The following is a 50,942-nucleotide window of genomic DNA, read 5'->3' as shown; positions in this document are numbered from 1 at the left end:
GCGTCGCAGGCATCGGGCCTGGCGGGAGCCGGCGCTAGCCGGCGGGGGACTGCGACGCGAGGCGATCCCCTTCGCGCAGCGCCCCCATCGCGCAGCACCCCGCAGTCCTCACCGAGGCCCAGCCCAGCCCTCCTCGACGCACCCCGCGCACGCACGAGGACAGGGGCCCCGGGCGAACCCGGGACCCCTGTCCTGTGCTGTGATCTCGTGGAGATCGGGTGGTGCTAGTCCGTCAGCTCACCGAACTCGGTGGTGCTGAGCGTGTAGCGGTTGTCGGCGCCGTACTGGTAGATGCCGATGTAGGCAGCGGTCGGGTCGCCGTTGTCGTCGAACTCGATGGGGCCGGAGGCTCCGGTGTAGTCGATGTCCTCGCCGTCGGCGATGAGCTCCAGGCACTCCGCGACCTCGGTGCACTCGGTGCCACCCTCGGAGACGGTCTGCAGGTTGTCGCGGATGGTGTCGGAGTCGGGCGAGCCACCCTGAGCTGCCGCGAGCGCTGCGAGGATGACGGCGTCGTACGACTCGGGTGCGTAGGAGAAGTCCTCGAGGTCGGGGTCGACCTCGAGCAGGCGCTCCTGGAACGTGTCGTCGGCGGGGTTGCCGGGCAGGGTGCCCTGCGCGCCCTCGAGGGTGCCCTCGGGGAACTCGTACGAGTTCGAGAGGTTGCCGTCGACGAAGTACACCTGGCTGGCTGCGTAGCCCTGCGTCGAGATGAGCTCGGGCACGATGTTGGCGGTCTCCTCGAATGCGAGGATGCCGACGGCGTCGGGACCTGCCGCGAGGATCTCGGACACCACCGACGAGAAGTTCGTGTCGCCCGGGTTGTACGGCACCGAGGCGACGACCGCGCCGCCTGCTGCCTCGATCGCGAGGGTGGCGTTGGCCTCGAGGCCGATGCCGTACGCGTCGTTGATGTAGATGAACGCGACGTTCGCGGCGCCGTCGTTGACCATGAGGTTGCCGAGCACGCGGCCCTGGAGCACGTCCGAGGGGGCGGTGCGCCAGAAGTAGCCGTCGTCGTCGTAGTCGCTGAAGTCGGGCGAGGTGTTCGCGGGCGAGATCTGCACGATGCCTGCGTCGACGAACTGGTCGATGAACGAGAACGAGACGCCCGACGATGCGGCGCCGATCGCGACGTCGACCCCCGCGTCGACGAGCTCGCCGGCCGACTGGATGGCGATGTCGGTCGTGAGGTCGCCGGAGTCGGTGGTGGTCTGCTCGACCTCCCACGGGTAGTCCGCCGCGTCGAGGTCGGCGACTGCGAGGTCGACGGCCGCGAACTCGGGCGGGCCGAGGAAGGCGAGGTTGCCGGTCTGGGGCAGGATCGTGCCGACGTGGAACGTCTCGTCGCTCTCGTCGCCGCCGCCGCCGGCGTCGCCGCCACCGGTCGAGCAGGCTGCGAGCGCCAGGGCGGTGATCGCGCCGGCCGTGAGCACGGCGGTGGTGCGCGAGCGCTGACGAAGGAATGCCTTCATGGTGCTCCTTGGGAGTCCTCAGGGTACGCCCGGCCGCGCCGGGTTGGGCTCAACCCTAGGTGCGGGAGGAACCGAAGAAGCCTCGGTTTCGTGACGAACGTGTAACGGTCTGATCCCGGTACGGTCACGGTCCACTCGAGGGCCCGCGGACCGCTACGGCACGGGCGTCGGCACGACGGGTGAGCGGCGACGACGACGCTCGGCGACGACGAGGTCGACCATGAGCACCAGGAGCGACGCCCACACGAGCGCGAATCCCGCAAACCGCTCTGGCGGCATGGGCTCGCCCATGACGAGCCAGCCGAAGAGGAGGCTGATCGTGGGTGCGAGGTACTGCGTGAACCCGAGGGTCGCGAGCGAGACGCGGCGGGCTGCTGCGGAGAAGAGCATGAGGGGCACGGCGGTGACGATGCCGAAGCCGACGACGGCGAGCTGCACCAGCGGCGACACCTCGACGATCGTGGGGCCGACGACGATCGTGGATGCGACGAGCATCGCGATGGCGAACGGCACCGTGGCTGCGGTCTCGAGCGTGAACCCGGTGATGGCGTCGACCTTGGCGCCCACCTGCTTCTTCAGCAGGCCGTAGACGCCGAACGCGAGCGCGAGGGCGATGCCGATCCAGGGGAAGGATCCGTAGCCGACCACGAGGACGACGACGGCGAGCACGCTCATGCCGACGGCGACCCACTGCGCCGGCCGCAGCCGCTCGTGGAGGACGACGACGGCGAGCACGACGGAGACGACGGGGTTGAGGAAGTAGCCGAGGCTCGTCTCGATGATGTGGCCGGACAGCACTGCGGCGGCGAAGACGGTCCAGTTGACGAGGATCGCGACGCCGGACGCTGCGAGGTAGGCGAGGCTGCGGCGGTCGCGCAGCACGGCGCGCAGCGTCGGCCAGCCGCGGGCGATGGTGACGATGATCGCGGCGACGGCGAGCGACGCGAGCACGCGCCAGCCGATGAGCTCGATGGCACCGATGCCCTGCATGAGGACGACGTACATCGGCACGACGCCCCAGACGGCGTACGCGCCGATCGCGAGCGCGAGACCGCGCCTCGACTCCCGCATCATGCCTCCTCGAACGCGACGACGGCGGCGCCCACGCAGGGCGCCGCCGTCGACGGTGGTGGTGCGGTGTGCGTCAGCGCACGACCACTGCGAGCACGTCGCGCGCGGACAGCACGAGGAAGTCCTCGCCACCGAACTTGACCTCGGTGCCACCGTACTTCGAGTAGATGACCCGATCGCCCTCGGCGACGTCGACGGGCACGCGGTTGCCGTTGTCGTCGATGCGACCCGGTCCCACGGCCACGACCTCGCCCTCCTGGGGCTTCTCCTTGGCGGTGTCCGGGATGACGAGCCCGCTGGCAGTCGTCGTCTCCGCCTCGACCTGGCGGATGACGATGCGGTCCTCGAGCGGCTTGATGGAGACCGACACGGTTGCCTCTTTCCTGAGTCGACAGTCTGCTGGCAATCGACGTCGCCGAGTGCCAGGTCGACTGTACGCGAGCCGCTGGCACTCGGTCAACATGAGTGCCAGCGGATGCCGTCGTCGCTGCTGCTTGGATGGGGGGATGGATGCCATCGCCCTGCGCGCGCTGCTCACCAGCGAGGGGCTCGGCCTCCTCGACGAGGTCTCCTCGTCCCTCGACGATCTCGGCGGGGCGGTGCAGGCCGTCGCGACCCTGCGGCGCCGGGGCCACGATGCCACGCTCGTCGCCGCGGTGCTCACGCAGGCGCGGCTGCGTCGCAGGGCGGTGGCGAAGTTCGGCGAGTTCGCCGGATCGATGCTCTTCACCGAGGCGGGGCTCGAGCAGGCGACGCGGCTGCGCGTCGCCGCGCTGCACGCCGGCAGGATGCGGGATGCGGGGATCGACACGGTCGCCGACCTCGGCTGCGGCATCGGCGGCGACGCCCTCGCGATCGCGGGCGCCGGCTGCACGGTGCGCGCCGTGGACGCCGACGAGGTGACCGCCGCCGTCGCCGGGTTCAACCTGGCACCCCTGCCGGAGGCGTCGGTGACGCATGCGCGGGCCGAGGACGTCGCGCTCGACGGCGTCGATGCGATCTGGGCGGACCCTGCGCGCAGGGACGCGACCGGCACGCGCCTGCCCGTCGAGTCGTGGTCGCCTCCCCTGCCGTGGCTGCTGTCGCTCGCCTCGGATCGACCGATGGGCGTGAAGCTGGGCCCCGCGATCGACCGCGAGCTGCTGCCCGCTGACGCGGAGACGCAGTGGGTGACGGTGGATGGCGAGACGGTCGAGGCGGTCGTGTGGACGGGTGCGCTGGCTCGCGCAGGCGTCGCGACGTCGGCGCTCGTGCTCGACGGGTCGGGCGCCCACGAGCTCGCCGGCTCCCCCGATGCCGACGACGTGCCGGTGCGGGAGCTGGGTGCGTGGCTGCACGAGCCGGCCGGCGCCGTCATCCGCGCTCGCCTGATCGGCGCCGTGGCGTCGTCGCTGGATGCGGGCGCCGTGAGCGAGCGCATCGCGTACCTCACGACCGACGACGACGTCACGAGCCCGTTCACGCAGCGCTTCCGCGTGCTCGCGACGCTGCCGCTCGACGAGCGGACGCTGCAGCGCGAGCTGCGCAGCCGCGGCATCGGCACGTTGGAGATCAAGAAGCGCGGCGCCGACGTCGACCCGGATCGGCTGCGCAGGCGCCTGCGGCTGCAGGGCGACGCATCGGCGACGCTCGTCGCGACGCGCCTGGACGGCAGGCATCGGGCGATCCTCGCCGAGCGCGCCTGACTCGCGCCGCCGTCGCGCTCGCAGCACGCAGAACGCCCCGCCGAGGCGGGGCGTTCGTGCGATGCGGCGGTGGGCTCGCTAGAGCGAGCCGCCTGCTGCGAAGTACGGCAGCCACACGACGGCGTAGATGATCGTGACGACGATGCCGACGAGCAGCATGGCGATGCCGACGAGCATGGCGATGAGGCCCCACGGCTTGTTCTGCGGTGCGCGACGCATGCTGAGGAAGCCGGTCACGATGGCACCGATGCTGAAGAGCCCGCTCGCGGGTGCGAACACGATCGTGACGATGAGCGCGACGGCCGCGAGGGCGATCGCGGCGATCGTGAGACCCGTGAGCTTGCCGCGGGCCGGCTTCTCGGCCTGGCCGTACGACTGCTGCTGGCCGTAGCCGGGCTGCTGCTGCCCGTAGCCGGGCTGCTGGTACGACTGCTGCTGCCCGTATCCGGGCTGCTGACCGTACGAGGCGTCCTGCTGCCCGTACGAGGGTGCGGAGGCGGACTGCTGGCCGTAGCCGGGCTGCTGGCCGTACGACGGCGTCGACTGGCCGTAGGAGGGTGCCGCCTGCTCGGGCTGCTGACCGTACGCCGGCGCCGCCTGCTCGGACTGCTGGCCGTAGGAGGGCGCCGCCTGCTCGGACTGCTGACCGTACGCCGGCGCCGCCTGCTCGGGCTGCTGACCGTAGGAGGGCGTCGACGCGGGCTGGCCCCATGCGGGCGCCGCCTGCTCGGGCTGCTGGCCGTACGCCGGCTGCTCGGACTGCTGGCCGTACGCGGGCGTCGACGACTGCTGACCGTAGGGCGCGGGCTGCTCGGGCTGGCCGTAGGCAGGCGCGGATGCCGCGGGCTGCTCCGGCTGGCCCCACGAGCCTGCCGAGGAGTCGCTCGACGCGCTCCACTGCTGCTGCTCCGGCTGCGCGGGCTGCTGCTCGGCGGGCGGCTGCGCGTCCTGGCCGAAGCTCGGCGCAGGCTGCTGCTCGGGGTTGTCGGACGGTGCGAAGCGTCGCTCGTCGCCCTGCTGGGAGAACTGGTCGCTCATGGTGCCTCCTGGGATGCTCGCCTGTCTCGCAGGCAGATGTCACGGTCGTCACGAAGAACGGTGCGACGCGACGTGCTCACGCTACCGCACGCCCCTGCACCGCGGCCTGGACGACGTCATGGCTGGAACTGGGAGACCGCTGCACCGATGCCGACGGCGAAGAGCACGACGCCCGCGACGACCGCGACGAGTCCGACGGCGCCGAGCACGATCGCCGCGAGCGCGAGCGGCCGCCCGCCAGCGCCCGTGCGACGGATGCGCGGCAGCGCGACGGCGCCGAGCACGATGCCGGCGATGGAGCCCAGCAGCGGCAGCAGCGTGACGCCTGCGGCGCTCGCGCCGATCGCGAGCATCGCGAGCAGGTCGGTCGCCGGCGCCCGGTAGGCGGCGGCATCGGGCGCCTCCTGCGGTGCGGACGCGAAGGCTGCTGCGGGCGGCGGTGCGATGGTCACGCATCCACCTTGGCAGCCGAGCCTGTGCGACGCCTCTGCCGCGCGAGCGACCCCCGCGACCGGTCTCGGCTCCGAGCCCGCTCAGTCCACCTGGATGACGCCGGCGTCGAGCGTCGACTCCACGCCGAATCCGGGTGCGCTCGGCGCGACGCCCCGTGCCACGAGCCTCGCGCCGAGGCCCGCGATCATCGCGCCGTTGTCGGTGCACAGCGCCAGCGGCGGCACGCGCAGCGCCACGCCTGCCGCCGCGCAGCGCTCGGCGGCGACCTCGCGGAGCCTGCGATTGGCGACGACGCCCCCGCCCAGCAGCAGCCTCGGCACGCCCGTGTCGGCGCACGCGTCGAGCGCCTTCGTCACGAGCACGTCGACCACGGCCTCGCGGAACGACGCCGCGACGTCGGGCACGTGCAGCGTGCCCGCATCCTCTGCCCGCTCGACGTGACGAGCGACCGCGGTCTTGAGCCCGGAGAACGAGAAGTCGAAGCGATGCCGCGCGCGATCCTTCGGCTGCGTGAGCCCACGCGGGAAGGCGATCGCGCGCGGGTCGCCGTCGGCAGCGGCCGCGTCGATCGACGGCCCGCCCGGATAGCCGAGCCCCAGGAGCCTCGCGACCTTGTCGAAGGCCTCCCCCGCGGCGTCGTCGATCGTCTCGCCGAGCGTGCGCACGTCGGCGAGACGATCGCGCACGTGCAGCAGCGAGGTGTGGCCGCCGGAGACGAGCAGCGCGATCGTCTCCTCCTCGATGGGGCCGCCTGCCAACGCGTCGGCGGCGACGTGGCCCACGAGGTGGTTGACGCCGTGCACGGGCTTGCCTGCGGCGACGCCGAGCGCCTTGGCAGCGCCGACGCCCACCATGAGCGCGCCAGCGAGGCCCGGCCCTGCCGTGACGGCGATCGCGTCGAGCTCGTCGATCGTGACGCCGGCCTCCTCGAGTGCGCGGACGATCGTGGGCTCCATCGCCTCGAGGTGCGCACGCGCGGCGATCTCGGGCACGACGCCGCCGAAGCGAGCGTGGAGGTCCATCGACGACGCGACGACGTTCGCGAGCAGCTCGTCGCCGCGCACGATCCCGACGCCCGTCTCGTCGCAGCTCGTCTCGATGCCCAGCACGAGCGGTCTCATGCGAGCTCCTTCCGCATGACGATCGCGGCGACGTCCTCCGGCTGGTAGTAGCCGGGACGCACGCCGATCTCCTCGAATCCCTCGGATGCGTAGAGGCTGCGAGCCGGCGCGTTGTCCTCGCGCACCTCGAGGAACAGCTCCCGTACGCCGCGCATCCTCGCGTCCTGCTGCGCCTCGGCGAGCAGACGTCTGCCGAGCCCCGCGCCGCGCGCGGAGGCTGCCACGGCGATCGTCTGGATGTCGCCCTCGACGCCGACGGCGCGCAGGCCCACGTATCCCACGACGTCGCCCGCGTCGTCGACGGCGACGACGTAGCGGCCCCACTCGCTCGCCATCTCCTTCGCCATCGTCTGCCGCGACCACGCCGTGAGGGCGAACGAGGCCTGCTCGAGCGCCATGATGGCGTCGAGGTCGTCTGCCACGGCGGTGCGCAGCGCGATCACGAGGTCACCCGCTTCGGTGCCGTCGGCACCGCGTCGGCCTCGCGCAGGTAGATCGCGTCGCGTCCGGTGGGGGCGCCGGCGGCGAGCGCAGCAACGAGGCCCGCCGCGCCGATCCACGCCGCGTCGACGCGTCGCGCGCCCTCGACGACCGGCACGTCGGCAGCGGGGGCGAGTGCGGGGCCCTGGATGCGACGCCCCCCGTCGTAGACGCTCCACGCGCGCTCGCGCCTGCGCACGTCGGTCGTGACCTGCACGAGCCCGGCCTCGCCGACGCCGACGGCGTCGTGGCTGCACACGCCCACCCACGGCACGCCGAGCCCGAGGGCTGCGGTGCGCGCCGCGACGATGCCGATGCGCAGGCCCGTGAAGGCGCCGGGCCCGAGCCCGGCCACGACGCGCGTCACGGCGCTGCGGTGCGTGCCGAGCACGTCGGCGAGCAGCACGTCGAGCACCTCCGCGTGCCTGCGGGTGTCGTGCTCGTCACGCGCAGCGACGACGCGGTCGCCGTCGACGAGCGCGATCGAGGTGCCCAGTGCGGTGTCGATGGCCAGGATCATGCGGTCCCCCTCACGAGCGAGAGCAGTCGGCCCGACGGCCACGCCTCGCCGTGTGCCGTGAGCCGCACGGTGCGCGGCTCGTCGTCGTCGTCGCCGCCGCGGGTGCGCGCGATCTCCACGTGCAGCCACGCGTCGACGGCGTGCACGAGCGGCAACCCCCACTCGGCGATCGTGATCGACGCGTCGACGTCGAGGTCGAGGTCGTCGAGCTCTGCCTCGTCGCCGAGCCGGTACGCGTCGACGTGCAGCAGCGGCACCGTCGCGGTGCGATGCGTGCGCGCGATGACGAACGTGGGGCTCTGCACGGTGCCGACGGCGCCGAGCCCCTCGCCGATGCCGCGCGTCAGGGTCGTCTTGCCCGCGCCGAGCTCGCCGGTGAGCACGACGACGTCGCCTGCGCCGAGGATGCCCGCGAGCCTGCGCCCCAGCGCCTCCATCGCGTCGGCGTCGACCACGACGTCCTCGACGACCGTCTCGACGCGCGGACCCACGAACGCCTCGAGCAGCGCGGCGGGCACGCGTGCAGCAGCACCCCACGCCACGACGTCCGTGCCGCCGTCGCCCCACAGCACCGCCTCCGCGCCCGGCTGCACGGCGGCGTCGCCGACGTCGAGCACGACCTGGTCCATCGCGACACGACCGGCGATCGCATGCGCGACGCCGTCGACCGTCACGGGAGCGCCGGATGCGGTGCGCGGCACGCCGTCCGCGTAGCCGAGCGCCACGAGCGCGAGCGTCGTCTCGGCGGCCGTCACGTGCTCGCCGCCGTAGGAGACGCCGTGCCCGGCAGGCACGCGCTTCACCGACACGACCTCGCCGACGAGTCGCGTGACGCGACCGTGCAGGTCGACGGTCGCGACACGGCGCGGCGCGAGCCGACCGACGCCCTCGCCGCTCATGCCGCCGCCATCCGCGTCACGACCTCGTACCCGATGGTGCCCGCCGCGATCGCCCACGCGATCGCCGAGGGCTCGCCGCGCGCCGGATCGCCCCACAGCACCGCGTCGCCCGAGACGGGCTCGACCAGGCGCGTCGTCGTCGCGCCGACCTCCGCGACCTCCACGACCCGGTCTCCCACGAGCACGGGCGCGCCTGCCGCGGGCAGCAGCCCGTGGCGTGCGCCGATGCCCAGCAGGCCACCCTCCGCGACCGCGACGACGCGCATCGCCGGCCGCAGCCCCGCGGCCGCAGCAGCAGAGCCCACCGCGTCGTCACCGTCCGGGTGGATGCCGTAGGCCGCGATGCCGACGCGTACCATGTCGTGGCCGGCGCCCGCGAGGCCGATCGTCGCCGACGAGTTGGCCAGGTGCCGCAGCTCGGGCTCGAGCACCGCCGCGAGCGCGCACGCCCCCGCGAACGCCTCGAGCTGCCGCGCGTCCGACTGCGCGCTCGCGCCCGACAGGTGCGAGAAGATGCCGCGCACCCGTACGGTGCGGGCCGCCTGCAGCGCCGCAGCGCGCTCGACGACGGCCGGCCACTCGTGCATCGGCACGCCGTTCCTGCCGAGCCCCGTGTCGACCTTCAGGTGCACCGTCGCCCCCACGAGCGCCGCCTGCTCGAGCTGCGCGAGGCTCGAGATGCCCACGTCGACGCCTGCGGCGACCGCGGGCGCGAGACCCGGCTCGGCCGCGTGCAGCCACGCGAGGATCGGCGCCTCGATGCCCGCACCGCGCAGCGCCAGCGCCTCGGCGACGTCGACGACCCCCAGCCACCGCGCGCCGCCGTCGAGCATGGCCCGCGCAGCCACGACGGCGCCGTGCCCGTAGCCCTGCGCCTTCACGACGCCGCAGACGCGAGCGTCGGTGCGCGCGACGATCGCCGCGACGTTCTGCGCGATGGCCGACGCATCCACCTGCACCGCGCCCGACGAGCGCATCACGACTCCGCGACGACGACCGCGGCCGCGACGCCCGCGTCGTGGGTGAGCGACACGTGCACGCTCGTCACGCCACGCGATGCCGCGAGCGCCGCCCACGCACCACCCAGCAGCAGCTCGGGCGCGCCCGCCGCATCGGAGGCGACGACGAGGTCGCGCCACCGCTGCCCGTCGATCGTGCCGAGCGCCTTCGCCGCAGCCTCCTTCGCCGCCCACCTCGCGGCGAGCGAGCGCACGGGTCGCTCCGTGCCGTCGACGACGAGCTCGGCATCGGAGAACAGGCGCGTGGCAAGGCCGGGCGTCCGCGTGACGGCACGCTCGAAGCGCGCGACATCCACGACGTCGATGCCCAGCCCGACGATCACTCGACCGTCACGGACTTCGCGAGGTTGCGCGGCTGGTCGACGTCGAGGCCCTTCGCCGTCGCGAGCTCGAGCGCGAACACGTGCAACGGCACGACCGCGAGCACCGGCTCGAGCAGCGGCAGCGTCAGCGGGATGCGCAGCACCTGGTTCGCGTACGGCAGCACCGCGGAGTCGCCTGCCTCGGCGACCGCGATGACGCGCGCGCCGCGGGCTCGGATCTCCTGGATGTTCGACACGACCTTCGCGTGCAGCCCCTGCTGGTGCCGCGGGCTCGGCACGACGACGAACACGACCTGCCCCGGCTCGATGAGCGCGATCGGTCCGTGCTTCAGCTCGCCGGCAGCGAAGCCCTCCGCATGGATGTAGCTGAGCTCCTTCAGCTTCAGCGCACCCTCGAGCGCGACGGGGTAGCCGACGTGCCTGCCGAGGAAGAGCACCGAGCGCGTGTCGCTCATCCACTGCGCGAGCTGCCGGATCTCGCCCTGCTCGGACAGGAGGGTGCGCAGCTGGTCGGGCAACGCCTCGAGCGCGTCCGTGACCTCGCGGATCGCATCGTCGGCGATCGTGCCGCGCACGCGTCCCAGGTGCAGGCCGGTCAGCAGCAGCCCCACGACCTGCGCGAGGAACGCCTTCGTCGACGCGACCGCGACCTCCGGGCCCGCATGCGTGTAGAGCACGGCCTCCGACGCGCGCGCGATCGTCGACCCCTGCGTGTTGCAGATCGACAGCGTGCGGGCGCCGTGCTCGATGGCGTGCTGCACCGCCATCTTCGTGTCCATCGTCTCACCGGACTGCGAGATCGAGATGACGAGCGTGCGCTCGTCGACGATCGGATCGCGGTAGCGGTACTCGTGGGCGAGGTCGACCTCGACCGGGATGCGCGCCCACGCCTCGATGGCGTACTTGCCGACCATCGCCGAGTACGCGGCAGTGCCGCACGCGACGATCTGCACGCGCTCGATGCCGCGCAGCACCTCGGCGTCGAGCGAGCCGAGCTCGCCGAGCGACGGCAGCCCGTCGACGATGCGGCCACGCAGCGTGTTGGCGACGGCCTCAGGGTCCTCGGCGACCTCCTTGGCCATGAACGACGACCAGCCGCCCTTCTCGGCCGCCGCGGCATCCCACGTGACCTCGAACGTCTCGCCCTCGAGCGGCTCGCCGTCGAAGTCGACGACCGTCACGCCCTCTGGCGTGATGGTGGCGACCTCGTCGTTGCCGAGCGCGCGTGCGTGCCGCGTGTAGCGCACGAACGCGCTCACGTCGCTCGCGAGGAACTGCTCACCCTCGGCGAGGCCGACGAGCAGCGGGGAGTTGTGGCACGCGCCCACGACGACGTCCGGCTGGTCGAGGTGCACGGCCAGCAGCGTGAACTGGCCCTCGAGCCTCGCGACGAGCGCGAGCATGGCCTGCGTGAGGTCGCCGTGCTCGCGGTAGAGCCTGCCCAGCAGCAGCGCCGCACCCTCGGTGTCGGTCTCCGAGGTGAAGACCTCGCCTGCGGCCTCGAGCTCGCCACGCAGCTCGGCGAAGTTCTCGACGATGCCGTTGTGGATGAGCGCGAGACGCCCGTCGTCGCCGAGGTGCGGATGCGCGTTCTCGTCCGTCGGCCCGCCATGCGTCGCCCAGCGCGTGTGGCCGATGCCGATGCTCGACTCCGGCAGCGGCGCGTCGTCGAGCGACGACCGCAGCACGCCCAGCTTGCCGCCGCGCTTGCGCCACGAGACGCCGTCGACGCCCACGACCGCGACGCCCGCCGAGTCATATCCCCGGTACTCGAGGCGACCGAGCCCCTCGAGCAGCACCTCGACGGTGCTGCGTGGACCTGCATACCCGACGATGCCGCACATGCCCCTCAGCGTACCGGCGGGGTGCGGTGCCCGACGCTAGGCTCGGCGGTCGTGGTCCACCAGCAGACGCCGTTCGTCGAGATCGATCGCGTCGCGTGGTCGCGCCTCGCGCCGACGACCCCCAACCCGCTCACCGAACGCGAGGTCGCTCGCCTGCGCGGACTCGGCGATCGACTCGAGCTGCGCGAGGTCGCCGAGGTCTACCTGCCGATCTCGAGGCTCGTGAGCCTCTACCAGGAGGCCGCGCGTCGACTGCACGACGAGACGGCCACCTTCCTCGGCGAGCGCGTGCAGCCCGTGCCGTTCGTGATCGGCGTCGCCGGATCCGTCGCCGTCGGCAAGTCGACGACGGCGCGCCTCCTCAAGGAGCTGCTCGCCCGCTGGGACTCGAGCCCGCGCGTCGACCTCGTCACGACCGACGGCTTCCTGTTCCCGAACGCCGAGCTCGAGCGTCGCGGCCTCATGCAGCGCAAGGGCTTCCCCGAGGCGTACGACCGGCGCGCGCTGCTGCAGTGCATCTCCCGGGTGAAGTCGGGGGCGGAGGAGGTCGAGGTGCCGGTGTACTCGCACCTCACCTACGACATCGTGCCCGACGAGCGCATCGTCATCCGCCGACCCGACATCCTGATCGTCGAGGGGCTCAACGTGCTCCAGCCGCCCGCGTCGAAGGCCCACATGGCGGTGTCGGACCTGTTCGACTTCACCGTCTACGTCGACGCGCGCACCGCCTCGATCCGCGAATGGTACGTCGAGCGCTTCCTCGCGCTGCAGCAAGGCGCGTTCCAGAGCCCGGAGTCGTACTTCCACCGCTTCGCCGACCTCGACGAGCAGGCCGCGCGCGCGCACGCCGTGGGCATCTGGGATGCGATCAACGGGCCGAACCTCGCCGAGAACATCGCGCCCACGCGGTCGCGCGCCGACCTCGTGCTGCGCAAGGACGCCGACCACACGGTGCGGTCGGTGCTGTTGCGGAAGATCTAGGGTCGCGACTCGTCTCGGGGCGTGGCGCTCCGGTCGCCCGTTGCCGCGCGACCGCTCGGTCTCGCATCCACCTCCGGCCACCCTCCCGGTCGTCGACCGCATCCGGGTCAGTTGGCACGAGTCGTTCCGGGGCGTGGCGCTCCGGTCGCCCGTTGCCGCGCACCGCTCGGCCTCGCATCCACCTCCGGCCACCCTCCCCGCCGCGCACCGCATCCGGGTCGGTAGCCGCGGCTCGCGCGGGGCGTGCGCGTCGCGGTCGCGGCGCCGACGCGCTCACTCGCGCGCCGGCGGCTCCGGTGCGACGAGCGGCAGCTCGACGGGCGCCGTGACGGGGTCCCGCTCGGCGCGAGGCCTGCGCAGCTCACCTGCACGCACGAGCACGACGCCTGCGAGGATCGCCGCCGCGCCCACCCACTGCATCGGCGAGGGCACGAGCGCGAGCAGCACCGCCATCCACAGCACCCCGAACAGCGGCTCGGAGTAGCCGAGGAAGCTCGACAGCGTCGCGCCCAGCATCCGCACGCCCGTGACCCCCAGCACGTACGCCGCGACCGTCGCGACGAGCACGAGCAGCGAGATCGTGACGACCATGGGCACCTCGAGGCCCGCGAGCATCGTCGGCGCGGCAGCGACCGTCATCGGCAGCAGGCCCACGGCACCCGCTGCGAGCAGCAGCAGGCTGCCGACGGCGAGACCGAGGCCCACGAGGGTCACAGGAGGCAGCCCGTGGCTCGTGGAGGCCGCAGACGCCCAGTAGACGGCGTTGCCGACGGCCGAGACGAGCGCGAGGCCGATCCCCACGGGGTCGAGTCCGCCCGCCTGGCCGACGCCCGAGACGAGTGCCAGGCCGAGCACGGCGACGCCCGCACCCACGAGCGTGAGCGCTGCAGGCGAGCGACGCGTGCGCGCCCACGTCCAACCGACCAGCAGCACAGGCCCGAGGAACTCGATGAGCAGCGCGAGCGCAGGCGGGATGCGCTGCACGGCGCTGAAGAACGCGAGCTGGCAGATCGCGACGGCGAAGACGCCGAAGAGCAGCACCTGCCACCTGCCGGCCCAGAGCACGCCCCAGCGACCGTGCAGCGCGACGAGGGAGGGCACGAGCATGACGGCGGCAGCGAGCGAGATGCGCGCGGTCGTGACGGCGCCCGGCGACCAGCCGGAGTCGATGAGCGAGCTCGCGAAGATGCCAGACAGGCCGAAGGTCGCCGCGGCGGCGAGGCACAGCAGCAGGCCGAGCCCGCGTCGGTCGGTCATGGTCCCTCGCCTCCCCCGTCCAGCCTGCGACGAGCCGATGTCATGGGCGTTCGCCGTTACGGTCATGACGGTATCGTATGCGGCATGGGATGCGCAGCATGGTGACGCCGCTGCGGCTGCCGACCGAGACCGTGGCGGCGCTCGACGCGGTCGTCGCCCTCGCGACCGCCGCCGACGGCGGGACGCTCGACGACGCGGCAGGGCTCGACCTCGCCGTCGGGCACATGCTCTACTCCGGCGCGCGCACGAACGACGACGCCGAGGCCCGGGAGGTGCGCGACGTCGTGCCGACGCTCCTGGCGATGTGGGACGCGGAGCGAGACGACGTCCCCGCGCTCGCGAACGCCGTGCTGCGCACCGCCGACGCGGCGCCGCAGCTCGTGCGGCACGACGGCATCGACTGGCACCTCCACGCGATCGACCCCGAGCGTCCGTTCGCCGAGCGCATCGCCGTCGAGACCGCGATCGCCTTCGTCGACCTCGTGCGGCTCGGCGAGACCGACCGCTGCAAGCGCTGCGCCGATCCCCGATGCGGGCTGCCGATGCTCGACCTGTCGCGCAACCGCTCGCGGCGGTTCTGCTCCACGGCGTGCCAGTCGCGCGTCAACGTCGCGGCCTACCGCGCCCGCGCGCGCTGAGGGCACGCAGCGGCCCGGCGCCGCACGGGCGCCGGGCCTGCAGCCGGTCTACGCGCCCGCTGCCGTGCCGAGCCGGTCGCGCACGAGCTCCGCGAGCTCGTGGGCGACGCGATCGGCGGTGTGCTGCTGGCGCGCCTCGACCATGACGCGGATGAGCTTCTCGGTGCCGCTGGGACGCAGCAGCACGCGCCCCGCGTCGCCGAGCTCCGCCTCGTGCCTCGCCACCTCCGCATGGATGACGTCGTCGCCGGCGAGCGCGAGCCGGTCGACGCCCGTGACGTTCACGAGCACCTGCGGGAACACCTGCATGACCGACGCGAGGTCGGCGAGCGATCGCCCGGTGCGCGCCATCTCCTGCGCGATGTGGAGGCCCGTGAGGATGCCGTCGCCCGTCGTCGCGTGGCGGGTGAGGATGATGTGCCCCGACTGCTCGCCGCCCAGCGTGAGCCCGTAGCGCCCGAGCGCCTCGAGCACGTAGCGGTCGCCGACGGCGGTCTGCACGAGCTCGATGCCGTGCTCGGCCATCGCGAGCCGCAGCCCGAGGTTCGACATCACGGTCGCGACGACGGTGTCGTCGACGAGCTCGCCCCGCTGCTTCGCCGCGACCGCGAGGATCGCCAGGATCTGGTCGCCGTCGACGATCGATCCGTCGGCCGTGACGGCGAGGCACCGGTCGGCGTCGCCATCGTGCGCGATGCCGAGGTCGGCGCCGAGCGCCACGACGCGCTCCTGGAGCAGCTCGAGGTGCGTCGAGCCGACGTCGCGGTTGATGTTGAGCCCGTCGGGCTCGGCGCCGATGACCGTGACCGTCGCGCCCGCGTCGTGGAACGCATCCGGACTCACGCCCGAGGCAGCGCCGTTCGCGCAGTCGAGCACGACGTGGATGCCGTCGAGCCGCGCGTCGAGGGTGCCGAGCAGGTGCACGACGTAGCGGTCCTCGGCGTCGGCGAATCGCCGGATGCCACCGACGTCGCCCGCGATGGCGCGGATGGGCTGCTCGGCCATCGCGCGCTCGATGTCGTCCTCGGTCGCGTCCTGCAGCTTGACGCCGCCGCGCGCGAGGAACTTGATGCCGTTGTCCGGCGCAGGGTTGTGCGATGCCGAGATCATCACGCCGAAGTCGGCGTCGACGTCGCCGACGAGGAACGCCGCCGCGGGCGTGGGGATGACGCCGGCGTCGAGCACGTCGACGCCGCTCGATGCGAGCCCGGCCGACACGGCGGCCACGATGAACTCACCCGAGACGCGCGGGTCGCGGGCGACGACGGCGACGGGCCGACGACCGTCCAGACGTGCAGCACGGCCGAGCACGGCTGCACCCGCCTGAGCGAGTGACAGCGCGAGCTCGGCCGTGATGTCCGCACCGGCAAGGCCCCGGACTCCGTCCGTGCCGAACAGGCGCGACAAGATCAGCGCTTCGAGTACTGGGGCGCCTTGCGAGCCTTCTTGAGACCGGCCTTCTTGCGCTCGATGACGCGAGCGTCACGCGAGAGGAAGCCCGCCTTCTTGAGGTCGGCGCGGTTGTTCTCGACGTCGATCTGGTTGAGCGCACGCGCGATGCCGAGGCGCAGCGCGCCGGCCTGACCCGAGGGGCCACCGCCGGAGATGCGCGCGACCACGTCGTAGCTGCCGTTGAGCTCGAGGATCGTGAAGGGGTCGTTGATGAGCTGCTGGTGCAGCTTGTTCGGGAAGTAGTCCTCGAGCGTGCGGCCGTTCACCTCGAACGCGCCGGTGCCAGGGACCAGGCGCACGCGGGCGATGGCCTGCTTGCGTCGGCCGACGGCCTGGCCGCCGACGGTGAGGACACGGGGTGCGCGAGGCGCTGCGGCCTCGGGCGTCTCGGTCGAGAAGCTCTCCGGCGTCTCGATGGAGTCTGCGATCTTCGCCATGATGTGTCGGTTCCCTCTCGCGCCTACTGGGCGACCTGGTCGAACGTGTACGGGGTCGGCTGCTGCGCAGCGTGGGGGTGCTCGGGACCCGCGTACACCTTGAGCTTCTTGATCTGGGCGCGGCCCAGGGAGTTCTTCGGGAGCATGCCGCGGATGGCCTTCTCGACCGTGCGCACGGGGAAGCGCTCGAGCATCTCGACGTAGCCGGTCGCCTTGAGGCCGCCCGGGTAGCCCGAGTGCCGGTAGGCGAGCTTCTGCTCGCGCTTCTGGCCCGTGAGCGCGACCTTCTCGGCGTTCACGATGATGACGTGGTCGCCCATGTCCATGTGCGGCGCGAACGTCGCCTTGTGCTTGCCGCGCAGGATGGCGGCGGCGTGGCTGGCCAGACGGCCCAGCACCACGTCGTTGGCGTCGATGACGATCCAGTCGTGCTGGACGTCGCTCGCCTTGGGCGAGTAGGTGCGAGTCATGCGTACCTCATGTGTCGAAGTTGAGATGGTCGTGCATCCCGCTCCATGGGCTTCCTGCGGAAGATCCCGGTTGGAGGGCTCAGCTCGGGGCGCGCACGGCGGCGAGCACCAAGGGTCGACACTACCGGCTCGAAGGCTGCGGGGTCAATCTCGCCCCGGCTCCGCGCGGCGCGTCGCGGCGTCAGCGGTCGTCGCGGTCCTCGTGCCAGACGACCTCGACCTGCTCGCTGACGATGCCGCCCTCGGCGTGCGACTGCTCGACCGGCTCGCCCTCGCCCGTGACGATCGTGAGGTCGTCGAGGTCGTCGGAGACCTCCACGTGCTGCGCGTGCGGGTCCTGCTCGACGCTCGGCTCGAGGTCCGCGACGTCGTCGGCGCCATCGCCGGGGTCGGCTGCCGGCGTCGTCTCGCCCGACGCGACCGTCGACGACGACGACGACGAGGACGAGGACGAGGACGAGGGTGCGTCGCCGGCGGGTGCGACGTCGTCGCCGAACGTGGGCAGCGCGGCACGCGTCGACTCGGCGATCGCCATCAGCTGCCCGAGCTCGGCTCGGAAGCCCTGCAGCTGCTGCTGCTGGAAGCGCAACGTGCGTGCGCGGTCCTCTGCCTCGTGCAGCACGTCCTTCGAGTGGCCGAGCACCGACTCGACGATGCCCTGCGCCCGGGTGCGCGCCTCTGAGAGGATCGCGGTCGCCTTCGCGACCGCCTGCCGCTCGACGTGCGCCGCCTGCGCCTGCGAGAGGTCCTCGAAGGCCTGCGCCTGCTCCGCGATGTGGTTGGCGTGCTGCAACGCGGATGCGACCTTGTCGTTCGCGTCGGCCGTGATGCGCTCCGCGTGCTGGATCGCGTGGTTGTGGAGGCGGAGGAACTCCTGCTGCGCCTCCTCCTGCCTGCGCTTCACCGCCGCGTCGAGCTCGAGCTGACGCGCCTTCGACTCGCGGAGGATGCGCTCGGCCTCGGCCTTGAGCGCGTCGGCCTCCGCCGTCGACTGCTGGCGCAGGGCCGATGCACCGCGCTCGGCCTCGGAGATGAGCACGTTCGCCTCCGACTCCGCCTGGGCCACGCGCTCCTGGTGCTTCGCCTCGCGCGACTCCAGCTCGGCAGCGTGGGCGCTGCGGTCGGTCTCGATGCGGATGCGGGCCTGCGCCTCCTCGTGCTTGGCGTGCTCGAGGATGCGGTCCGACTCCTCCTTCTGCGCCGTGCGGTCCTTCGCGATCTGGCTCGTCGCGTCGGCGACGATGCGATCGGCCTGCGTCACGGCGTTGTCGATGAGCTTCGACGCCTGCTCCTCCGCGACCCGCAGGATCTCCTCGAAGCGCGGCTCCTCACCGTCCTCCGAGACCTCGCGGCCGAGGATCTCGGCGCGGGACTCCGCAGCCTGCAGGCGGCTGCGCACCTCGATGAGCTCGCCTTCGAGGCGGGTGATGCGCTGCTCGGCTGCAGACATGTCGGTGCGGTGGTGCTCGGCCTGCGCCTGCAGGTCCTGCGCCGCGGCCTGGGCGGAGCGCCGCGACTGCTCGACCGCGTCGCGCAGCCGCTGCACCTCCGCGTCGACCTGCGCCTGGTCGTAGCCGCGGAAGGCCTGCTTGAACTCCTGGACGTCCGTCATCGTCGCCTCATCCACTCGCCATCGGAACCGACGCGCCCATCGTAGCGAGCGGCCGGGATGCGAGGATGGCGAGGTGACTCCCGCTGCCGTGCTCCTCGACCTCGACGGCACCCTCACCGACTCGGCTCCCGGCCTCATCGCATCGCTGCGCCACATGCACGAGGGCCTCGGATGGCCCGTGCCGCAGGACGACGAGCTGCGCGGATGGCTCGGACCGCCGACCGCGACGGTGCTCGCGGGCCTCGGCCACGACGCAGCGACCGTCGAGCGCGGCATCGCGCTGTTCCGCGAGCACCTCGTCGACGGCGGCGGGCTGTGGGATCAGCGCATCTACGCAGGCATCCCAGGACTCGTCGACGACCTCGCCGCGCAGGGCGTCCCGACGAGCATCGTCACCTTCAAGCTGCAGGCGGACGCCGAGGCCGTCGCCGACCACCTCGGGCTGCGCGCCGGCCTCGGGGCCGTCCACGGCCGCATCGCGAGCGACGATGGCACGTCGAAGGCGCCGCTCATCGCACGCGCGCTCGACGAGCTCGGCGTGCAGGCGTCGCGCGGCGTCGCCATGGTCGGCGATCGCAGGCACGACGTGGAGGGCGCGCACGCGGCCGGGGTCGCCGCGATCGGCGTGACGTGGGGCTACGGGTCGCGCCACGAGCTCGAGGCGGCGGGCGCCGAGCATGTCGTCGCCCACGTCGACGAGCTCAGGCGACTGCTGCTGCCCTGACCTCGTCGACGGTGCGCCGAGCGCGCGCCCGCTCCGCCTGCGCCGCGAGCTCGTCGTCGCTCGGGTATCCGACCTCGACGAGCGTCAGCCCCGCTGCGGGCATGAGCCGATACGCGCTCGAGCGGCGAGGGGCCTGCAGCAGCTCGGCGGCCGCCGCGAGCCCCATGCGCCCCTCCCCCACGGCGACGCACGCGCCGACGAGCGAGCGCACCATCGAGTGGCAGAACGCGTCAGCCTGCACCGTGGCGATCAGCAGGTCGCCCTCGGCCGCCCACGTGAACGACTGCAGCGTGCGGATGGTCGTCGCGCCCTCGCGCGGCTTGCAGAAGGCCGCGAAGTCGTGCAGGCCCACGAGCGCCTCCGCAGCGCGCGTCATCGCCTCCACGTCGAGCGCACGCGGCACGAACGCGCTGGTCCTGCGTGCGAGCGGATCGGCGATGCGCGTCTGGATCCGGTACTCGTAGCGACGATGCACTGCCGAGAACCGCGCGTCGAAGCCCGCCGGTGCCACCGCGGCGCCGCGGACGACGAGGTCGCCCTCCCGCACGAGCGACGACAGGCGACGCGCGAGGCGCGCATCGGGCGCTGCAGCCAGGTCGACGTGCGCGACCTGCCCGGTGGCGTGCACGCCGGCATCGGTGCGACCCGCGACCGTCACCGGCACCGGCGAGCGCTCCACGGTCGCCAGCGCCGTCTCGAGCACGCCCTGGCACGTGCGCAGCCCGGGCTGCGCAGCCCAGCCCGAGAAGTCCGTGCCGTCGTATGCGATGTCGAGGCGGACGCGGGGCATGCCTTCACGGTACCCGCGCCGGAGCTCGCCGACACGCGACGAGGGCGGGAGCGCATCGCGCTCCCGCCCTCGTGACCGGTGGTCCGTGACCTACTTGGTCTCGTCCTTGTCAGCCGCAGCCTCGTCGGCCGACGCCTCGGCGTCGCCCTCCGTGGCGTCCGACTCGGGCGCGGAGGCCGTGTCGGCCTCCACGGTCTCCTCGGTCGACTCCGTGGGCGCCTCGACGGCGGCCTCGTCGGCCTCGGCGTCGCGCTCCTCGGCAGCGGACTGGTCGGCGTCGGCGGTCGCGGCGGCAGCCGCGGCCTTCGAACGCGAGACCTTCTTCTGCACGGGCTCGAGCACGAGCTCGATGCGCGCCATCGGGGCGTTGTCGCCCTTGCGGAAGCCGAGCTTCGTGATGCGGGTGTAGCCACCCTCGCGCTCGGCGACGAGCGGCGCGATCTCGGTGAAGAGCTCGTGCACGACGCCCTTGTCGCCGATGACGGCGAGCACGCGACGGCGGGCGTGCAGGTCGCCGCGCTTCGCGAACGTCACGAGACGCTCGGCGATCGGACGCAGGCGCTTGGCCTTCGTCTCGGTCGTCGTGATCGCCTTGTGGGTGAACAGCGCAGCGGCGAGGTTCGCGAGCAGCAGACGCTCGTGTGCCGGTCCGCCTCCGAGGCGGGGTCCCTTCGTGGGCCTGGGCATGGTGATGCTCCTTGGTGTGTTCCGGAGCCCTTAGAGGGCTTCCTCGTCGTCGTAGCCGTAGAAGTGGGCGCCGTCGAAGCCGGGCACCGCGTCCTTGAGGCTCAGGCCGAGCTCCGTGAGCTTGTCCTTGACCTCGTCGACCGACTTCTGGCCGAAGTTGCGGATGTTCATAAGCTGCGTCTCGCTGAGGGCGACGAGCTCGGACACCGTGTTGATGCCCTCCCGCTTCAGGCAGTTGTACGAGCGGACCGACAGGTCGAGCTCCTCGATCGGCGTGCCGAGCTCGCCCGAGAGCTGCTCTGCGGCCGGAGCCGGGCCGATCTCGATGCCCTCTGCTGCTGCGTTGAGGTCGCGCGTGAGGCCGAAGAGCTCGACGAGCGTGCGGCCTGCCGATGCGACGGCGTCGCGCGGCGTGATGGCCGGCTTCGCCTCGACGTCGACCACGAGCGAGTCGAAGTCGGTGCGCTCACCGGCACGCGTCGCCTCGACGCGGTAGGTGACCTTGAGGACGGGCGAGTAGATCGAGTCGATCGGGATCGAGCCGGCCTCCGCGAACTCGTCGCGGTTCTGCGCCGCCGACACGTAGCCGCGGCCACGCTCGATCGTCAGCTCGAGCTGGAACTTCGCCTTGTCGTTGAGCGTGGCGATGACGAGCTCGGGGTTGTGGATCTCGACGCCGGCCGGAGCGGTGATGTCGGCGGCGGTGACGCTGCCTGCACCCTGCTTCGACAGGTACGCGACGATCGGCTCGTCGTGCTCGCTCGAGACGACGAGGCCCTTGAGGTTGAGGATGATCTCGGTCACGTCCTCCTTCACGCCCTGGATGGTCGTGAACTCGTGGAGCACGCCGTCGATGCGGATGCCGGTGACGGCGGCGCCGGGGATCGACGAGAGCAGCGTGCGGCGGAGGGAGTTGCCGAGGGTGTACCCGAATCCGGGCTCGAGCGGCTCGATGGTGAACCGCGAGCGGTGCTCCGAGATGACCTCTTCTGAGACGGTCGGGCGCTGGGCGATCAGCACGGTATGCGTTCCTGTTCTGCGAGTCCGCTATATGACTCGCGTGTGGCTAGGTGGCGGCAGGATGCGACGCGCGGGGGCCTGGAGCCCCCGCGCGTCGATGGGTCAGTTGCGGCGCGGCTTCGGCGGACGAACGCCGTTGTGCGCCTGCGGCGTGACGTCGTGGATCGCGCCGATCTCGAGGCCGGTGGCCTGGAGCGAGCGGATCGCGGTCTCGCGACCGGAGCCTGCGCCCTTGACGAACACGTCGACCTTCTTCATGCCGTGGTCCTGCGCCTGACGCGCAGCCGACTCGGCGGCGAGCTGGGCGGCGTAGGGCGTCGACTTGCGCGAGCCCTTCATGCCGACCGCGCCACCGGACGCCTGCGAGATGACGGCACCGGTCGTGTCGGTGATCGACACGATCGTGTTGTTGAAGGTCGACTTGATGTGCGCCTGACCGACGGGGACGTTCTTCTTGTCCTTGCGGCGCGGCTTGCGCACTGCGGACTTGGGAGCTGCCATGTTCCTCTACCTCCCGGGGCCCTTAACGGGCCTTCTTCTTGCCGGCGACCGTACGCTTCGGGCCCTTGCGGGTACGAGCGTTGGTCTTCGTGCGCTGACCGCGGACGGGAAGGCCACGACGGTGACGAACACCCTCGTACGAGCCGATCTCGACCTTGCGGCGGATGTCTGCTGCGACCTCGCGACGGAGGTCACCCTCCACCTTGTAGGCGCCCTCGATGTGGTCGCGGAGTGCGACGAGCTGCTCGTCGGTGAGGTCCTTGACGCGGATGCTCTCGTCGATGCCGGTGGCCTCGAGGGTCGCGACCGCTCGGGTACGGCCGACGCCGTAGATGTAGGTGAGGGCGATCACCACGCGCTTGTCGCGCGGGATGTCGACGCCTGCAAGACGTGCCATCTGTGCTCCTTCTCGGAGTCGTGGGGAGGTGTGATGCTGCCGCGGTGCCAGGGCCTCTCCAGCCCTGGGTGTCCCCTCCTGACGGAGGTTCTTGCGGTGCTTGTGCGGTGCGTCGCCACGGCCCTGCGGACCGATCGCGACTCGGGTCCTGTGACGGCTGCGACCGTGTCGCGGGCCGTCGACCCTGTGCCGATGGCGTCGAGATCGGCGTCGCCGATCTCAGCGCCGCCGGCTCAGCCCTGCCGCTGCTTGTGGCGAGGGTTGGAGCAGATGACCATCACGCGACCGTGCCGGCGGATGACCTTGCACTTGTCGCAGATGGGCTTGACGCTGGGGTTGACCTTCATGTTCTTCTCTTCTCGCTGGCCTCGTGCTCCGAATGGAGCCGTTCCTTCTCAGCGTCCTAGCGGTACCGGTAGACGATGCGGCCGCGCGTGAGGTCGTACGGGCTCAGCTCGACGATCACGCGGTCCTCTGGGAGGATGCGGATGTAGTTCTGCCGCATCTTCCCCGAGATGTGCGCGAGGACGACGTGTCCGTTGGTGAGCTCGACGCGGAACATCGCGTTGGGGAGGTTCTCGATCACCGAGCCCTCGATCTCGATGACGCCGTCCTTCTTAGCCATAGCCTCGTCTGCAGGTTCCGTTGGTTGCTGGTCATGCGAGTGGCCCGGCACAGTCGTGCCAGGACACCAAGGGTCTACTGTACGCGGGGATCGACGCGTGCTGCAACTCGGGCGTGTCGCCGAGTGCGCGTGGCACGTCAGCGTTGCACGGAGATGCCGCCCCAGATGAGGCTGCGGTCGTCGTCGGCGAGGACGCTGACGCGCGCATCCGCCGACGCCGCGAACGATCGCACCACGATCGGACCGCCCGGCACGACCGCTCGACGCGCTGCGCGACCCAGGCGCTCGACGACGTCGGCGCGCGTGCCGTCGGCGACGTTCGACAGCGTCACGGCGTCGAACGAGCCGGGCTCCACGCCCTCCAGATGCGTCATGGCGTCGGAGAGGACGAACTCGATCGAACCCTCGGGCGCGACGGGCGGCGCGTAGCCGGGAGGGTCCTCCCCCGCGAGCAGTCGCCACGCGAACCGATTGCCTGGCGAGGGGTGCAGCCCGAGCCGCGCGTCGATGCGAGCCCGCACCGTGTCGGTGAAGTGCGCAGGCAGCGCCGTCGAGAAGTCTCGCTGCACCGCGGCGGCGAGCATGCCGGCCGGCGCCATCGTCGCGTGGAGGACGCTGCGGAACGTGCGGTTGTCGAAGCTCTTGCGCCACTGCTGCTGCACGCGCTGCGGCGAGGCGTCGGACAGCAGCGCGCGCACGCGGCGACGCTGCCACGCCGGGCTCGCGGCACGGATGAGCGACCTGCCCGCCTCCAGCACGCGCTCCGCGGAGCCTGCCTCGAAGGCGCCGCCCGACGAGCGCCTGCGCGCGTACTCCAGCTGCTCGCGGTTCGCGGTCACCGCCACGACCCGGTGGCCGGCGGATGCGAGGTGCGCGACGAGCTCTCCGGCCCCCGCGGCCGCGAGCACGCGGCTGCCAGGGGCGAGCAGCGCGAGCTCGATCTGCTCGTCCTCGATGTCCCACCCGTAGAGCAGGCGGTGCCTCGGCGTCGCGCTCGTGCGACCGGAGACCCCGCGGCGGATGGGCATCAGCCGTCCGAGCGCGCGACGCGGACGGCTGACTGCTGTGGGCGCCTGGGCATGCCGCCATCGTAGGCGCGGGGCCTGGGAGCGAGCGGCGCCCTGGCCCGTGTCGTCGTCAGCGCGAGGCGACGGCGGCGACGAGCGCCGGCTGCAGCTGGTGGTCGGCGCCGATGCCGCAGACCTCCGCGACGAAGTCGGCGGGCTCGAGCTCGCCGAGCAGCCGCTGCAGCTCGACGGCCTGCTCGTCGTCGGCGGCGTCGAACGCGAGCGCGGCGCCCACGGCACGCACGAGCGCGGCGGGCACCGGACCTCGCTCGGCGAGCGCCGCCGCCGGGCCGATGAAGCGCTCGTCGCGCGAGAGCTTGCGCAGCGGCTGCCTGCCGATGCGTGCGCACGTGTCCGGCAGCGCGCGGTTCTCGAACCGCTGGATCGCTCGGGCCACGTACGCGGCGTGCTCGTCGGCATCGAGGCCGAAGCGGTCGACGAGGAGTGCGCTCGTCTCGGCGAGCACGGCCTCGACCTCCGCGCGCACCGCGGGCAGCGCGAGCGCGTCGGCGATGGTCTCCGCGCCCGCGAGATGGCCGTGGTACGCCGTCGTCGCGTGGCCCGTGTTCACGGTGAAGAGCTTGCGCTGGATCCACGGGGTCAGGTCGTCGACGAAGTGCGCGCCGGGGATCGCGGGCTCCTCGCCCGCGAACGGCGTGCGGTCGATCGACCACTCGAAGAAGTCCTCGACGACGACGTCGACGCCGGACGCGTCCTGCGCCGGGATGATGCGGTCGACCGCCGTGTTCGCGAACACGGCCCGCTCGGCGAGCTCCTCGACGCCCTCGAGCACGAAGCCCGCGAGCGTGTCGGTCGCGCCGATCGCGTTCTCGCACGCCATGACGGCGAGCGGCGCCGCGTCGTCCGGGCGGGCCGCGAGGCCCGCCCGGATGACCGGCGCGATGAAGCGCAGCACCGTGGGTCCCACGGCGCACGTGACGACGTCGGCGTCGACGATCGCCCGCACCGCTGCGGCCTCGTCGGCTCGGGAGTCGATCGCGTCGAAGCCCGTGACGACGTGCCGAGTCGCATCGGGGCCCACCTCGGTGACGGCGTAGGAGTCGGCAGCCTGCAGCATCCCGATGAGGTCGGCGTTCACGTCGACGAACGTCACGTGATAGCCGGCCTCGTGGAGCAGCAGCCCGACGAATCCGCGGCCGATGTTGCCTGCACCGAAGTGGACGGCTCGCATCAGTCGTTCACCGCACCCAGGATGTCGAGCATCGCCTGCTCGTCAGGCGCGTCGACGAGCCGCTGCACCTGCTCCTCGTCGCTGAAGACCGTGGCGATCTTCGCGAGGATCTCGAGGTGCCCGCCGTCCTTGCCTGCGATGCCGACGACGAAGCGCACCTCGTTGCCGTCCCACGACAGCGGCTCGGGGTAGCGGGCGACGGAGATCGCAGAGGCGAGCACCTCGCCCTTCGCCTCGTTCGTGCCGTGCGGGATCGCCAGCAGGTTGCCCATGTACGTCGAGACGGTCGCCTCGCGCTCGCGCATCGCGTCGGCGTAGGCCGGCGTCACGGCACCTGCTGCGACGAGCGCGTCGGCGGCCTCCTGGATGGCGGCCTCCTTCGTCGTCGCCGTCGGCGTGGTCGTGATGCGCTCGAGGGTGAGCACGTCGTCGCCGTGCGAGACGGGCGCCGCTGCAGCGGCAGCAGCGGGTGCCGACGCCTCCTGGGCGGGTGCCGACTCGCGGCTCTCGGCGACGAGGCGCACGACCTCGTCGTACTTCGGGCTGTTCATGAAGTTGTCGACCGAGACGTGCACGGCGTCGGGCGTGCGCTGGCGTGCGCGGTCCGTCAGCTCCTTCTGGGTCACGATCACGTCGGGCGTCGCGTCGAGGTTCGCGATCGCGAGGTTCGTCACGCTCACGTCGCCGTAGCCCGCCTGCTTGATCTTGCTGCGCAGCACGCTCGCACCCATGGCGCTCGAGCCCATGCCCGCGTCGCATGCGAACACGATCTTCGAGATCGGGCCTGCGAGCGTCGCCGTGGCGACCCCGCCTCCCGCGGCCGTGCGAAGGCCGGACAGCGCGTCCGACGACTTCCCCTTGTTCGCCTCGGTCCGCGCGATCGCGGCACCGAAGTCGTCGGCGCCGGCTGCCTCGCGCTCGAGGTCGCGCTTCCGCGACGCGCGCAGGATGACCGACGCGACGAGGAAGGTGACGACGGCGGAGACGAGCACGGACGCGAGCACGCCCACGAGGTTCATCACCGACACCGACACCGCGGCGCCGAAGACCGCGATGATCGAGCCCGGCGCGGCGGGGAACCCGAGCCCCGTGCCGAGGATCGCGTTCGTCGCGACGCCCGAGGCGCCGCCCGCGATCATCGCCAGCAGCAGCACGGGCTTGGCGAGGACGTACGGGAAGTACACCTCGTGGATGCCGCCGAAGAAGTGGATGATCGCAGCACCCGGTGCCGTGGCCCGCGAGATGCCGACGCCGAAGATCGAGAAGGCGAGCAGCACGCCGAGACCGGGGCCGGGGTTCGCCTCGAGCAGGAAGAAGATCGACTGGCCCGTCTCGGAGGCCTGCTGCACGCCGAGCGGCGTGAGCACGCCGTGGTTGAGCGCGTTGTTGAGGAAGAAGACCTTCGCGGGCTCGATGATGATGCTCGCGAGCGGCAGCAGACCCGTGTCGACGAGGAAGCCGACGGCACCGCCGAGCACGCGCATGATGAACGTGACGACCTGCGCGATGACGAAGAAGCCGAACAGCGCCATGAGGAACGCGACGATGCCCGCCGAGAACATGTTGACGAGCATCTCGAAGCCGGCCTTGACCTTGCCGTCCCAGAGGCGGTCGAGCGACTTCATGACCCATGCCGAGAGCGGGCCGAGGATCATCGCGCCGATGAACATGTGGGGCGAGCCGGGGCCGTCGGGCACGAGCGAGGCGATGTAGTCGGCGCCGCCGATCGCACCACCGGTCGCGACCACGGCGACGATCCCGCCACGCTGGTCGTAGACCATGCGCCCGCCGGTGTTGGCGATGATGAGCGGCAGCAGGTAGTGGATGACCGGTCCGACGACGAACTCGTCGATGCCCGCGTTCGGGAACGGACCCTTGGGGATGAACAGGGCCGTGAGGATGCCCCACGCGATGAGCGCGGGGATGTTGGGCATGATCATGCCCGACAGGAACGTGCCGAACTTCTGGACGGCGACTCGTGCGCCGCCCCTCTGCTCGACGCCGGGTGCGGTGGCGGTCATCGTCGACCTCTCTGGTGCAGTGGTGGGATCAGGCGTCGTGATCGGTGGCGAGGAGCTCCTCGAGCGCGTCGAGGGTCGCCTCGTCGTCGCTTGCGATGACCACCGTGTCGCCCTTGGCGACGCCGAGCGAGATGACCGACAGGATGGAGGCTGCGTTGACCTGCTTGTCGCCCTTCGCGATGGTGACGGGCGACGACGCCTTCGCGGCTGCCTGCGTGAACAGCGAGGCGGGGCGGGCGTGCAGGCCCTGCGAGGATGCGACGGTGACGGTGCGCTCGGCCATTGGGGGCTCCTGATCGACGGGAATCTCGGTGTCGAACCTAGCATCCGACGTACCCCCTCGATGCCGCCGGGCGAGGTGTGCGACGCGACGCGGGACGGAGACGATCGTACGCGCGGCGCGCGGCGGCTCGAGCCGGCAGGACCGCCCGCGACGTCAGCGGTCGTCGCCGTCGCCCGCCGTCGCGCGCAGGTGCGCGCCGAGCGCAGCCGCCGCGGCCGCGAGGAAGGCCGCGGACGGCACGGCGTCGCCGCGTTCGATCGCCTGCAGGTGCCCGGCGCCGACGCCGACGGCGGCGGCCAGCTCGTCCTGCGTCATCCCCACGGCCTCTCGCAAGGTGCGGAGCGAGTCGCCCACGCGTCGCCTGCTGCCCATGTCGAAGAGGGTGCCATATCTTCGACGCGCTCGCAGCCTCGTCCCCCGAGGCTGTGGACGACCCGCCTATGCTCGTGCTCGACCGTCGACCACGCCGGAGGATGACGACGTGAGCATCAACCTCAAGGGAGCGAGCGCCGAGGAGCGCGCTCGCTTCGCCGAGCTCGTGCGTCCCGGGCGTCTGCGCGTCGGCATGTCGCAGCTCGAGCTCGCCACGATCGCCGGCGTCGACCGCACGACCGTCAGCAACGTCGAGCGCGGCGCCGGCGCTCCCCAGCCCGACGTGCTGCGCAGGCTGCTGGGCGCGCTGGGCATCGCGACCGACGTGTCGCACGACGACTCGGAGGTCGAGCAGTGGATGGCGATCCTCGAGTCGCTGCTGCTGTCGGTGCCCGAGGATGCGCGCGGCGCTGCCGCGGACGCGGCCATCGCCGCGATCGCGGAGCACGTGCGCGCATCGGGCACGTCGGAGGCGACGGCTAGCATCCCGCGCATCGTCGAGTCGATGCAGAGGGACCATGGATCGCAGCCCATCGCAGCCAAGCGCGGCACCGCCCGCCGCGACGAGCGCCACGCAGACTGACCTCGAGCGCCTCGCGCGGCGCATCGGGGTGCGGGTCGTCGCCGCTCCCCTCGAGCCCGGCCTGCTCGGGCTCTACGACGCCGAGCACCACGAGATCGTCCTCGCAGACGGCCTCACGCCCGTGGAGCGGCGCTGCGTGCTCGCGCACGAGCTCGGCCACGCGCACCACCGGCACGTCGACGGGTGCGCAGCCAACGAGCGCATCGCCGACGCGTTCGCCGCGCGGCTCCTCGTCGACCCCGCCGCCCTGCGTGAGGCCAGCAGATGGAGCCACGAGCCGGCAGAGCTCGCCGACGAGCTCGACCTGACCGAGGACGTCGTGCGCGCCTACCTCACGCTGGTCGCGCCCGCGCCCGCGCCCGTGCCAGCGGCTGCGCAGGCGACGACGCGGTGACGGTCAGCGCTCGCGGATCGGGCGGGGCTCGATGCCGAACGGCGCGAGTCCCGCTGCACCGCCATCGGCGGCCGTGAGCACCCAGATGCCGTCGGCGTGCACCGCGACCGAGTGCTCCCACTGGCACGCCTGGCTGCCGTCGACCGTGACGACCGACCAGCCGTCGTCGAGGATGCGCGTCGCCTGGTCTCCCGCGATCACGATCGGCTCGATCGCGACGCACAGGCCCGGCTTCACCGCTGGACCCACTGCGCGCGTGCGGTAGTTGAACACCGGCGGGTCCTCGTGCATCGACCTGCCGATGCCGTGGCCGATCCAGTCGTCGCTGATCGAGAAGTCGCCCGCCGCCCCGATCGCATCCTCGACCGCGGCACCCACCTCGCCCAGCATCCGCGCCGACGCGAGCGCCGCGATGCCGGCCCACAGCCCATCGTGCGTCGCCGACGACAGCCGCTCCCGCTCCTCGACCAGGCCGCCGGAGCCACCGGGCACCACGAGCGAGAACGCGGCGTCGCCGTTCCACCCCTCGACCATCGCCCCGCAGTCGATCGTCACGAGATCGCCCGCCTCGATCGGCCGCGCGTCCGGGATCCCGTGCACCACCACGTCGTTGACGTTGGCGCAGATCGTGTGCCGATAGCCGGGCTCGAGCTGGAAGTTCGGGATGCCGCCGCCGGAGCGGACGACGTCCTCGGCGATCGCGTCGAGCTCGAGCGTCGTGACACCCGGACGGATCGCGGCTCGCACCGCCTCGAGCGCACGGCCCGTGAGGGCGCCGGGCGCCCGCATCGCCGCCAGCTGCGATCGCGACTTGTAGATGCGACGCACGGTCAGCGCGTCGCGAGGCCGCGCTGCGACAGCGCCGTGAAGATGCGCTCGGTCACCTCGTCGATGTCGCCGAGGCCATCGATCTCGACGACGACGCCACGACCCGCGTACGCGGCCAGGATCGGCTCCGTCTCGCGCTCGTACACCTCGAGGCGGTGCCGCATGGCCTCGTCGGTGTCGTCGCTGCGCCCCTGCTGCTCCGAGCGGATGCGCAGACGGCGGATGACCTCGTCGTGATCGGCGACCAGACGCACGACCGCGTCGAGGTCGCGACCGCGTCGCGCGTTGAGGGCGTCGAGGAACTCGACCTGGCCCTCGGTGCGCGGGTATCCGTCGAGCAGGTATCCCGAGCGGGCATCCTGCTGCGACAGCCGATCCTCGACGAGATCGTTGGTCAGCGAGTCGGGCACGTAGTCGCCGGCGTCGAGGATCGCCGTGACCTGCTTGCCCAGCTCCGTCTGCTCCTTGATGTTGGAGCGGAAGATGTCGCCGGTCGAGACGGTCGGCACGCCGAACGCGTGCCCGATGCGGGACGCCTGCGTTCCCTTGCCGGCCCCGGGAGGGCCGACGATCAGCAGCTGCGTCACGTGCGGATCAGCCCCTCGTAGTGGCGCTGCTGCAGCTGCGCGTCGATCTGACGGACCGTCTCGAGACCCACGCCCACGATGATGAGGATCGAGGCGCCGCCGAACGGGAAGTTCTGGTTCGCGCCGACCGTCGCGAGGGCGATGAGCGGGATGAGCGCCACCACGCCGAGGTAGATCGATCCGGGGAACGTCACACGCGTCAGCACGTAGTCGAGGTACTCGGCCGTCGGACGACCAGCGCGGATGCCCGGGATGAAGCCGCCGTACTTCTTCATGTTCTCGGCGACGTCGTCCGGGTTGAACGTGATCGCGACGTAGAAGTACGTGAAGCCGATGATGAGCAGGAAGTACAGCACCATGTACAGCGGGTGGTCGCCCGTCGTCAGGTTGTCGTTGATCCACTGCACCCACTCGGCGGGCTGCTCGCCGTTCGCCGGGGAGTTGAACGACGCGATGAGCGCCGGGAAGTACAGCAGCGACGACGCGAAGATGACCGGCACGACGCCCGCCATGTTCACCTTGATCGGGATGTACGTCGACTTGCCGCCGTACATGCGCCTGCCGACCATGCGCTTGGCGTACTGGACGGGGATGCGGCGCTGCGACTGCTCGACGAAGACCACCGCGCCCATGATGAGCACGCCGACCGCGAGGACGGCGACGAGCATCTCGGTGCCGTTCGTGTCGCCGATGAGCAGCAGCGCGCTCGGGAAGGTCGCCGAGATCGACGTGAAGATGAGCAGCGACATGCCGTTGCCGATGCCGCGCTCGGTGATGAGCTCGCCCATCCACATGATGACGCCCGTGCCCGCCGTCATCGCGAGGACCATGAGCACGATCGCCCACCACGACTCGTTGGTCAGCAGGGTCGCGCAGGGGCCGGTGGGCACCGTGCCGCCCTGGGAGAAGAGCTGGCCGGAGCGCACGACGGCGATGAGGGTCGTCGACTGCAGCACGCCGAGACCGATGGTCAGGTAGCGCGTGTACTGCGTGAGCTTCGACTGACCGGACTGGCCCTCCTTGTAGAGGGCCTCGAAGCGAGGGATGACCACGCGCAGCAGCTGCACGATGATCGAGGCCGTGATGTACGGCATGATGCCGAGCGCGAAGACGCTCAGCTGGAGCAGCGCACCACCGGAGAACAGGTTGACGAGCTGGTAGAGGCCTGCCGTGTCCGTCGCAGCCGTGTCGAGGCACGCCTGGACGTTGCTGTAGTCGACGAACGGGGCGGGGATGAACGATCCCAGCCGGAACGCCGCCACGATGGCGAGCGTGAAGAGGATCTTCCGTCGCAGATCGCGAGTCTTGAAGATCCTGCCGATTGCCTTGAACACGTGAGCCTTCCGGTGGACGCAGAAGAAGGGATGGGGTGGCCACGCGGGCCACCCCATCCCCAATGCTTACTGGATGGAGCCGCCGGCGGCGACGATCTTCTGCTCCGCAGCAGCCGACACCTTGTCGACCGTCACGTTCAGCGTAGCCGTCAGCTCGCCGTCGCCGAGCACCTTCACGAGCTCGTTCTTGCGCACTGCGCCCTTCTCGACGAGCGCCGCGACGGTCACGTCGCCACCCTCGGGGAAGAGCTCCTGGAGCTGGCCGACGTTGACGACCTGGTACTCCGTGCGGAACGGGTTCTTGAAGCCGCGCAGCTTCGGGGCGCGCATGACCGAGTTCAGCTGGCCACCCTCGAACCCGAGGCGCACGGTGTTGCGCGCCTTCGTGCCCTTGGTGCCACGACCGGCCGTCTTGCCCTTCGAGCCCTCACCGCGACCCACGCGCTGACGGTCCTTCTTGGCACCGGGCGCGGGGCGAAGGTGGTGCACCTTCAGTGCAGGCAGCTGCTCGCCGTCCTTGTTCTTCTCGCTCATTCGTCGACCTCCTCGACGCGCACGAGGTGACGAACCACGTTCACGTAGCCGCGGTTCTGCGCATCGTCCTCACGCACGACCGTGTGGCCGATGCGCTTGAGGCCGAGCGACCGCAGCGTCTCGCGCTGGTTCGGCTTCTCGCTGATCTTCGACTTGATCTGGGTCACCTTGAGCTTGCTCATCGGGTTGCCTCCGCGATCTCCGCCGCGTGCTGCACAGCATCGGACTCGGCACGACGCAGGTACGCGGGAACGACCCGGTCCATGTCGAGGCCACGACGAGCTGCGACGGCGCGCGGCTCCTCGAGCTGCTTCAGCGCCTTCACCGTCGCGTGGACGATGTTGATGGTGTTCGACGAGCCGAGGGACTTCGACAGCACGTCGTGGATGCCAGCGCACTCGAGGACGGCACGAACCGGGCCGCCCGCGATGACGCCGGTACCGGCAGATGCCGGACGCAGCAGCACCACGCCTGCAGCCGCCTCGCCCTGCACGGGGTGCGGGATCGACGCTGCGACGCGCGGGACGCGGAAGAAGTTCTTCTTCGCCTCCTCGACGCCCTTCGAGATCGCCGTGGGGACCTCGCGGGCCTTGCCGTAGCCGACGCCGACCATGCCGTTGCCGTCGCCGACGACCACGAGGGCGGTGAAGCTGAAGCGACGACCACCCTTCACGACCTTCGACACGCGGTTGATCGTGACGACGCGCTCCAGGAACTGGCTGTCGTTGCCGCGGTCACGCTGACCGCGCTCGCCGCGCGTGCCGCGATCGCGGCTGCCGCGACGCTGCTCGCGGGGCTCGCTGCGCGTGTCGGTGCCCTGCACCGTCTCCGCAGCGGCAGTCGCGGTGGTGTCGCTCACCTGCGTCTCCTTCGTCTCTTCGCTCACAGCTCCAGACCTGCCTCTCGTGCACCGTCTGCGACGGCGGCCACGCGGCCGGCGTAGCGGTTGCCGCCGCGGTCGAACACGACCCGCTCGACGCCCGCAGCCTTCGCGCGCTCGCCGACGAGCTCGCCGACGCGCTTCGCCTTCTCGGACTTGTCGCCGGTGAGGGCGCGCAGGTCAGCCTCCATGGTGGAGGCGTAGGCCAGCGTGTGGCCCTGGGCGTCGTCGACGACCTGCACGAACAGGTGCCGCGCGGAGCGCGTGACGACGAGGCGCGGCGCGATGGCCGTGCCGACGATCCGCTTGCGCAGCCGCGAGTGACGACGGCCGCGGGCAGCGGACTTGCTGGTGCCTCGGGTACCGAGTCCCATCACTTACCTGACTTTCCAGCCTTGCGGCGGATCTGCTCGCCCGCGTAGCGGACGCCCTTGCCCTTGTAGGGCTCGGGCTTGCGGAGCTTGCGGAGGTTGGCTGCCACCTCGCCGACGGCCTGCTTCGAGATGCCGCTGACGGTGACCTTGGTGTTGCCCTCGACCGTGAACGTGATGCCCGCGGGGGGCTCGACGGCGATCGGGTGCGAGTAGCCGAGCGCGAACTCGATGCCGGCGCCCTTCGACGCGACGCGGTAGCCCGTGCCGACGACCTCGAGGCCCTTCGAGTAGCCCTCGGTCACGCCGACGATGTCGTTCGCGATGAGGGTGCGCGTGAGGCCGTGGAGCGAACGCGACTCGCGCTCGTCATCGGGGCGCGTGACCTGCACCTGACCGTCAGCGACCTCGACCTCGATCGGCTTCGCGACGGTGAGGCTCAGCTCGCCCTTCGGGCCCTTGACGGTGACGGCTGCGCCGTCGACCGTGATCTCGACACCTGCGGGGATGTCGATGGGGAGTCGTCCGATTCGTGACATGTCAGATCACCACACGTAGGCGAGGACTTCCCCACCCACGCCCTTCTGCTGAGCCTCACGGTCGGTGAGCAGGCCCGAGCTCGTCGAGAGGATCGCGACGCCGAGGCCGCCGAGCACCTGAGGGATCTCGGTCGACTTCGCGTACACGCGGAGGCCGGGCTTCGACACCCGCTTGATGCCGGCGATCGAGCGCTGGCGCTCGGGGCCGTACTTGAGGCCGATGGTGAGGGTCTTGCCCACGCGGGCGTCCTCCACCTTCCAGCCATCGATGAAGCCCTCGCGCTCGAGGATCTCGGCGATGTGGGTCTTGATGTTCGACGACGGCAGCGAGACCTCATCATGGAACGCCGTGTTGGCGTTCCTGAGCCTCGTCAGCATGTCGGCGACCGGGTCGGTCATCGTCATGGATGTCTCCAATAGTTCTGGTTTCGCCGGCCGTTCCGCGGACGGCGACCTGGATACGTGCTCGACGCCGACGGCGCCGAGATGCTTCGGTCAGGCCTGGAAGGGGAAGCCGAGCGCCTTGAGCAGCGCGCGACCCTCGTCGTCCGACTTGGCCGTGGTGACGACGGTGATGTCGAAGCCACGGACACGGTCGATCCGGTCCTGGTCGATCTCGTGGAACACGGACTGCTCCTGGAGACCGAACGTGTAGTTGCCGTTGCCGTCGAACTGCTTCGGGCTCAGGCCGCGGAAGTCGCGGATGCGGGGCAGCGCGAGCGTCAGCAGACGGTCGAGGAACTCCCACATGCGGTCGCCGCGCAGCGTCACGTGGGCGCCGATCGGCATGCCCTCGCGCAGCTTGAACTGCGCGATCGACTTGCGTGCCTTCGTCACCATCGGCTTCTGACCGGTGATGGCCGTGAGGTCCTTCACCGCGCCGTCGATGACCTTCGAGTCACGGGCTGCGTCGCCGACGCCCGTGTTCACGACGATCTTCACGAGGCCGGGGACCTGCATGACGTTCGCGTACTCGAACTGCGAGCGCAGCTGGTCCACGATCTCCGCGCGGTACTGCGCCTTGAGGCGCGGCAAGCGCACTGCCGTGTCAGTCATTGCTCTTGATCTCCTTGCCCGAGCGCGTGCTCACACGCACCTTCGTCGTCACCTGCACGCCATCCTTCTCGACCTTTGCGATCGAGGCGCGGACGCGCGTGGGCTTCTTGGTCTCCGGGTCGACGAGCGCGACGTTCGAGAGGTGGATCGGGGCCTCGTGGGTCTCGATGCCACCCGTCTTCGTGCCGCGCTGCGTCTGGCCGACCTTCACGTGCTTCGTCACGAGGTTCACGCCCTCGACGATCACGCGGTCCTGCTCCTTGAGCACCTCGAGCACGCGACCGGTCTTGCCGCGGTCTCCACCGCGGCTCTCCCGGCCACCCGAGATGACCTGGACGGTGTCACCCTTCTTGATGGTCGCCATCACAGCACCTCCGGCGCGAGCGAGACGATCTTCATGAATCGCTTGTCGCGCAGCTCACGGCCGACCGGTCCGAAGATTCGGGTGCCACGGGGGTCACCATCGGTCTTCAGGATCACGGCGGCGTTCTCGTCGAACTTGATGTAGGAGCCGTCTGCTCGACGCGTCTCCTTCTTCGTGCGGACGACGACGGCCTTGACCACGTCGCCCTTCTTCACGTTGCCACCGGGGATGGCGTCCTTGACCGTCGCGACGATGGTGTCGCCGAGACCTGCGTAGCGACGGCCGGAGCCGCCGAGCACGCGAATGGTCAGGAGCTCCTTGGCGCCCGTGTTGTCGGCCACCTTGATGCGGGATTCCTGCTGGATCATGTCCGGATCTCCTTGCGGCCTACTTGGCCTTCTCGAGGACCTCGACCAGACGCCAGCGCTTGGTGGCGCTCGTCGGTCGAGTCTCCGCGATCAGGACGCGGTCGCCGATGCCGGCGGTATTCTGCTCGTCGTGCGCCTTGACCTTCGACGACGTGCGGATCACCTTGCCGTACAGCGGGTGCTTCACGCGGTCCTCGACCTCGACGACGATGGTCTTCTCCATCTTGTCGCTGACGACGAATCCCTGACGCGACTTTCGGTAGCCGCGCTGGATCGCCTCAGCGGCATCAGCCTGCTTGGCCATCAGCTCTCCTCAGCCTTCTCGGCCTCGGTGGCCTTCTTGGACTTCTTCTTCTCCGCGGTCTTCTCCACCGGCGCCGGGGAGGCGCTGATCCCGAGCTCGCGCTCGCGGATCACGGTGTAGAGACGCGCGATGTCGCGCTTCACGGCACGCACGCGGCCGTGGCTCTCGAGCTGCCCGGTCGCGGCCTGGAAGCGCAGGTTGAACAGCTCCTCCTTGGCACGCTTGAGCTCGGCGACGAGACGCTCGTCGTCGAACGTGGCCAGCTCCACGGGGAGCAGCTCCTTCGTTCCGATCGCCATTATGCGTCAGCCTCCTCGCGGGTGATGATGCGCGCCTTGAGCGGCAGCTTGTGGATTGCACGGGTCATGGCCTCGCGGGCCAGGGCCTCGTCGACGCCGGCGACCTCGAAGAGGACGCGACCCGGCTTGACGTTGGCGACCCACCACTCGGGCGAGCCCTTGCCGGAGCCCATGCGGGTCTCGGCAGGCTTCTTCGTCAGCGGACGGTCGGGGTAGATGTTGATCCACACCTTGCCGCCACGCTTGATGTGACGCGTCATGGCGATACGAGCGGACTCGATCTGACGGTTCGTCACGTACGCGGGCGTGAGGGCCTGGATGCCGAACTCGCCGAAGTTGACCTTCGTGCCGCCGGTGGCCTGGCCCGTGCGCTTGGGGTGGTGCTGCTTGCGGTGCTTGACGCGACGCGGGATGAGCATGATCAGCCCTCCGATCCGGCGTTCGCGGAGTCGCGGCGGGGACCGCGACGCTCCGGACGCTGCGACTTCTGGTTCGCCTGCTCGCGAGCGAGCTCGCGGTTGGTGATGTCGCCCTTGTAGATCCACACCTTCACGCCGATGCGGCCGAACGTCGTCCTGGCCTCGTAGAAGCCGTAGTCGATGTTGGCGCGCAGCGTGTGCAGGGGCACGCGGCCCTCGCGGTAGAACTCGCTGCGGCTCATCTCCGCGCCGCCGAGGCGACCGGAGACCTGCACGCGAACGCCCTTGGCGCCAGCGCGCTGGGCGCTCTGCAGGCCCTTGCGCATCGCGCGGCGGAACGCCACGCGGGCGCTCAGCTGCTCGGCGATGCCCTGCGCGACCAGCTGCGCCTCGGCCTCGGGGTTCTTCACCTCGAGGATGTTCAGCTGGATCTGCTTGGCGGTGAGCTTCTCGAGCTCGGAGCGGATGCGCTCGGCCTCCGCACCGCGGCGGCCGATGACGATGCCCGGACGTGCCGTGTGGATGTCCACGCGGACGCGGTCGCGGGTGCGCTCGATCTCGATGCGTGCGACACCGGCCCGGTCGAGGCTCTTCTTGAGCATCTCGCGGATCTTGATGTCCTCAGCCACGTAGTCGGCGTAGCGCTGACCAGGCTTCGAGGAGTCGGCGAACCACCGCGACACATGGTCGGTGGTGATGCCGAGGCGGAACCCGTACGGGTTGACCTTCTGTCCCATTGCTTCCTAGACCTCCGTCTCGGGCGTGGCCAGCACGACGGTGATGTGGCTCGTGCGCTTGTTGATGCGGAATGCACGGCCCTGCGCACGCGGACGGAACCGCTTGAGCGTGGTGCCCTCGTCGACGAATGCGCGGGACACGTACAGGTCCTGCTCGTCGAGGTACTGGTTCTGCGCGTCTGCCTTCACACGCGCGTTCGCCACCGCGGAGGCGACGAGCTTGCGGACCGGCTCAGCGGCGCTCTGCGGCGCGAACTTCAGGATGGCCATGGCCTCCTCGGCCTGCTTGCCGCGGATGAGGTCCACGACACGTCGGGCCTTCTGCGGGGTGATGCGGATGTGCCGCACCCGAGCGATCGACTCGATCATCTCTTCCTCCTGTCAGCGTCGCCGCGTCAGCGGCGACGGCCCTTCTTGTCGTCCTTCACGTGGCCGCGGAAGGTACGCGTCGGCGCGAACTCGCCGAGCTTGTGACCCACCATCGACTCGGTGACGAACACCGGGATGTGCTTGCGACCGTCGTGGACGGCGATCGTGTGACCGAGCATCGCGGGCACGATCATCGAGCGGCGCGACCAGGTACGGATGACGTTCTTGCTGCCGGCCTCGTTCTGACGGACCACCTTCTGGAACAGGTGGTCGTCGACGAACGGGCCCTTCTTGAGGCTGCGAGGCATCTTGGGTTACTTCCGCTTCTTGTTCGTGGACCGGCGACGGACGATGAGCTTGTCGCTCTCCTTGTTGGGGCGACGGGTACGGCCCTCGGGCTTGCCCCACGGGCTCACCGGGTGACGGCCACCGCTCGTCTTGCCCTCGCCACCACCGTGCGGGTGGTCGACCGGGTTCATCGCCACGCCACGGACCGTCGGGCGGATGCCCTTCCAACGGTTGCGGCCGGCCTTGCCCCAGTTGATGTTCGACTGCTCGGCGTTGCCGACCTCGCCGATCGTCGCGCGGCAGCGTGCATCGACGTTGCGGATCTCGCCCGAGGGGAGACGCAGCTGGGCGTAGGGGCCGTCCTTCGCGACGAGGCGCACCGAGGCGCCCGCCGAGCGAGCCAGCTTCGCGCCGCCACCCGGGCGGAGCTCGATGGCGTGGATGACCGTACCCGTGGGGATGTTGCGCAGCGGCAGGTTGTTGCCGGGCTTGATGTCGGCGCCGGAGCCCGACTCCACCACGTCACCCTGCGACAGCTTGTTCGGCGCGATGATGTAGCGCTTCGTGCCGTCCGCGAAGTGCAGCAGCGCGATGCGCGCCGTGCGGTTCGGGTCGTACTCGATGTGCGCGACGCGGGCGTCGATGCCGTCCTTGTCGTGACGACGGAAGTCGATCACGCGGTACTGGCGCTTGTGGCCACCACCGATGTGACGCGTCGTGATGCGACCGGTGTTGTTGCGACCACCGGTCTTGGGCAGCGGGCGCAGCAGCGACTTCTCGGGCGTCGAGCGCGTGATCTCCGCGAAGTCGGCGACCGACGAGCCACGACGACCCGGGGTCGTCGGCTTGTACTTGCGAATAGCCATGTGTCTAGTCCTCAGATCCTCAGCCGACGGCCGTGAAGATGTCGATCGAGCCGGAGCGGAGCGTGACGATGGCGCGCTTGGTGTCCTTGCGCTTGCCAAGGCCGAACTTCGTGCGGCGGGTCTTGCCCTGACGGTTCAGCGTGTTCACACGCTCGACCTTGACGCCGAAGATCTTCTCGATTGCGAGACGGATCTCGGTCTTCGAGGCGCGGGGGTCGACCTCGAACGTGTAGCTGCCGCGGTCGATGAGCGAGTAGCTCTTCTCCGAGACGATGGGGCGCAGGATGACGTCGCGCGGGTCCTTGTGGATGCTCATCGGTCCTCACCCTTCTCGGCATCTGCCTTGGCGGCGTCGGCCTTCGTGGCCTTCGCCTTCGGAGCCTTCTTGGCGGGCTCGGCCTCGACGGTCTCGTCGGCCTTCGCAGCCTTCGCCTTCGGAGCCTTCTTGGCGGGCTCGGCCTCGACGGTCTCGTCGGCGTCGGCCTTCGCAGCCTTCGCCTTCGGAGCCTTCTTCGCGGCCTCGACCTCGACGAGCTCACCCGTGCGAGCCTCGACGAACGCCTGGTAGGCGACCTTCGAGAAGACGATGTCGTCGCTCACGAGCACGTCGTACGCGTTGAGCTGGCTCCACGTGAGCACGTGGACGTTGCCCAGGTTGCGCACCGAGAGCCATGCCGACTCCTCGTCGCGGTGCAGGACCACGAGCACGTTCCTCGACGACGCCACCGACGCCAGCAGCGCGACGGCTGCCTTCGTCGAGGGAGCCTCGTCGGTGCCGAACGACTCCACGACGTGGAGGCGGCCACCGCGAGCGCGGTCGGAGAGCGCACCGCGGAGCGCGGCGGCGATCATCTTCTTGGGGGTCCGCTGCGAGTAGTCGCGCGGCGTCGGGCCGTGCACGACGCCACCGCCACGGTGCTCGGGCTGGCGGATCGAGCCCTGGCGCGAACGGCCGGTGCCCTTCTGCTTGAAGGGCTTGCGGCCTGCGCCGGAGACCTCGCCGCGGTTCTTCGTGCTGTGCGTGCCCTGACGGGCTGCAGCGAGCTGCGCGACGACCACCTGGTGGATCAGGGGAACGTTCGTCTGGACGTCGAAGAGCGACTCGGGCAGCTCGAGCGAGCCAGCCTTCGCACCCTTGGCGTCGAGGACGTCGACCTTGTTCGCCATGGTCAGGCTCCCTTCACGGCGTTGCGGACGAAGACGATGCGGCCACGAGCACCGGGGACGGCGCCCTTGACGAGCAGCAGACCCTTCTCGAGGTCGACGGCGTGCACCGTGAGGTTCATCACGGTCACGCGGTCGCCGCCCATGCGGCCGGCCATGCGCATGCCGCGGAAGACGCGGCTCGGCGTCGAGGACGCACCGATCGAGCCCGGCTTGCGGTGGTTGCGGTGCGCACCGTGCGACGCCGAGACGCCAGCGAAGTTGTGACGCTTCATGACGCCGGCGAAGCCCTTGCCCTTCGAGGTGCCGACGACGTCGACCTTCTGGCCGGCCTGGAACGCGTCGACCGCGATCTCCTGGCCGAGCGAGTACTCGGAGGCGTTGGCGGTGCGGACCTCGGTGAGGTGGCGGCGCGGCGTGGTGCCCGCGGCCTTGAAGTGACCGGCCTTGGGCTGGTTCACCTTGCGGGGGTCGATCTGGCCGAACGCGATCTGGATCGCGTCGTAGCCGTCACGCTCGGGCGTGCGGATCTGCGTGACCACGTTGGGCGTGATCTCGACGACGGTGACGGGGATGAGCTTGTTCTGCTCGTCCCACACCTGCGTCATGCCGAGCTTCCGGCCCAGCAGACCCTGAGTCGTTGCGAGGGTGGACATGCGATTCCTTAGAGCTTGATCTCGATGTTGACGTCGGCAGGGAGGTCGAGGCGCATGAGCGAGTCGACCGCCTTGGGCGTCGGGTCGATGATGTCGATGAGGCGCTTGTGCGTGCGCTTCTCGAAGTGCTCGCGGCTGTCCTTGTACTTGTGGGGAGAGCGGATGACCGCCACCACGTTCTTCTCGGTCGGCAGCGGCACAGGGCCCACCACCGTCGCGCCCGCACGGGTCACGGTGTCGACGATCTTCCGCGCCGACGAGTCGATGACCTCGTGGTCGTACGACTTCAGTCGGATGCGGATCTTCTGTCCCGCCATGGCTGTGTCCTTCTCTCATCGACGCGCGGCCGTCACCGACCACGCTTCACATTGCTGTGCGCCGCACTGCCGTGCGCCCTGTTCTTCTGTCAACGCCCACGAGGGGCATGCCGGAGATTCCGCAGGACATGCCTGCATCGAGCTTCGGCGAAGTGATGTCGATCTGCCCGCGGCCCAGGATCTCTACTCCTGTGCACAGCCAGGCAGTGAGCCGCGATCGCGGCGTCTGCAACCTGACGATTCTCGCACGCATGGGGAGGTGCGTGCAACCCGGGCGTGTCGCATCGCGCGCCAGCACTGGTCGATCGAGTGGCGGGGCGTCTCGGTGACCACCGGGCGCGCGATGTGCGTGACCCCGCTTCGCGGCCACCGCCCCGGTCGCGCCAGCACTCGTCGATCGAGCGGCGGGGCGTCTCGGTGACCACCGGGCGCGCGATGTGCGTGACCCCGCTTCGCGGCCACCGCCCCGGCCGCGCCAGCACTGGGAGACCGAGTCGCAGGGCGTCTCGGCGACCACCGGGCGCGCGATGTGCGTGACCCCGCTTCGCGGCCACCGTCACCGGTCGGCAGGTGCTCGCGCCGTCGGGTCCGAGCGTAGCGCCGCCCGCCGGCATGCGGGTCGCTGCGCTCCCCGCAGGGACCGTCTCCGTGCGAGGCGCCGACCCACCCGCTCCGTGAGGTGCGAGCGCAGCGAGCCTCGAAGGGAGCGCACCACCACGGCGGCGGACCACGGATCGGTAGCGTTGCCCGCATGGGCGATGACGCACGACAGGCCGCACGACGCACCCGCGACGCCATGCACCTCGACCCCCTGTGGCCGCGCGCCGGGGGCTGGCCCGACCTCGGCGACGATGCCGTCGACGCCGTGCTCGTCGGCATCGGCACCCACGCGACGAGCATCAGCCCCACGGGCGCGCACGCGACGCCGCTCGCGGTGCGCGAGGCGCTGGCTCGCTTCGCGTCGCACGCCGCCGGCGCCGACCTCGCCGCGCTGCGCATCGCCGACGCAGGCGACGCCGTCGACCCCGATGCCGACGAGGATGCGGCTGCAGCGCTCGTCGCACGCGCCGCCGAGCGCTCCCGCCTCGTCATCGTCGTCGGCGGCGACAACGCCGCGACCGTGCCCGCAGCGCTCGGCGCATGGCGGGGCGCCGGCTCCGAGCCGTCCGGAGCCGGCCTCGTGACGCTCGACGCGCACCACGACCTGCGCGACGGACGCTCGAACGGCTCCCCGGTGCGCAGGCTCGTCGAGGCAGGGCTGCAGGGCACGCGGACCGTGCAGATCGGGATCCAGGACTTCGCGAACTCGCACCGCTACGCGCAGCGAGCCGTCGAGCTCGGCATCGCGGTCGAGACGCGCGCCGCGGTCGAGGAGGAGCCGGTCTGCGTCGTCGCGCAGCGGGCGCTGACGATCGCGGGCGGCGACGGCGGCCCGATCCACGTCGACGTCGACGTCGACGTCGTCGACCGGGCGGCCGTGCCCGCCTGCCCCGCATCGGTGCCCGGCGGCATCTCGGCGTGGCGGCTGCGTTCGCTCGTGCGGGCCCTCGCACGGGATCCGCGCGTGCGATCCCTCGACCTCACCGAGGTGGATGCGACCGCCGACGCCGCCGACGGCCGCACGGTGCGCCTGACGGCGCTGTGCGTGCTCGAGGCCCTCGCGGGCCTCGCCGAGCGCGACCGCTGACCTGCGTCGCTCCGGCTCGCTTCGTCCCGGCCCTCGAGATGCGCGCATGCACGAGGTGACGCCGAGCAGGCCCTCGCCTGCACATCGCACACGGAGACCCGCTCGGCGTCACCTCGTGCACGACGAAGGGGACCCTGCGATCCGGCTCTCGCCCTCGACCACCCGCTCCCCCGCCCGCCACACCGCGTGGGTGAGGGGCACGCCCGGTCGGTAGGCGAGGTGGGCGGCCGCCGGCGCGTCGAGCACGTGCAGATCGGCGCGGGCGCCGACGCGGATGCGGCCGAGATCCGGCAGGCCAGGCGCTGGCACGTCGCGGCCGAGCGCCATGGCGCCGCCGAGCGTCGCCGCGCGCACGGCCTCCGCGACCGTCAGGCGCTGCTGCAGCACGGCCGTCGCGACGCAGAACGCCATCGACGTCGTGTACGACGTGCCCGGGTTCGCGTTCGACGCGATCGCGACCACGGCTCCAGCATCGACGAGGGCACGGGCCGGCGCGAGCGGCATGCGCGTCGACAGGTCGCACGCGGGCAGCAGCGTCGCGACCGTGCCGCGCGCCCCGTCCGCCCACGACGCGGCGAGCAGCGCGATCTCCTCGTCGTCGACGAACCCCACGTGGTCGACGCTGCGGGCGCCGAGCCGCACGGCGAGCCGCACGCCGGGCCCGGGGCCCAGCTGGTTGCCGTGCACGCGCAGCGCGAGCCCCGCATCCCGGCCCGCCTCGAGCACGCGCCGTGACTGCGCCTCGTCGAACGCGCCGCGCTCGCAGAAGACGTCGATGGCGTCGACGTGGGGGCGCACGGCGTCGAGCATGGGCCCGACCACGTCGTCGAGGTAGCCGTCGGCGTCGCGGCCGTCGGGCACGAGGTGCGCGCCGAGGAACGTCACGGCGTCGGCGCGCGTCGCGGCGATGCGAGCCGACCGCTCCTCGTCGACGACCGTGAGCCCGTACCCCGTCTTCGTCTCGAACGCGGTCGTGCCGCCACGCGCCATCTCGTCGACGAGCACGTCGTACCGGGCCTGCAGCTGCGCATCCGAGGCGGCGCGCGTGGCTGCGACGGTCGTCGCGATCCCGCCAGCCGCGTACGGCTCCCCCGCCATGCGCGCCTCGAACTCCGCCGACCGGTCGCCTGCGAACACCAGGTGCGTGTGGCTGTCGACCCATCCCGGCAGCACCGCCCGGCCTGCGACGTCGACGCGCGTCTCGGCAGCGGGTGCATCGGCGGCGCGCCCGACCCACGCGATGCGGGCACCCTCCAGCACGACCGCGGCATCCCGCAGCCGACCACCGTCGTGGGCGTCGTCGTGGGTCGTGAGCTCGCCGATGCCCGTGACGAGCGTCGACGCGGCGCGGCTGCCCATCATCCCTCCAACATGGGGATGCGGATGCCGTGCGCGTCGGCGAACTCGGTCGCCTCGTCGTAGCCGGCGTCCGCGTGCCGCAGCACGCCCATCGCGGGGTCGTTGCGCAGCACGGCCTCGAGCCGCTCGGAGGCGAGGGGCGTGCCGTCGGCGACCGTCACCTGCCCCGCGTGGATCGAGCGCCCCATGCCGACGCCGCCGCCGTGGTGGATCGACACCCAGCTCGCACCCGAGGCCGTGGCGGTGAGGGCGTTGAGCAGCGGCCAGTCGGCGATGGCATCGGAGCCGTCCTTCATCGCCTCCGTCTCGCGGTACGGGCTGGCGACGGAGCCCGCATCGAGGTGGTCGCGCCCGATGACGATCGGGGCGGAGAGCTCGCCGGAGGCGACCATCTCGTTGAAGCGGAGTCCCGCGAGGTGCCGCTGCTCGGCACCGAGCCAGCAGATGCGCGCCGGGAGCCCTTGGAACGCGACGCGCTCGCCTGCGAGCTCGATCCAGCGCCGCAGGTGCGGGTCGTCGCCGAAGAGCTCGAGGATCGCGCGGTCGGTCGCGGCGATGTCGGCGGGATCGCCGGAGAGCGCGACCCAGCGGAACGGTCCCTTGCCGAGCGCGAACAGGGGTCGGATGTAGGCGGGCACGAAGCCCGGGAAGTCGAACGCGCGCTCGTATCCGCCCTCGCGCGCCTCGGCGCGCAGCGAGTTGCCGTAGTCGAACACCTCGGCGCCCGCGTCCTGGAAGCCCACCATCGCCTCGACGTGGCGAGCCATCGACGCGCGCGCCATGGCGGCGAATCCCTCAGGGTCGGCCTCGCGCGCTGCATCCCACTCGTCGAAGGCGACCTCGATCGGCAGGTACGCGAGCGGGTCGTGCGCGCTCGTCTGATCGGTGACGACGTCGATGGGCGCACCCATCGCCAGCAGTCGCGGCACGACGTCGGCGGCGTTGCCGAGCACGCCGATCGAGACGGCACGTCCTTCGTCGCGAGCGCGGATCGCCCGCGCGACCGCGTCGTCCAGGTCGTCGGCGCGCTCGTCGAGGTAGCGGTGCTCGATGCGGCGATCGATGCGCGACGCGTCGACCTCGACGCAGATCGCGACGCCGCCCTGCATCGTCACGGCGAGCGGCTGCGCGCCACCCATGCCGCCGAGGCCTGCCGTGAGGGTGATGGTGCCCGCGAGCGACTCGCGGCCGAGCGCGCGGGCGACGGCGCCGAACGTCTCGTACGTGCCCTGCAGGATGCCCTGCGTGCCGATGTAGATCCACGAGCCCGCGGTCATCTGGCCGTACATCATGAGACCGGCGGCCTCGAGCCTGCGCAGCTCGGGCCACGTCGCCCAGTCGCCGACGAGGTTCGAGTTGGCGATGAGCACGCGCGGCGCTCGCTCGTGGGTGCGCAGCACGCCGACGGGCTTGCCGGACTGCACGAGCATCGTCTCGTCGTCGCCGAGCGTCTCGAGGGTGCGCACGATCGCGTCGAACGCCTCCCACGACCGCGCCGCCTTGCCGGTGCCGCCGTAGACGACGAGCGCATCGGGATGCTCGGCGACCTCGGGGTCGAGGTTGTTCTGCAGCATGCGCAGCACCGCCTCCTGCTGCCACCCCTTCGTGTGCAGCCGGGTGCCGCGGTGGGCGCGCACGGGCCGCGGCCCGCTCGTGGTGCCAGAGGTCATCGGTCGCTCCTTGCGTCGGCGTCGGCGGATGCCGGCGCGAGTTCGTGGATGCCGCAGGCGGCGAGCAGGTCGCCGGAGGCGACGAGCGCGCGCACCGCGGCGATGTCGGGTGCCAGGAAGCGGTCGGGCCCCGCGGGCGGCACGTGCTCGCGGATCGCCGCGACGACGGCGCCCGTGCGCGGACCGGCTGCCGGCTCGCGCAGGTCGATGCCGCGCGCCGCGGTCATGACCTCGATCGCGAGCACCTGCTCGAGGCCGTCGAGCGCACGGCGCAGCTTGCGTGCGGCACCCCACCCCATCGACACGTGGTCCTCCTGCATGGCGCTGGAGGGGATGGAGTCGACGGAGGCCGGCATGGCGAGGCGCTTGAGCTCGGAGACGATGCCCGCCTGCGTGTACTGGGCGATCATGAGGCCGGAGTCGACGCCCGGCTCGGCGGCGAGGAAGGGCGGCAGGCCGTGGCTGCGTGCCGGGTCGAGGAAGCGGTCGGTGCGTCGCTCGCTCATGGAGGCGACGTCGGCGACGACGATCGCGAGGAAGTCGAGCACGGCGGCGACGGGGGCGCCGTGGAAGTTGCCGTTGGAGACGATGCGGCCGTCGAGCGTGACGACGGGGTTGTCGATGGCGGAGGCGAGCTCGACGGCGGCGACCCGTGCTGCGTGGTCGGCGGTGTCGCGGGCCGTGCCGTGCACCTGCGGTGCGCAGCGCAGCGAGTAGGCGTCCTGCACGCGCGTGTCCTCCGGGCCTGCGTGGCTGTGCACGATGGGGCTGTCCGCGAGCAGGCCCGCGATGCGCGCGGCGCTGGCGGCCTGGCCGACGTGCGGGCGCAGCGCCTGCAGGTCGGCGGCGAACGGGGCGTCGGTGCCGAGCAGCCCCTCGACGCTCATCGCCGCGGCGAGGTCGGCGGTGTCGAGCAGGCGCGCGAGGTCGGCGAGCGCGAGGCACAGCATGCCGAGCATGCCGTCGGTGCCGTTGACGAGCGCGAGCCCCTCCTTCTCGGCGAGCACGACGGGCTCGATGCCTGCGGCTGCGAGCGCGTCGGCAGCCGGCTGCACGACGCCGTCGACCCGCACGTCGCCCTCGCCCATGAGCGCGAGCGCCACGTGCGACAGCGGCGCGAGGTCGCCGGAGCAGCCGAGCGAGCCGTGCTCGCCGATCACGGGGTGGATGCCGGCGCCGAGCAGCGCCGCGTACGTCTCGACGACGACGGGGCGCACGCCCGTGCGGCCCGTCGCGAGCGTGCGCAGGCGCAGCAGCATGAGGGCGCGCACGACCTCGTCCTCGACGGCGGCGCCGGACGACGCGGCGTGGGAGCGGATGAGGCTCTGCTGCAGCCGCGTGCGATCGGCGGGTGCGATGGCGGTCGTCGCGAGCGCGCCGAATCCGGTGGAGATGCCGTAGTGGGGTGCGACGTCGTCGGCGAGCGCGTCGACGAGCGTCCGCGTCTCGGCGACCGCCGCGAGGGCGTCCGGATGGATGCGCACCGTCGCGCCGTGCCTGGCGACGGCGACGACGTCTGCTGCTGCGATGGGGGTTGCCCCGATGACGATCTCGACCATGACCCCATCTCAGCCCGGAAGCGTGCGGCGCGCATGGGCGTGCGCGACACTGGTGTCCGAGATCTCGGACGCTCGACGATGGGAGGTGGCGGTGCCGACGCCGCGCATGCCCGCCGCGCGCCATGCGCTGCGCGTGCTCGGGCTGCTCGCAGAGCACCTCGGCCCCGTCCGTGCGCAGACGATCGCACGCGAGCTCGGCATCCCGCGCTCGACGACGTACGACCTGCTCGCGGTCATGCGCGACGAGGGGTTCCTCGTGCACTACCCGGAGCTGGGCGCGTGGGGGCCGAGTGCGCGCGTTGCGCGCATCGGCTCGCGCGTCGATGCCGCGACGCGCATCGAGCGCCTCGGGCAGCCGCTGCTGGACCGGCTCGTGCGGGCCTCGCCCGTGCCGGCGACGGCGCATCTGGCCGTGCTGTCCGGCATCGACGTGCGCTACGCGGGTCGCGGGTCGGCCCGGCGCTCCCCCACGACGGTGTCGAGCGTCGGCGTGCGGCTGCCCGCCGTGCGCACCGCGACGGGCAGGGCGCTGCTCGCGGCGCTCGACGACGCGCAGGTGCGGGCTCTCGTGCCGCACGACGTCGACCTGGCAGGCGGGGAGCCTGCGACGCGTGCCGCGCTCGCCAGCATGCTCGCGGAGGTCCGCAGGCGCGGATGGTCGATCGAGCGCGGCGACGTCGATGCGGCGTACGGCTCGGTGGCGGCCGCCGCGATCGACGCGGTGGGCGACCCCGTCGCGGGCGTGGGGGTCACCGTGCGTCTCGACGACGCCGACGGCGCCGATGCGTGGCCTGCGCTGCAGGGGCTCGTGGTCGAGGTCGCCGCCGAGCTCAGCGCGCGCCTGGCTGCTCGCCGCTCGCAGCCCCCGGGGGGCATCCGGGCGTAGCGTCGCCGCAGAGCTCGCGCGTCATGAAGACGCTGTGCGGGTCGGGCACGTACGACCCGAACGGCGCGCACTCGGCGAACCCGGTGCGCAGGTAGAGGGCGCGGGCGGGGGCGAAGTACGGCTCGGCGCCCGTCTCGAGGCTCACGCGTGCCGCGCCTGCTGCGACCGCCTCGGCGAGCACGTGGTCGAGCAGCAGCCGACCGAGCCCGCCGCCACGGCGTGCGCCGGTCACGCGCATCGACTTCAGCTCGAGGTGGCCGTCTGCGACCGGCGCGAGCGCGACGGTGCCGAGCACGAGCTCGTCGTCGTCGCGCAGCACCCACAGCCGCACGCCTGGCGCCCGCAGCGCGGCGACGTCGAGCGCGTGCACCGACTCGGGTGGCGAGACGCTGCGCATGTCGGCGAGATGCTCGTCGAGGAAGGCGACGACGTCGTCGGCGATGCGAGGGTCGATGGCGATGGTGGGCACGCCCTCGACGCTAGCGGCGGCGTGCGTCGCGCAGATGACGCCGCGTCACCCTCGCGCGCCCTCGCGGGCGGCGTCGAGAGCGTCGCGCACGAGGCGTTGCAGCACGAGCGACTGCGCCCACGTCATGTGGCCGTCGTCCGCGTACACCGGCACGCCGCCCACGATGATCGGGCACTCGCCCAGCTCGAGGTCGCAGAACCATCCGAGGGTGGGCGTGACCCATGCCCCGGCCTCGGCGAGCCGCTCGGCGAGCACGTCGCGGCGATCCAGCTGCGCGTCCTGCAGCTCGAAGGCGCAGGGCGTCGGATCCTCGGACCGCAGCCCGTCGATGCAGGTGGAGAAGCCGATGGCCGGAGGTGGCGCGTCGAGCCACAGCACCGGCACGCCCGCGCCGACGAGCCGCTCGACGTACCTGCTCGTCGACGCCGCGAGCAGCCCCGCGACGTCGTCGGTGCGATCCTCGTAGCCTTCGCCGACCCACCACGCGCCGTACGAGACGACCACGAGGTCGGGTTCGCGCTCCTGGGCGAGCTCGACGACCTGATCGTTGCGGTCGGCGCAGCGCTGCTCGAACCACTCGCCCGTCTGCGCCGCGACCACGGGGCCGGACGCGAACGGGCACATCTCGCTGCCGAGCAGCTGCACCGTGGTCTCCGGGGCGACGGCGGCGCGCACGGCGGGCGCCCACGTCGTCGCCTGCGAGTCGCCGACGATCCAGATCTCCTCGCCGCTGGGGTCGGCGTCGACGTACGTGCAGTCCTCCAGATGGTCCACGTCGACCTCCGAGCATCCGTCGAGCCGCCACTCGGGCCCCAGCCCCGCCTCGCCGACGTCGAGGCCGTCGAGCATGAATCCGGGCTCTGCGAGCGCATCCTGGATGCGGGCGTCGAGCTCGCGTGCGTCGACGACGGGCGTGACGGCGACGTCGGTGGCGATCGCCTCGATGCGCGGGGCGGCGACGGTCGCGACGAGCGCGACGCACACGACGGCGGGCACGGCGACGGTCGTCCACGGCACCCGCACACGCGGCAGTGGCTGCGAGAGGGCACGCAGCAGCCTGCTCGAGAGCCAGGCGAGCACCACGGAGACGACGAGGATCGCGCCGCCGTCGACGAGGCCGACCGACTGCGCCCGCGCACCGCCGCGCTCGAGGTAGAGCCACAGCAGCGGCCAGTGCCACAGGTAGAGGCCGAACGAGATGCCGCCGAGCCACACGAGCGGTCGCAGGGCGAGCAGCCTGCCGACGCCGACGGGGGCCGTCACGCCCGAGCCCGACAGCAGCACGGCGACCGCGGCGAGGGTCGGCACGAGCGTGGGAAGGCCCGGGTGGCTCCACTCGACGGGCATGAGGCCCGCGAGGAGCATCGCCGCGAGGCCCAGCACGCCGACGATCGTGCGCACGACCGCCGACCATGCGATGCGCGATCCCAGCAGCGCCGCGAGCCCGCCGAGCGCGAGCTCCCATGCGCGAGCGCCGGTGTCGAAGTAGGCCAGCACGTGATCGGTCGAGACGGCCACGAGCGCGTAGGCGAACGACGCGGCGGCGACGACGGCCAGCAGGACCGTGGCGGATCGTCGGATGCGCTCGCGCACGCCGCGAC

General features: G+C 71.6%; 64 protein-coding genes and 1 pseudogene. 8 read left to right on the top strand and 57 right to left on the bottom strand.

Annotated elements, in window-relative coordinates:
• Positions 1–224: 224 nt before the first annotated feature.
• The 3 genes from ACZ6H8_RS08365 to groES all read right to left on the bottom strand — a co-directional run bounded on the left by ACZ6H8_RS08365 (position 225) and on the right by groES (position 2,916).
• On the bottom strand, positions 225–1,475 hold the full coding sequence (locus ACZ6H8_RS08365; protein WP_464146304.1) for an ABC transporter substrate-binding protein: 1,251 nt from the start codon (positions 1,473–1,475) through the stop codon (positions 225–227).
• A gap of 153 nt (positions 1,476–1,628) precedes the next feature.
• Entirely contained in the window at positions 1,629–2,546 is a 918-nt protein-coding gene (rarD, locus tag ACZ6H8_RS08360) for an EamA family transporter RarD (RefSeq protein ID WP_464146303.1), read from the bottom strand.
• Positions 2,547–2,619: 73 nt separating this feature from the next.
• Complete coding sequence (gene groES, locus ACZ6H8_RS08355) at positions 2,620–2,916, bottom strand: co-chaperone GroES (protein WP_464146302.1); 297 nt, start codon at positions 2,914–2,916, stop codon at positions 2,620–2,622.
• Positions 2,917–3,052: 136 nt separating this feature from the next.
• On the opposite strand from groES, the gene ACZ6H8_RS08350 reads away from it, so the two are divergent.
• Positions 3,053–4,231, top strand: coding sequence for a class I SAM-dependent methyltransferase (locus ACZ6H8_RS08350; RefSeq protein ID WP_464146301.1), 1,179 nt, complete (start codon positions 3,053–3,055; stop codon positions 4,229–4,231).
• 78 nt (positions 4,232–4,309) lie between these two features.
• Here ACZ6H8_RS08350 and ACZ6H8_RS08345 read toward each other — a convergent pair whose 3' ends face one another.
• The 9 genes from ACZ6H8_RS08345 to glmS all read right to left on the bottom strand — a co-directional run bounded on the left by ACZ6H8_RS08345 (position 4,310) and on the right by glmS (position 11,928).
• Positions 4,310–5,269, bottom strand: coding sequence for a hypothetical protein (locus ACZ6H8_RS08345; protein WP_464146299.1), 960 nt, complete (start codon positions 5,267–5,269; stop codon positions 4,310–4,312).
• 116 nt (positions 5,270–5,385) lie between these two features.
• Entirely contained in the window at positions 5,386–5,721 is a 336-nt protein-coding gene (locus ACZ6H8_RS08340; RefSeq protein WP_464146297.1) for a DUF4190 domain-containing protein, read from the bottom strand.
• Positions 5,722–5,802: 81 nt separating this feature from the next.
• Positions 5,803–6,843: a tRNA (adenosine(37)-N6)-threonylcarbamoyltransferase complex transferase subunit TsaD gene (gene tsaD, locus ACZ6H8_RS08335; RefSeq protein ID WP_464146295.1), complete on the bottom strand. Its 1,041-nt coding sequence runs from the start codon at positions 6,841–6,843 to the stop codon at positions 5,803–5,805.
• On the bottom strand, positions 6,840–7,286 hold the full coding sequence (gene rimI, locus ACZ6H8_RS08330; RefSeq protein WP_464146293.1) for a ribosomal protein S18-alanine N-acetyltransferase: 447 nt from the start codon (positions 7,284–7,286) through the stop codon (positions 6,840–6,842). Before rimI ends, tsaD begins: the two co-directional genes overlap by 4 nt.
• The gene (tsaB, locus tag ACZ6H8_RS08325) at positions 7,283–7,843 is read right to left on the bottom strand and encodes a tRNA (adenosine(37)-N6)-threonylcarbamoyltransferase complex dimerization subunit type 1 TsaB (protein WP_464146291.1); all 561 of its coding nucleotides are present in this window, start codon (positions 7,841–7,843) and stop codon (positions 7,283–7,285) included. The genes rimI and tsaB overlap by 4 nt, the downstream gene beginning before the upstream one ends.
• The gene (tsaE, locus tag ACZ6H8_RS08320) at positions 7,840–8,742 is read right to left on the bottom strand and encodes a tRNA (adenosine(37)-N6)-threonylcarbamoyltransferase complex ATPase subunit type 1 TsaE (protein ID WP_464146289.1); all 903 of its coding nucleotides are present in this window, start codon (positions 8,740–8,742) and stop codon (positions 7,840–7,842) included. Before tsaE ends, tsaB begins: the two co-directional genes overlap by 4 nt.
• Positions 8,739–9,719: an alanine racemase gene (locus tag ACZ6H8_RS08315; RefSeq protein WP_464146287.1), complete on the bottom strand. Its 981-nt coding sequence runs from the start codon at positions 9,717–9,719 to the stop codon at positions 8,739–8,741. The genes tsaE and ACZ6H8_RS08315 overlap by 4 nt, the downstream gene beginning before the upstream one ends.
• Positions 9,719–10,084 carry a holo-ACP synthase gene (locus tag ACZ6H8_RS08310; RefSeq protein ID WP_464146286.1) on the bottom strand — a complete coding sequence of 122 codons (366 nt, stop codon included), beginning with the start codon at positions 10,082–10,084 and terminating at the stop codon, positions 9,719–9,721. Before ACZ6H8_RS08310 ends, ACZ6H8_RS08315 begins: the two co-directional genes overlap by 1 nt.
• Positions 10,081–11,928, bottom strand: coding sequence for a glutamine--fructose-6-phosphate transaminase (isomerizing) (glmS, locus tag ACZ6H8_RS08305; RefSeq protein ID WP_464146284.1), 1,848 nt, complete (start codon positions 11,926–11,928; stop codon positions 10,081–10,083). The genes ACZ6H8_RS08310 and glmS overlap by 4 nt, the downstream gene beginning before the upstream one ends.
• 51 nt (positions 11,929–11,979) lie before the next feature.
• On the opposite strand from glmS, the gene coaA reads away from it, so the two are divergent.
• Complete coding sequence (gene coaA, locus ACZ6H8_RS08300; protein ID WP_464146282.1) at positions 11,980–12,909, top strand: type I pantothenate kinase; 930 nt, start codon at positions 11,980–11,982, stop codon at positions 12,907–12,909.
• Between the two features lie 273 nt (positions 12,910–13,182).
• Here coaA and ACZ6H8_RS08295 read toward each other — a convergent pair whose 3' ends face one another.
• Positions 13,183–14,166 (bottom strand): EamA family transporter, encoded by a 984-nt coding sequence (locus ACZ6H8_RS08295; RefSeq protein WP_464146280.1) that lies wholly within the window; start codon positions 14,164–14,166, stop codon positions 13,183–13,185.
• An 89-nt stretch (positions 14,167–14,255) separates the two neighbouring features.
• Here ACZ6H8_RS08295 and ACZ6H8_RS08290 point away from each other — a divergent pair, with 89 nt between their 5' ends.
• The gene (locus ACZ6H8_RS08290; protein WP_464146278.1) at positions 14,256–14,804 is read left to right on the top strand and encodes a CGNR zinc finger domain-containing protein; all 549 of its coding nucleotides are present in this window, start codon (positions 14,256–14,258) and stop codon (positions 14,802–14,804) included.
• 48 nt (positions 14,805–14,852) lie between these two features.
• Here ACZ6H8_RS08290 and glmM read toward each other — a convergent pair whose 3' ends face one another.
• The 4 genes from glmM to ACZ6H8_RS08270 all read right to left on the bottom strand — a co-directional run bounded on the left by glmM (position 14,853) and on the right by ACZ6H8_RS08270 (position 18,775).
• A complete protein-coding gene (gene glmM / locus ACZ6H8_RS08285) occupies positions 14,853–16,211 on the bottom strand; it encodes a phosphoglucosamine mutase (RefSeq protein WP_464146277.1) in 1,359 nt (452 codons plus the stop codon).
• 2 nt (positions 16,212–16,213) lie between these two features.
• Complete coding sequence (gene rpsI, locus ACZ6H8_RS08280; RefSeq protein ID WP_464146275.1) at positions 16,214–16,693, bottom strand: 30S ribosomal protein S9; 480 nt, start codon at positions 16,691–16,693, stop codon at positions 16,214–16,216.
• A gap of 23 nt (positions 16,694–16,716) precedes the next feature.
• The gene (gene rplM / locus ACZ6H8_RS08275) at positions 16,717–17,163 is read right to left on the bottom strand and encodes a 50S ribosomal protein L13 (protein WP_464146273.1); all 447 of its coding nucleotides are present in this window, start codon (positions 17,161–17,163) and stop codon (positions 16,717–16,719) included.
• Between the two features lie 181 nt (positions 17,164–17,344).
• Positions 17,345–18,775, bottom strand: coding sequence for a DivIVA domain-containing protein (locus tag ACZ6H8_RS08270; RefSeq protein ID WP_464146271.1), 1,431 nt, complete (start codon positions 18,773–18,775; stop codon positions 17,345–17,347).
• Positions 18,776–18,848: 73 nt separating this feature from the next.
• Here ACZ6H8_RS08270 and ACZ6H8_RS08265 point away from each other — a divergent pair, with 73 nt between their 5' ends.
• Positions 18,849–19,499 (top strand): HAD hydrolase-like protein, encoded by a 651-nt coding sequence (locus tag ACZ6H8_RS08265; RefSeq protein WP_464146269.1) that lies wholly within the window; start codon positions 18,849–18,851, stop codon positions 19,497–19,499.
• Here ACZ6H8_RS08265 and truA read toward each other — a convergent pair.
• The 12 genes from truA to ACZ6H8_RS08205 form a co-directional block, all read right to left on the bottom strand.
• Positions 19,477–20,289 carry a tRNA pseudouridine(38-40) synthase TruA gene (gene truA, locus ACZ6H8_RS08260; RefSeq protein ID WP_464146268.1) on the bottom strand — a complete coding sequence of 271 codons (813 nt, stop codon included), beginning with the start codon at positions 20,287–20,289 and terminating at the stop codon, positions 19,477–19,479. The two genes, ACZ6H8_RS08265 and truA, sit on opposite strands and share 23 nt — an antisense overlap.
• 90 nt (positions 20,290–20,379) lie before the next feature.
• Positions 20,380–20,976, bottom strand: coding sequence for a 50S ribosomal protein L17 (rplQ, locus tag ACZ6H8_RS08255; RefSeq protein WP_464146266.1), 597 nt, complete (start codon positions 20,974–20,976; stop codon positions 20,380–20,382).
• Between the two features lie 30 nt (positions 20,977–21,006).
• A complete protein-coding gene (locus ACZ6H8_RS08250; RefSeq protein ID WP_464146264.1) occupies positions 21,007–21,996 on the bottom strand; it encodes a DNA-directed RNA polymerase subunit alpha in 990 nt (329 codons plus the stop codon).
• 102 nt (positions 21,997–22,098) lie between these two features.
• Positions 22,099–22,497 carry a 30S ribosomal protein S11 gene (gene rpsK, locus ACZ6H8_RS08245; RefSeq protein ID WP_376916848.1) on the bottom strand — a complete coding sequence of 133 codons (399 nt, stop codon included), beginning with the start codon at positions 22,495–22,497 and terminating at the stop codon, positions 22,099–22,101.
• Between the two features lie 22 nt (positions 22,498–22,519).
• On the bottom strand, positions 22,520–22,894 hold the full coding sequence (gene rpsM / locus ACZ6H8_RS08240; RefSeq protein WP_464146262.1) for a 30S ribosomal protein S13: 375 nt from the start codon (positions 22,892–22,894) through the stop codon (positions 22,520–22,522).
• A gap of 233 nt (positions 22,895–23,127) precedes the next feature.
• Positions 23,128–23,241 (bottom strand): 50S ribosomal protein L36, encoded by a 114-nt coding sequence (gene rpmJ / locus ACZ6H8_RS08235; protein ID WP_056536355.1) that lies wholly within the window; start codon positions 23,239–23,241, stop codon positions 23,128–23,130.
• A 56-nt stretch (positions 23,242–23,297) separates the two neighbouring features.
• The gene (gene infA / locus ACZ6H8_RS08230; RefSeq protein ID WP_092502965.1) at positions 23,298–23,519 is read right to left on the bottom strand and encodes a translation initiation factor IF-1; all 222 of its coding nucleotides are present in this window, start codon (positions 23,517–23,519) and stop codon (positions 23,298–23,300) included.
• Between the two features lie 137 nt (positions 23,520–23,656).
• Positions 23,657–24,547 carry a hypothetical protein gene (locus ACZ6H8_RS08225; RefSeq protein ID WP_464146259.1) on the bottom strand — a complete coding sequence of 297 codons (891 nt, stop codon included), beginning with the start codon at positions 24,545–24,547 and terminating at the stop codon, positions 23,657–23,659.
• A 109-nt stretch (positions 24,548–24,656) separates the two neighbouring features.
• A complete protein-coding gene (locus tag ACZ6H8_RS08220; RefSeq protein WP_464146257.1) occupies positions 24,657–25,778 on the bottom strand; it encodes a mannitol-1-phosphate 5-dehydrogenase in 1,122 nt (373 codons plus the stop codon).
• A complete protein-coding gene (locus ACZ6H8_RS08215) occupies positions 25,778–27,799 on the bottom strand; it encodes a PTS mannitol transporter subunit IICBA (protein WP_464146256.1) in 2,022 nt (673 codons plus the stop codon). The genes ACZ6H8_RS08220 and ACZ6H8_RS08215 overlap by 1 nt, the downstream gene beginning before the upstream one ends.
• A 28-nt stretch (positions 27,800–27,827) precedes the next feature.
• The gene (locus ACZ6H8_RS08210; RefSeq protein WP_464146254.1) at positions 27,828–28,082 is read right to left on the bottom strand and encodes an HPr family phosphocarrier protein; all 255 of its coding nucleotides are present in this window, start codon (positions 28,080–28,082) and stop codon (positions 27,828–27,830) included.
• Positions 28,083–28,235: 153 nt separating this feature from the next.
• Positions 28,236–28,454: a helix-turn-helix domain-containing protein gene (locus ACZ6H8_RS08205; RefSeq protein WP_464146252.1), complete on the bottom strand. Its 219-nt coding sequence runs from the start codon at positions 28,452–28,454 to the stop codon at positions 28,236–28,238.
• A gap of 109 nt (positions 28,455–28,563) precedes the next feature.
• On the opposite strand from ACZ6H8_RS08205, the gene ACZ6H8_RS08200 reads away from it, so the two are divergent.
• Both ACZ6H8_RS08200 and ACZ6H8_RS08195 read left to right on the top strand, forming a co-directional pair.
• The gene (locus tag ACZ6H8_RS08200) at positions 28,564–29,037 is read left to right on the top strand and encodes a helix-turn-helix domain-containing protein (protein WP_464146250.1); all 474 of its coding nucleotides are present in this window, start codon (positions 28,564–28,566) and stop codon (positions 29,035–29,037) included.
• The gene (locus ACZ6H8_RS08195; RefSeq protein ID WP_464146248.1) at positions 28,973–29,431 is read left to right on the top strand and encodes an ImmA/IrrE family metallo-endopeptidase; all 459 of its coding nucleotides are present in this window, start codon (positions 28,973–28,975) and stop codon (positions 29,429–29,431) included. Before ACZ6H8_RS08200 ends, ACZ6H8_RS08195 begins: the two co-directional genes overlap by 65 nt.
• 3 nt (positions 29,432–29,434) lie before the next feature.
• On the opposite strand, the gene map is transcribed toward ACZ6H8_RS08195, so the two are convergent.
• From map to rpsJ, 23 genes and pseudogenes are all read right to left on the bottom strand, one after another.
• Complete coding sequence (map, locus tag ACZ6H8_RS08190; RefSeq protein ID WP_464146246.1) at positions 29,435–30,259, bottom strand: type I methionyl aminopeptidase; 825 nt, start codon at positions 30,257–30,259, stop codon at positions 29,435–29,437.
• Positions 30,260–30,261: 2 nt separating this feature from the next.
• Positions 30,262–30,846, bottom strand: coding sequence for an adenylate kinase (locus tag ACZ6H8_RS08185; protein WP_464146244.1), 585 nt, complete (start codon positions 30,844–30,846; stop codon positions 30,262–30,264).
• The gene (secY, locus tag ACZ6H8_RS08180; protein WP_464146242.1) at positions 30,843–32,180 is read right to left on the bottom strand and encodes a preprotein translocase subunit SecY; all 1,338 of its coding nucleotides are present in this window, start codon (positions 32,178–32,180) and stop codon (positions 30,843–30,845) included. The genes ACZ6H8_RS08185 and secY overlap by 4 nt, the downstream gene beginning before the upstream one ends.
• Positions 32,181–32,246: 66 nt before the next feature.
• Positions 32,247–32,714: a 50S ribosomal protein L15 gene (rplO, locus tag ACZ6H8_RS08175; protein ID WP_464146241.1), complete on the bottom strand. Its 468-nt coding sequence runs from the start codon at positions 32,712–32,714 to the stop codon at positions 32,247–32,249.
• Entirely contained in the window at positions 32,711–32,896 is a 186-nt protein-coding gene (rpmD, locus tag ACZ6H8_RS08170) for a 50S ribosomal protein L30 (RefSeq protein WP_464146239.1), read from the bottom strand. The genes rplO and rpmD overlap by 4 nt, the downstream gene beginning before the upstream one ends.
• Positions 32,893–33,573, bottom strand: coding sequence for a 30S ribosomal protein S5 (rpsE, locus tag ACZ6H8_RS08165; protein ID WP_464146237.1), 681 nt, complete (start codon positions 33,571–33,573; stop codon positions 32,893–32,895). The genes rpmD and rpsE overlap by 4 nt, the downstream gene beginning before the upstream one ends.
• 23 nt (positions 33,574–33,596) lie before the next feature.
• On the bottom strand, positions 33,597–33,968 hold the full coding sequence (gene rplR, locus ACZ6H8_RS08160; RefSeq protein WP_464146235.1) for a 50S ribosomal protein L18: 372 nt from the start codon (positions 33,966–33,968) through the stop codon (positions 33,597–33,599).
• Complete coding sequence (gene rplF, locus ACZ6H8_RS08155; protein ID WP_464146233.1) at positions 33,968–34,504, bottom strand: 50S ribosomal protein L6; 537 nt, start codon at positions 34,502–34,504, stop codon at positions 33,968–33,970. Before rplF ends, rplR begins: the two co-directional genes overlap by 1 nt.
• A gap of 6 nt (positions 34,505–34,510) precedes the next feature.
• Complete coding sequence (rpsH, locus tag ACZ6H8_RS08150; protein ID WP_464146232.1) at positions 34,511–34,909, bottom strand: 30S ribosomal protein S8; 399 nt, start codon at positions 34,907–34,909, stop codon at positions 34,511–34,513.
• 90 nt (positions 34,910–34,999) lie between these two features.
• Positions 35,000–35,560: a 50S ribosomal protein L5 gene (gene rplE, locus ACZ6H8_RS08145; RefSeq protein WP_464146230.1), complete on the bottom strand. Its 561-nt coding sequence runs from the start codon at positions 35,558–35,560 to the stop codon at positions 35,000–35,002.
• The gene (gene rplX, locus ACZ6H8_RS08140) at positions 35,553–35,924 is read right to left on the bottom strand and encodes a 50S ribosomal protein L24 (protein ID WP_464146228.1); all 372 of its coding nucleotides are present in this window, start codon (positions 35,922–35,924) and stop codon (positions 35,553–35,555) included. Before rplX ends, rplE begins: the two co-directional genes overlap by 8 nt.
• Positions 35,924–36,292: a 50S ribosomal protein L14 gene (gene rplN, locus ACZ6H8_RS08135; protein WP_464146227.1), complete on the bottom strand. Its 369-nt coding sequence runs from the start codon at positions 36,290–36,292 to the stop codon at positions 35,924–35,926. Before rplN ends, rplX begins: the two co-directional genes overlap by 1 nt.
• 19 nt (positions 36,293–36,311) lie before the next feature.
• Entirely contained in the window at positions 36,312–36,596 is a 285-nt protein-coding gene (rpsQ, locus tag ACZ6H8_RS08130) for a 30S ribosomal protein S17 (protein ID WP_464146225.1), read from the bottom strand.
• Positions 36,596–36,895, bottom strand: coding sequence for a 50S ribosomal protein L29 (gene rpmC / locus ACZ6H8_RS08125; protein ID WP_464146224.1), 300 nt, complete (start codon positions 36,893–36,895; stop codon positions 36,596–36,598). The genes rpsQ and rpmC overlap by 1 nt, the downstream gene beginning before the upstream one ends.
• Positions 36,895–37,314 carry a 50S ribosomal protein L16 gene (rplP, locus tag ACZ6H8_RS08120; protein WP_464146222.1) on the bottom strand — a complete coding sequence of 140 codons (420 nt, stop codon included), beginning with the start codon at positions 37,312–37,314 and terminating at the stop codon, positions 36,895–36,897. The genes rpmC and rplP overlap by 1 nt, the downstream gene beginning before the upstream one ends.
• 2 nt (positions 37,315–37,316) lie before the next feature.
• Positions 37,317–38,051, bottom strand: a complete 735-nt coding sequence (rpsC, locus tag ACZ6H8_RS08115; RefSeq protein WP_464146220.1) for a 30S ribosomal protein S3 — start codon at positions 38,049–38,051, stop codon at positions 37,317–37,319.
• A gap of 6 nt (positions 38,052–38,057) precedes the next feature.
• A complete protein-coding gene (gene rplV, locus ACZ6H8_RS08110) occupies positions 38,058–38,420 on the bottom strand; it encodes a 50S ribosomal protein L22 (protein ID WP_464146218.1) in 363 nt (120 codons plus the stop codon).
• Positions 38,421–38,446: 26 nt separating this feature from the next.
• Positions 38,447–38,728: a 30S ribosomal protein S19 gene (gene rpsS, locus ACZ6H8_RS08105; protein WP_092503023.1), complete on the bottom strand. Its 282-nt coding sequence runs from the start codon at positions 38,726–38,728 to the stop codon at positions 38,447–38,449.
• 6 nt (positions 38,729–38,734) lie between these two features.
• On the bottom strand, positions 38,735–39,574 hold the full coding sequence (gene rplB, locus ACZ6H8_RS08100; protein ID WP_464146216.1) for a 50S ribosomal protein L2: 840 nt from the start codon (positions 39,572–39,574) through the stop codon (positions 38,735–38,737).
• Between the two features lie 19 nt (positions 39,575–39,593).
• Positions 39,594–39,890, bottom strand: a complete 297-nt coding sequence (gene rplW / locus ACZ6H8_RS08095; protein ID WP_464146214.1) for a 50S ribosomal protein L23 — start codon at positions 39,888–39,890, stop codon at positions 39,594–39,596.
• Between the two features lie 218 nt (positions 39,891–40,108).
• A pseudogene (gene rplD, locus ACZ6H8_RS08090) lies at positions 40,109–40,741 on the bottom strand (50S ribosomal protein L4); the annotation flags it as partial.
• A gap of 2 nt (positions 40,742–40,743) precedes the next feature.
• The gene (rplC, locus tag ACZ6H8_RS08085; RefSeq protein ID WP_464146212.1) at positions 40,744–41,394 is read right to left on the bottom strand and encodes a 50S ribosomal protein L3; all 651 of its coding nucleotides are present in this window, start codon (positions 41,392–41,394) and stop codon (positions 40,744–40,746) included.
• Between the two features lie 8 nt (positions 41,395–41,402).
• Positions 41,403–41,711: a 30S ribosomal protein S10 gene (rpsJ, locus tag ACZ6H8_RS08080; protein WP_100388190.1), complete on the bottom strand. Its 309-nt coding sequence runs from the start codon at positions 41,709–41,711 to the stop codon at positions 41,403–41,405.
• Positions 41,712–42,462: 751 nt separating this feature from the next.
• Between rpsJ and ACZ6H8_RS08075 the strand changes: the two genes are divergently transcribed.
• A complete protein-coding gene (locus tag ACZ6H8_RS08075) occupies positions 42,463–43,398 on the top strand; it encodes an arginase family protein (RefSeq protein WP_464146210.1) in 936 nt (311 codons plus the stop codon).
• A 108-nt stretch (positions 43,399–43,506) separates the two neighbouring features.
• Here ACZ6H8_RS08075 and hutI read toward each other — a convergent pair whose 3' ends face one another.
• From hutI to hutH, 3 genes are read right to left on the bottom strand one after another with little or no spacing between them, the layout of a single operon-like run.
• Complete coding sequence (gene hutI / locus ACZ6H8_RS08070; protein ID WP_464146208.1) at positions 43,507–44,760, bottom strand: imidazolonepropionase; 1,254 nt, start codon at positions 44,758–44,760, stop codon at positions 43,507–43,509.
• Positions 44,757–46,427 carry a urocanate hydratase gene (gene hutU / locus ACZ6H8_RS08065; RefSeq protein WP_464146206.1) on the bottom strand — a complete coding sequence of 557 codons (1,671 nt, stop codon included), beginning with the start codon at positions 46,425–46,427 and terminating at the stop codon, positions 44,757–44,759. The genes hutI and hutU overlap by 4 nt, the downstream gene beginning before the upstream one ends.
• Positions 46,424–47,986 (bottom strand): histidine ammonia-lyase, encoded by a 1,563-nt coding sequence (gene hutH, locus ACZ6H8_RS08060; RefSeq protein WP_464146204.1) that lies wholly within the window; start codon positions 47,984–47,986, stop codon positions 46,424–46,426. The genes hutU and hutH overlap by 4 nt, the downstream gene beginning before the upstream one ends.
• Positions 47,987–48,077: 91 nt before the next feature.
• Here hutH and ACZ6H8_RS08055 point away from each other — a divergent pair, with 91 nt between their 5' ends.
• The gene (locus ACZ6H8_RS08055) at positions 48,078–48,872 is read left to right on the top strand and encodes an IclR family transcriptional regulator (protein WP_464146203.1); all 795 of its coding nucleotides are present in this window, start codon (positions 48,078–48,080) and stop codon (positions 48,870–48,872) included.
• On the opposite strand, the gene ACZ6H8_RS08050 is transcribed toward ACZ6H8_RS08055, so the two are convergent.
• Both ACZ6H8_RS08050 and ACZ6H8_RS08045 read right to left on the bottom strand, forming a co-directional pair.
• Entirely contained in the window at positions 48,817–49,341 is a 525-nt protein-coding gene (locus ACZ6H8_RS08050) for a GNAT family N-acetyltransferase (RefSeq protein ID WP_464146201.1), read from the bottom strand. The two genes, ACZ6H8_RS08055 and ACZ6H8_RS08050, sit on opposite strands and share 56 nt — an antisense overlap.
• 45 nt (positions 49,342–49,386) lie before the next feature.
• A partial coding sequence (locus ACZ6H8_RS08045) for an acyltransferase family protein (RefSeq protein WP_464146199.1) occupies positions 49,387–50,942 on the bottom strand: 1,556 nt, incomplete at its 5' end.

The organism is Agrococcus sp. AC640b (genome assembly GCF_979255995.1).
The sequence above is the reverse complement of the archived record's forward strand: the minus strand, read 5'-3'. Positions and strand labels throughout refer to the sequence as shown.

Excerpts from the sequence above, each read along its gene's own strand:
- ACZ6H8_RS08290 (WP_464146278.1), top strand. The coding sequence starts at position 14,256 with ATGCGCAGCATGGTGACGCCGCTGCGGCTGCCGACCGAGACCGTGGCG.
- ACZ6H8_RS08205 (WP_464146252.1), bottom strand. The coding sequence starts at position 28,454 with ATGGGCAGCAGGCGACGCGTGGGCGACTCGCTCCGCACCTTGCGAGAG.
- rplN (WP_464146227.1), bottom strand. The coding sequence starts at position 36,292 with ATGATCCAGCAGGAATCCCGCATCAAGGTGGCCGACAACACGGGCGCC.
- ACZ6H8_RS08220 (WP_464146257.1), bottom strand. The coding sequence starts at position 25,778 with ATGCGAGCCGTCCACTTCGGTGCAGGCAACATCGGCCGCGGATTCGTC.
- rpsM (WP_464146262.1), bottom strand. The coding sequence starts at position 22,894 with ATGGCACGTCTTGCAGGCGTCGACATCCCGCGCGACAAGCGCGTGGTG.
- rpsS (WP_092503023.1), bottom strand. The coding sequence starts at position 38,728 with ATGCCTCGCAGCCTCAAGAAGGGCCCGTTCGTCGACGACCACCTGTTC.
- hutU (WP_464146206.1), bottom strand. The coding sequence starts at position 46,427 with ATGACCTCTGGCACCACGAGCGGGCCGCGGCCCGTGCGCGCCCACCGC.
- rplX (WP_464146228.1), bottom strand. The coding sequence starts at position 35,924 with ATGGCGACCATCAAGAAGGGTGACACCGTCCAGGTCATCTCGGGTGGC.
- rplV (WP_464146218.1), bottom strand. The coding sequence starts at position 38,420 with ATGATCGAGTCGATCGCTCGGGTGCGGCACATCCGCATCACCCCGCAG.
- tsaD (WP_464146295.1), bottom strand. The coding sequence starts at position 6,843 with ATGAGACCGCTCGTGCTGGGCATCGAGACGAGCTGCGACGAGACGGGC.
- rarD (WP_464146303.1), bottom strand. The coding sequence starts at position 2,546 with ATGCGGGAGTCGAGGCGCGGTCTCGCGCTCGCGATCGGCGCGTACGCC.
- ACZ6H8_RS08195 (WP_464146248.1), top strand. The coding sequence starts at position 28,973 with ATGGATCGCAGCCCATCGCAGCCAAGCGCGGCACCGCCCGCCGCGACG.
- rpmJ (WP_056536355.1), bottom strand. The coding sequence starts at position 23,241 with ATGAAGGTCAACCCCAGCGTCAAGCCCATCTGCGACAAGTGCAAGGTC.
- ACZ6H8_RS08345 (WP_464146299.1), bottom strand. The coding sequence starts at position 5,269 with ATGAGCGACCAGTTCTCCCAGCAGGGCGACGAGCGACGCTTCGCACCG.
- rpsK (WP_376916848.1), bottom strand. The coding sequence starts at position 22,497 with ATGGCAGCTCCCAAGTCCGCAGTGCGCAAGCCGCGCCGCAAGGACAAG.
- truA (WP_464146268.1), bottom strand. The coding sequence starts at position 20,289 with ATGCCCCGCGTCCGCCTCGACATCGCATACGACGGCACGGACTTCTCG.
- rpsC (WP_464146220.1), bottom strand. The coding sequence starts at position 38,051 with ATGGGACAGAAGGTCAACCCGTACGGGTTCCGCCTCGGCATCACCACC.
- hutI (WP_464146208.1), bottom strand. The coding sequence starts at position 44,760 with ATGATGGGCAGCCGCGCCGCGTCGACGCTCGTCACGGGCATCGGCGAG.
- ACZ6H8_RS08315 (WP_464146287.1), bottom strand. The coding sequence starts at position 9,719 with ATGCGCTCGTCGGGCGCGGTGCAGGTGGATGCGTCGGCCATCGCGCAG.
- rplW (WP_464146214.1), bottom strand. The coding sequence starts at position 39,890 with ATGAGCATCCACAAGGACCCGCGCGACGTCATCCTGCGCCCCATCGTC.
- rplC (WP_464146212.1), bottom strand. The coding sequence starts at position 41,394 with ATGTCCACCCTCGCAACGACTCAGGGTCTGCTGGGCCGGAAGCTCGGC.
- rplR (WP_464146235.1), bottom strand. The coding sequence starts at position 33,968 with ATGGGACTCGGTACCCGAGGCACCAGCAAGTCCGCTGCCCGCGGCCGT.
- ACZ6H8_RS08225 (WP_464146259.1), bottom strand. The coding sequence starts at position 24,547 with ATGCCCATCCGCCGCGGGGTCTCCGGTCGCACGAGCGCGACGCCGAGG.
- rplP (WP_464146222.1), bottom strand. The coding sequence starts at position 37,314 with ATGCTCATCCCGCGTCGCGTCAAGCACCGCAAGCAGCACCACCCCAAG.
- ACZ6H8_RS08365 (WP_464146304.1), bottom strand. The coding sequence starts at position 1,475 with ATGAAGGCATTCCTTCGTCAGCGCTCGCGCACCACCGCCGTGCTCACG.
- ACZ6H8_RS08215 (WP_464146256.1), bottom strand. The coding sequence starts at position 27,799 with ATGACCGCCACCGCACCCGGCGTCGAGCAGAGGGGCGGCGCACGAGTC.
- rpsH (WP_464146232.1), bottom strand. The coding sequence starts at position 34,909 with ATGACGATGACCGACCCGGTCGCCGACATGCTGACGAGGCTCAGGAAC.
- ACZ6H8_RS08270 (WP_464146271.1), bottom strand. The coding sequence starts at position 18,775 with ATGACGGACGTCCAGGAGTTCAAGCAGGCCTTCCGCGGCTACGACCAG.
- rplM (WP_464146273.1), bottom strand. The coding sequence starts at position 17,163 with ATGACTCGCACCTACTCGCCCAAGGCGAGCGACGTCCAGCACGACTGG.
- tsaB (WP_464146291.1), bottom strand. The coding sequence starts at position 7,843 with ATGATCCTGGCCATCGACACCGCACTGGGCACCTCGATCGCGCTCGTC.
- rplO (WP_464146241.1), bottom strand. The coding sequence starts at position 32,714 with ATGAGCGAGAAGAACAAGGACGGCGAGCAGCTGCCTGCACTGAAGGTG.
- ACZ6H8_RS08210 (WP_464146254.1), bottom strand. The coding sequence starts at position 28,082 with ATGGCCGAGCGCACCGTCACCGTCGCATCCTCGCAGGGCCTGCACGCC.
- rpmD (WP_464146239.1), bottom strand. The coding sequence starts at position 32,896 with ATGAGCAAGCTCAAGGTGACCCAGATCAAGTCGAAGATCAGCGAGAAG.
- tsaE (WP_464146289.1), bottom strand. The coding sequence starts at position 8,742 with ATGAGCGGCGAGGGCGTCGGTCGGCTCGCGCCGCGCCGTGTCGCGACC.
- glmS (WP_464146284.1), bottom strand. The coding sequence starts at position 11,928 with ATGTGCGGCATCGTCGGGTATGCAGGTCCACGCAGCACCGTCGAGGTG.
- ACZ6H8_RS08350 (WP_464146301.1), top strand. The coding sequence starts at position 3,053 with ATGGATGCCATCGCCCTGCGCGCGCTGCTCACCAGCGAGGGGCTCGGC.
- infA (WP_092502965.1), bottom strand. The coding sequence starts at position 23,519 with ATGGCTAAGAAGGACGGCGTCATCGAGATCGAGGGCTCGGTGATCGAG.
- rpsI (WP_464146275.1), bottom strand. The coding sequence starts at position 16,693 with ATGGCGAAGATCGCAGACTCCATCGAGACGCCGGAGAGCTTCTCGACC.
- ACZ6H8_RS08295 (WP_464146280.1), bottom strand. The coding sequence starts at position 14,166 with ATGACCGACCGACGCGGGCTCGGCCTGCTGCTGTGCCTCGCCGCCGCG.
- hutH (WP_464146204.1), bottom strand. The coding sequence starts at position 47,986 with ATGGTCGAGATCGTCATCGGGGCAACCCCCATCGCAGCAGCAGACGTC.
- rpmC (WP_464146224.1), bottom strand. The coding sequence starts at position 36,895 with ATGGCGATCGGAACGAAGGAGCTGCTCCCCGTGGAGCTGGCCACGTTC.
- rplQ (WP_464146266.1), bottom strand. The coding sequence starts at position 20,976 with ATGCCCAGGCCCACGAAGGGACCCCGCCTCGGAGGCGGACCGGCACAC.
- rpsJ (WP_100388190.1), bottom strand. The coding sequence starts at position 41,711 with ATGGCGGGACAGAAGATCCGCATCCGACTGAAGTCGTACGACCACGAG.
- rplE (WP_464146230.1), bottom strand. The coding sequence starts at position 35,560 with ATGACTGACACGGCAGTGCGCTTGCCGCGCCTCAAGGCGCAGTACCGC.
- ACZ6H8_RS08075 (WP_464146210.1), top strand. The coding sequence starts at position 42,463 with ATGGGCGATGACGCACGACAGGCCGCACGACGCACCCGCGACGCCATG.
- rplF (WP_464146233.1), bottom strand. The coding sequence starts at position 34,504 with ATGTCACGAATCGGACGACTCCCCATCGACATCCCCGCAGGTGTCGAG.
- rplB (WP_464146216.1), bottom strand. The coding sequence starts at position 39,574 with ATGGCTATTCGCAAGTACAAGCCGACGACCCCGGGTCGTCGTGGCTCG.
- rpsQ (WP_464146225.1), bottom strand. The coding sequence starts at position 36,596 with ATGGCCAAGCAGGCTGATGCCGCTGAGGCGATCCAGCGCGGCTACCGA.